The organism is Psychrobium sp. MM17-31 (genome assembly GCF_022347785.1).
Taxonomy (GTDB): domain Bacteria; phylum Pseudomonadota; class Gammaproteobacteria; order Enterobacterales; family Psychrobiaceae; genus Psychrobium.
Genome location: NZ_JAKRGA010000005.1, coordinates 230,687 through 288,357 on the forward strand (window position 1 = coordinate 230,687; position 57,671 = coordinate 288,357).

Sequence of the window (57,671 nt, forward strand, 5' to 3'; positions counted from 1 at the left end):
ATGCAAATAGGGCTCAGCGCGTTTTGAAATTGTCGCCATAAAACGCGGATGGCTAAGGTAATACTTTTTCCATTTCTCTACCGCAGGCTGATCAGGCACATCAATCGATAGCTGTGAACGGATGCGTTGCCACACATCTTCGTGCTCGTGTGGTGCTAACGGTTTCGGCGCAATAACTTCTTCTTTTACTTCAACAACAGTTTCAACTTTTACAGCCTCAGGCTGCTGATTGGTTTCCTTCTTGTCCACCATAACTTGCGGTGTTTGCTGACAGGCGGCCAACAACAAGGTCGCGCTAACTAACGTCAGTTTTTTCATTAATGTGTTCCTAATTTCTTATAATTTTAAATAAACACGCGGGTTTACTCGCTGCTCTTGATTGAGCATTTCAAAGTGTAAATGCGGGCCTGTAACACGGCCAGTAGTGCCCACAGTACCAATTTTCTGACCGGCGCTAACGTGTTCACCAACTTGAACATTCAAGCTATCTAAGTGAGCATAAAGTGTTTTCACACCATCTTGATGCTCTAATAAAATCACCTTGCCGTAATTGCGATGTAAGGTACTATCGTCAGCAACCTTCACCACACCAGCGAAACTAGCGACTATTTCTGTGCCAGTTGGTGCCGCGAAATCAATGCCTTTATGGGGCTTTTTACTACGAAACGCGTTAATTTCATCATAGTCGGAAGAAATGCGGCCAACAGAGACAGGCACTATCCCTTGCTGTGGTTTCACTTCATCAGACGGCATTACCAAAGGCTGAGCCATCACTATTGAGGTGAACATAATAGTCACCAGCGCCATTAACGCAAGCTGATAATATTTATTGATTTTTCTAGTTTCTGTCGAATTCATTGCTGCACGTATCCTTTGTTCAAAATCACTTTTTTCAAATTTAGCGCCAGAGAAATAAGCACTTAACCCACTCTCTTGTTTGTTGTTTGTCAGCTTTAAACAAGCGATCAACGCCTTGGCATAGTTGAGTTGTTGCGTTGGATTGTTACTCAATACTCGGTGGTCACATTCAAGCTCCATCGCTTGCAGAAAACGCTTTTCCATCAAGCGCAACAGCGGATTAAACCACGCTAAATGCGTTATTAAACGCAGGGCTATTACCATCTGCGGGTCGCGATTTTTTAGATGAGTAACTTCATGTTCAATGAGTAAATTAAGCTGTGTTTTTGACATGGCTAACACCGAGTCTGGCACTACGATGCACGGCTTAATAAAACCGAATACAAACGGCGATACCTGCTGTTGTGTTACCCGTATCTGAGTGTTCTTGCCCAGTTTAAAGTCTTCAAAATTCACATGCTGCGCAGTCACGTTTTCAAGACAACGTGACTCACGGACAATGCGATGGGTTTTCAACAGAGAGATAGCAAAACGAGCGAGTGCCAACATGGTACCTAGAACAAGTACACCAGCGACTAATTCACTGAGATAATTAAGAAAGATAAGCTCACTAACATCTGCAGTAACGGCTTGTTGTGCGATAGGGACGACTCGCTGAGTTGGCTCAAAGGCATCGATTAACACCTGCGGTATTAATCCACTTTCCTGCCACGTGGATATAGGGATCAGTGGCACTAACGCTAACAAAATCCACGCTTGCCAAAATCGTGACCATTGGATCAGCTGCGGCCAAAATCGTTCAAGCATTAAGGCAACGCCGTAGAGTATCGCGCTCCAAAACACAAACAGCATTAATTGAGATTCATAACCGCCGAATAAAGAGAGAATATCCATTGCCTTACGCCTCTTTGTCGTCGCTCAAACCTTTAAGCAGCTTTTCCAAATCAGCAATTTCACCATCATCGATGAGCTTACTGTCGGCGAACATAGCGACTGGTAACGGGCCATCTAATTCGAAAATTCGTCTGGCAAAATCTTGGGCATAACTCGCTAAAGTTTTCACCTTATCCACTTGAGCCGTATAAAGTTTCTTATTCCCTTGGCTGCTGATACTCACCAACCCTTTCTCGCCCATTCGCTCTAGCGTTTTACGCGTTGACGAATAACTCCAATGAAATTGCACTTCAATTTCATCGTGTAGATCACGAGCACTACGCGGCTGGTTTTGCCACAATAATTTGAGTATTTCCAATTCCGGAGCCGTTGGTTGCATAACATCATCTCGTCAATTTGATTCAACGAGCGCCATAATGCGACAACTGTCGCACACAAGTCAACAACAAAATGCGACAAGCATCGCACATAGTGTTTCAAGATGTTTTTTTCTAGATTAGATTCAATCAGTTAATGCTATTTATCGCTTTTAAGATTGTTTGAGGGGATAGCTTGGGTGATGCACCACCTAACTCATTTTCTTTCACCAAGCCCGTAACGGCTGAGTTTACGGGAGCATTTAAACCCTGCTGCTGTGCCAGTTTAACGATAGCGCCGTTGAGATAGTCAATCTCGGTTTTACGTCCCAATACAAAATCTTCATACATCGATGAGCGTGCCGTTGGATCTATCTTAAGCATCGATGAGGCAACGATTTTATAAAGCCAAGTTGGTAGCGATAAGACATGAGGAATAATTTGCGGAATCACCTTGCCCGATTTAACAGGCGTGATACCTGCGGCGCGATAAACAGCGAGTGCCTCAGAAATCGCCTGCGCCAAAATCAAGCGATAAGCACGGTTGGATAATTGTTCCAAGAGCGGAATACCAGATAATGCATTGATTGCATTATTTAAATTGAGTAACAACTTAGTCCACTGCACATTGGTTAGATCGTCATAAGTATCAACGGACAACTGCGCCGTAGCCAATGCATCAATCAATAGCTGTGACAAATTGTCAGGATCCGCCAACGCCAAACTTCCTTCGGTGCCACAATGAAAATGGCCATCACCTTTGCTAAGCACATTAAAAGGCACCATTGCCGCTAAGACATTAAATTTTGGAAGGTACTCTTTAAGTACATCGACATTACTAACACCGTTTTGCAGACTCACTACCAATGCCTGAGGTGATGCATGGACTTCAATTTCTTGCGCCACAGTTCGTGTATCGCCGCTTTTCACCGTCACTAAAATCACATCGGCATCTTGTAACGATGACATATCAAGCGAATAACTAACCTGTTCGGAGGAAAGATTGCTATCACGCCCTTGCCAATCAGTTACTCTCAAACCATGTTCAGCAATCTGCTGACGCATCCGCTCACGACCAACTAGCGTCACTTCAGCGCCGGCAGCAATCAGACAACCACCGAGATAACAGCCAATGCTACCAGCGCCAACTATGACAATATTTAGATCACTCATTTATCACAACTCTAGAGCTGCTAGTGCGCGCTTTAACATCAGTGCGATACATAGCTTCAGCAATCGCAGGTCCCGTTTGAAATTCTCCAACGTGACGCACACGACTGTAATAGGAGTAGCTGTCTTTGTCCTGTAAATCCAATAAATACCAAGTAACTCTGCCATCTTGAATATCGATGTGATTGTTACTCTTCCACTCACGGCTCGAACTATCTTTGTAAAACACATTCTGTAACCAAGGGCTAATCACCTCCAAACCACCAGCTACATCGTCGGTAATTGCAAGATGAGTGCGAGGAATCGCGGAGCCAATCGACAGTGTCGTCTTCACTAAATCACCCACTCGTAGATCGGTATTACTATTTATTAGTTGCCATTTTCCATCAACGCGCACAAAGCGTTGACGTTTAAGATCTAGTCCAGCGTTCTGGGCTGTGACTTCAGTTAAAGGTAACTGGTATTCCATGGTTAACCAATGTGCTTGTTGCTCTGGTAACTGATATTGCAGTTGATTGCCAGCTTGCGTGAACTTTAGAGATTTAGGCTGCGCATTTTCTTTAACACCCTGATCTTTTAATAGATAACTACAAACACCATTCGCAAAAGTCGACCCAAAGTGGCCAAGTTGCTGTTGCTTGGCTATAACCCGAGAAGTTAATTGCTCGCGCTCAACGCTGCCTTGTTCGTACACCAAGGCTGCAAAGCATTGCTGCGCAGTGTCGTTGTATGTATTGGTACTCTCATCAAGGTAAGTATTATCATTAGCCGCCGATAAATTATCTAGATATAGCGCTTTATCAGCCCCTAATGTTTTTAATGCTAGCGCCTGTAATACATTGGCGAACGGCCCGCTGAATCCGATATCTTGACGCTGCTTTAACGCATCATCAAGTGTGATATCACCTCGAGTGGCCAATGCAAGTAAGGCCATGCTGCGCTCTAATTTATTAGGGGTTTCATAACGAACGTCAAAACTATCTTTTAATCCCCCATAACTATCAACAGCAGGTAATTTAGTACTTAAGCCATCTTTCATCCATGCATTAACTAGGTAGGTATATGCCAATAAAAATTTATCTGACTTCATCCCTTCAAAATATGAAATATTGCCGCGCGATAACTTCCTACTCGCAATCTCATTGCGAAGAATTTCTTTCCCTTTCGGCCACGCTTCACTAGCGAGCGGATTACTCTGATAACTCAACGCGCGAGATATTGTCTGCTCCCAACATTGATAAGGATAACTTTGATTGTAACTAGCCAATGCTCGCCAATCGATGGCTTGATTAGCGAGTGATTGATAATTAAGTGAAATGCTACCTTCGATTGCAGCACTCGGTTTAATAATCTGCTGCGATTGCGACGGCTTAACTAACCACTGTTGGCGCTGCTGATAAATCGGCGGTGCAACAGAGACTTGGTGATAATTGACGTAATCACTGTCTAACTCACTGGTGACTCGTAATAGGTGATCGCCAGTCGCTAACGTCGGCATGTCAAACACAACACGTCGCTGCTCTTCGGCAGCTAACCGCAGCTTTTTCTCACCGATTAAGACATCACCATCCCAAAGAGATAATGTATCCTCAATCTGCTTTTCTTGCTGATTAATCGCGGTTACCGCTAATTGACTAAGGTCCATTTGATAGACATCTGTCGGCGCATCAACAAAATATTCCACAGGCCGTTTAGTCGTAATATCCAATGTCGCTAAAGATGAGGTCAGTTTGGTCGCGGTTAATGCCACCACTTTCCAACGCCCAACCAACTGCGGTAGCTGCACGCTAATAGTTTGCGGTTCACCAGCCTTGAGTTCGAGCCGTTGTAGCATTTTAGATTGAACGAATTGGTCTTTGTCTTTAGCTTTTAAACTTGCGAAACTGTTACTCAGTGGTGGCTTAGGTTTAAATCTTGTTTTACTTGATGTTTTGCCATCAGATAGCATCCCCGACATTCCCGCTAGCATAGGACTCTCTATATTAGAGTCTCTTATGCCTGCTATTAATGAGGTTATGGCTAGTTCATCGCTTAGATCACTCTTTGACATTGGGTATTCATAACGCAGCCCTTTAAACACTTTCGATTTAAAATCGTAATCATTCATGGCATATGGAAAATAACTTAGCAATGCGTCATTAAGCAGCCATAACTGACTCTCTGATGGTTGGTCAGCTTCCACCGTGATATTAATTCTTTGACCCGCTTCGACTGCTTGGCTATCAATAGTTAAACGAGTCTTGGGCGTTGTTATAGCTGATTTTACAGTGATAGTTACGTCATCAGTCAATAAGCGCTGCGCGCCTAGTTGACTCAGATGATAGCTTTCCAATTCATCTGTTTTAGCTAACCGCTCTAGCTGACCAATGATAACTTGACTCGCTGTTTTTCGAGGCACCGGAACAGAAGCGTACAATTTTGCTGAAGGTATCCAAGTGTCATCAGCGACTAAGTCAATTGTGTTAATTCCCTCACCAACAGATTGTTGCCAGACTTTTTTAACACTGCCAGTATGTAAAATTAAATTAACTATCCCACTGTATGGTGAATTTAAAATAACCTTAATTGGTTGGCCACTAACAATCGAACCTTCGTTTTTGACACTTAACTTGATAGCTGACTTCAACTCACTAGGGCGAGGCTTTCGAGGAGTATTAGAATAGACATTTCGCTTCCAGCGATATTGCTCATGACCACTTTCAATAACAACATCTAATGTTTCATGCTCTTGCTCAATGGGGCAGCTTGCGGGCAGTCCTGATAAGCGACAAGTTTTAACTAAAATAGGTGGCTCACCACGTTCTACGGGGTCGCGGTAAACACTAACAACAACTGGAATATCAGTTAATTTTTTACCTTGGTAATCGATGCCAATTAATTCTAGTTTTTGCTGCTTTTTATCGTAACGAGTACCAATGTAATGAGTTCGCGAGAAATAAGATATATCTCGTATATCTTTTAATGAGCTACCATCTTGTGCAATAACTTCTGTATTAATTCTCAACTTAGCGTATGGCACAGTTGACTCAAAACGTTCTAGTTTAATGGAAGTTCCGCCATCATCATCAAGTTCGATGTTATATTGCCCCCCCTTTTCTTTGCCATTTTTATTGTTTTTGAAAGCGCCATAACCAATATAATCATAATCGCTTGGCCAGCTATTTGGCTCTCTCCATTTTCGAGATAACTCAAAATGTACATTGGCTTTAGCCTGCTTTAACGCTGTACCATTCATACGGCGATGAGTGACATCAATTGATAACGGTTCACCTTTTAGAGCGACACCTGGCATATTCACTTTTAAATCAAATTCGGGAGGTGTAAATTCGGTGACAATAAAAGAACCTATATCCTGCTGTAAACCAGAAGCATCTTTAAGCACTATGTCATAAAAACCTTGGCTATAATCACCTTCTAGCTCCAAACTAGTAGCCGCAAATCCCATATTGCTTAATTCGCCAAAAGACAAAGGAATTTTCTTGCCGTTTGGTTTTGATAGTAGTAATTGATAATTGTCTAATGACGTTAATGGCACCAACCCTTTTTCACTTCGATACCGTGCGATAAAACCGATATCTACTTTATCTCCAAGTTTATATAGGGGCTGAGTAGACCATGCCTGAGCTTTAACTTTATGCTTTAATCGCAAACTTGGGGCGGCCAGTTTAATTGCTGAAGTTTGGCCACTATTATCACTCCATAACCAACACTCACTATTACGATTTAAGGACAACTGATAATGGCTTTGCCACTCAGTTTGATTTAACATTAACACACCATTTTGATTGGTGTGGCCAATAGTTCGTGGACTAGCTAGCCCCTCACACACTAAACTAATTTCTGCATTTCTGATGGGGTTAGCATCCCAATCGATAGTCTGAACAACGAGTTCTAAACCATTCCAAATCGCTATGTTATGTGACGCAGAATTAAAAACATTTGATTCTGTCCTATCTTCAAAATCGTGCCTAAGAAAATGCGCCAATGATCTGCCTGAGAATTCAATATGAACTAATCCCGAGTTTGACGATAAATATTTCTGAAATTCAATGCTCTGTGGCGCTTTGTCCCGCTTGACCTCATCAGTTTCTATCATATCTTCAACAATAGCTGTTAATTCACCATTCAAAAAGCGTTGTAGCTCATCTTTACTATTGATAGAAGTAATACGCTGTTTCAATGGGTTAACGTTGCGACGTAGTAATACAGGAGCCACATTCACATCGGCTTCAACAACAGAATTTTGCTGCTTAGCTAAATACCAATAGGGAGTTGCAGGGCGCGTTTTAAACTCAATGTTCGGCAGATGTGATTGTGGTTGACCATTTATTGTTAACTTAGATAAATTCAGCAGATAATCTGAATCTCCAGTTAAATGAAATCTATATATATTTTCTTCAAAGTGAGTTCGTCGATAATCACTAATAGCCTTAGGTCCTTTTATCCAATCTAAACTGCGATATTCTGAGCGCCCAGATAATTGATCAAACACGACAGGCGAAAAAGCCAATCCCATACGCTCTGGCGAACAGGGCAAAATACCATTTTCATCAATCTCTATTTCTCGATAATCATATGGATATCCCTCTTCTGGACAAACAAAACCATAAAACTCAGTTCTATCGCTATATCGGAAAGATTCTATAATGACATCTTTCGATAATGCATATTGATGTTCAGACGCCCTAAAACCTTCTTGCAATACAATTTTATACTTTCCGTGTTCTGGTAATTCGGGAAATTGCTCAATTGACGCAATCCACTCATAATATCTATCGTTTTTTCTACGCTCTATTTTTATCGAATAGCGTTTATTCGTTGGCGATACAACTTTTATTACCTCTTGTAATTCATGAGATTCAACTTGCAGTAACTTATGGCCTAATATCATAAAAGATATAGGAAAATCTTTTTCTCTGCGTTCAACTTGCAATTCCATTTCAGGCACAGGTGTCGACAAGGTTAAGCTCGCAGGCTCAGCTAAAGTTTTTCCTAGCGCACTAAAAGAATCATCAATCGACACTTGATAATGTGTCATGTATTTAAGGCTTGTTTTCAGATCACACGACAGGATATTGAGTTGAATAAATCGCCATTGGCACTGTTGATTGAGGCTATGAGATAACTTTACCGCTTGGACTTGTTGCGCAGTAGGAGCTGCGCCCAACAGAGCGATATCGCGATTGAAGTGAATATTGATTTGCCTGATGTCTTTATTTTCAGCGGCATCTGTTGTGATTTTTTCAACTAATAACTGCTCTTGGGGTTTATCGACTTGCTCACCGCTGGAAAACACGCAAGCGGTCAGACACAAACAACACAATAAAACAGATAAAGACTTCAACATGACTTTCCTTAGCAATAAACCAATAGCGCTATAAAAATATAACGAATCGTCGTTAAAGTCTTTAAATTATTAGCATTTATCTATCGTTGCTTTTATTTAGCGTTATAGTACTCGCCAACCCAATTCCAAACGAGTTTTTGGTGTTGGCGAATGGGTAGCTCGCCATGAAGTGCCGAAGGTCCCATCTCGAAATACGGGCTTTGCATGGCTCTTTGTAGCTGTTCACAAACGTAGATATCTTCTTGCATGAAATCGGCAGAGCCCAGAGCATGCTTTGCGTCGTGGCTGCCGCTTTTTGCTTTGACCTTATTGCTCCAATAACTAGCGCTAAGTGCGCTTTGTTTCATAAATTCAAAGCCAGATTTATTGGCGACTTTAGTGCGTACTACCACCCGAGTTTTATTAACGGCGATGGGGATGATTTGAAAGATCGACCAGCTCGATTCTGACTCCGCCAAACCAATGCCAGGAAACAACAGTGGAACCCAAGTACCTTTGTTTTCCTCGCTTGCCTCATAAACTAACGGCATCGGTGAATTTTTAGCGAGATCCTTTTGATAATCGTCACTCAGCGGCTCCCAAAACCTAAAGTGTGGTCCTTCAAAGCCAAACTCTGCCTTTTTGTGGTTGTACATGCTAAGCGTGCCAGCATGTAATTGGGCTAGGTGGTAATGATCGATGTAGTTTTCGGCGACAATTTTCCAATTGGCATTAATTTCTTCAACAACGATATCATCTTTCGACTCAATAAGACTTTCGACATCGTGCGGCCCAAGATGATCATTAATCGGCGCAAACCATTGTGACAGTGGTGTTGCATTGATATCTGGGTGCACCCAAATCATGCCGCGCCAAACGCCAACATTAGCGGTGGTTAGGTTGTAACAGGTCTTGTCCAAACCTGCGAATTCTTGCTTGTGTTTAGGTAAGGATTTCAGCTCACCTTGAGTGTTATAAGTCCAATCATGATAAGGGCAAGTGAGTTTGCCGCGGGTATTGCCCTTGCCTTCAACAAGCTGCGTACCACGGTGCTTACAACGATTGTGAAAGGCAACTAACTGCTCGCCATTTTTAATGACCACAAGATTATTAAGGCCAGCCTGAACTGTTAAATAGTCACCATCATTTTGCAGTTCTTCCACAAAACCGGCAAAGGCCCAAGTTTCAGAAAAGATATGACGCAGCTCAAGCTCAAAAAACTGTTGTTGGGTATATGCCGTCACGGGCAATAGATTATTTTCAGTCATATAGTCACTCTGCCATAAGCTCTTTTTCACGAAACACTTTTTCACAAGTACTTTGTCACAAGCACTCTGTTACAAACCGATAAATTTTCATATTGAAAAACTATAGGCTACACTTACACGGTAAATATTGTCAACATGACAAATAAAACGAGTTTGCTATAGTGTCTCAATTGATTTTAGAGGGGGTTATTTTATGGCTAGGCCGAGTATGGCAGGACAGCGTCGCGAAGAGATTTTAGACGCCTTGGAAAAGTGTATTTTGGATAAAGGAATTCAAGCGACTTCGTTAGAAAATATCGCCGAAACCGCCAACATGAAACGCACTATTCTCCGTCATTACATCGGTAATAGAGACGACATTATAGTCGCGCTAAGTGAACGTTGGTCAGCTAAATATAGCCAACAGTGGCTCGATTTACTATCGTGGTTACCGAAAAGTAATCGCGTCGAAGCCCTTGTCGATTCACTCTTCGCGTCACGTACTCAAGAGATGGTTAACAATACCGTGATTGGCGAAGCTATTTTCTCGGAAGCCAAACGTTTAGAGCCTATTAAGCAACATCAGCAAAAAACCATGCAAGAGTTCGTTGACCATTTCATCAATGAATGCCAACAGCAATATCCCGAAACCGATCACAAGCAAATTGAGTTAGTTGCTTATGGCATTTACTCTAACTACTTGATGAATGAATCTTTGTTACCACTTGGGCTTTACGATGAGATGTACAAGATCAAACAGGTCTCAATGTTACTTTGCTCACAATTGTCCAACAAATAGCCACATTAATTAATTTTCCTTTTGACAATTTAACATTGTAAAACTATATTGCGATTCATTGATTAACTAGTGAGTTGCAATATGTTTTTATTTAGATTTATCACAATAACATTATCTGTGTTGATGCTGGCTAACACTGCACACGCCACTAAGAAAATACCGCAAAAAGTCTCTTTATCAGGCGTTGAGAAACGCACTACCATGACACAAGTTCCAGAGTTGTGGATCGACTTCGAAAAAGCGAATTACCTACATTCAACACTAAAAGCTCAGCCGCAAAAGGTGTATGTTATTTATAACGCCTTTTCGAAAGACTACCAGCAAGCTGATGTATTGATTGGCTACGATATTCGCGATCTCAAACGCTACAAACACAGTAGAAAGATCGACATTGACCAATTTACTCAAGTGCTTGAATCAGGTCACTACACGACAAAGCAGTTAAGCGATGGCTGGCAAAAATTCGATTACCGCAAGCAGGTTAAAGCGGTATTAGAAATTCACACCCTAGCTAGCCTAGGAAGAAAAGAGCAAGTCGAATTACTTGTTCAATATCAGTAACAAAGTTAGGAGAAAATTATGCGTTCATTTTGGCCTTTCGTCGGCATTTTGCTACTTATTTGGGTCGCTTACGATCTATACGCTGGTTACACCTTGCTATGGGATGTGGTGTATCGCGATGTCGAGCCAACAAAATACTGGGTTGTTCTCGGCGGCTGGACAGTTTTAGCCCTGAGTTGCTTCTTTTCTTGGGGCGATGAGGAAGAGTAGATTAGTCTTCTCTAGAAGGATAGTTTTCTATTGCTTGTCGAAGATTAGTCGTTATTTGAATTAAATTTTCTTTACTTAAATCAAATAAATAGTCTTTCGGCTCAATTTGGCTACCAGCTAAAAAGCTTGGCTTAAACTCATGACTTAGGTGAATTGCGACCCTTACGGTATCAGCTTTGACAGCAAGAAATTCGAAGCTAATTACAGGCTCAGTGAAACACAAATGAGCGAATATTGGTAATCGCCTAAATTGTAAATCATCGAACCAATTTAAGAGCTCTTGCAGCTCTTCAGACTCAAGTGCTGGGTCTACTTTCAAAAATTCACCAGCGGGCGTATTAAGGTGCAACTTTATATTGCACCAATCGTCGTTACATTCGGGAAATTGATAGCCTTCAACACTCAAAGAAAGAAATATTCCCTCACTTTTGTTTTCGAACGGTATCAATTTACACTCCTAAGCATTTTGCTCTTTATAACTCTTATTCCACGAATACCAACCGATAATCGACAGCATCAAGAACACGCAATAAAGAATCGTCGTTGGATATAAGGCTTTTTGGAAATACACACCAATAGCGACGATGTCGATGATAATCCACAACACCCAATTAAAGATTTGACGTCTGGTCATTAACCACATAGCTAATAAACTCGTTGCCGAAGTAAAGGCATCGGCATAGGCAAAGCTGGCGTCGGTGTTGTTATCCATTAGATAACCGATACCCAAGGTCGCGACACCGCTGATGCCCAACCACAACGCCATTTGTTGGACAGGTGCACGTTCGACTATTGGTGTTGCCTGCGCATCGCTATGGTTTTTCCAGTTCCACCAGCCGTAAATTTGCAGACCCATGTAGATAACGTGCAATGCGGTGTCAGAATATAATTTGGCGTGATAAAAAACCCACACAAATAGGGTGACTTGCACAAAGCCAAAGGCGAAGTTCCAAATGTTGCGGCGAATCAATAGCACCACACAAATAAAACCGCTTAGCGAGGCGATCATTTCGATGGGGCTAGCCCCTAAAAATCCAGCGATAAATTGCTCTAACGTCATCTGTCCATACAACCTTTCAAAAATAGCTGTCGAAATATACGCCATTTAAAAAGCCCATAACAGCAAAAAGGCCGCTCAAATAGCGACCTTTATCACAGTTGTACGTTTTCTAATCTAACTAAGCAGCCTGATTATTTTCGCTGTCGACTTGCGGAGTGCGAATCAAATAATCAAATGCACCCAGTGCTGCTGTCGCACCGCTACCCATAGCAATAATAATTTGCTTGTATGGTGTATTAGTCACATCACCAGCGGCATAAACGCCAGCCATGCTAGTTTCACCATTGTTGTTAACGATGATTTCACCACGATTAGTCAGTTCAACGCCGCTATCTTCGAGGAATTGCGAGTTAGGCACTAAACCGATTTGCACGAATATACCAGCTAGTTCAAGGTGATGGCTTTCTCCTGACTCACGGTCAGTGTAGTTTAAGCCGTTGACTTTGCTACCATCGCCAGTCACTTCGGTAGTTTGCGCGTTCATAATGATATCGATATTACCCATCGAACGTGCTTTTTCTTGCAGTACAGCGTCGGCACGTAATGTAGTATCAAATTCCAATACTGTTACGTGAGATACGATGCCCGCTAAATCGATAGCCGCTTCGATACCTGAGTTACCGCCGCCGATAACCGCAACTGATTTACCTTTAAACAAAGGACCGTCACAATGTGGACAGTAAGCCACGCCTTTACCGCGATATTCTTGTTCGCCCGGTACGTTCATTTCACGCCATCTTGCACCAGTAGCTAAAACAGCAGAGCGGGTTTTTAAGGTTGCGCCATTTTCCAGTTCAACCGTGATGTAACCGCCCTTTACATCGGCTTCGATAATGTTTTTAACGCGCTGACCATTCATGATATCAACGTCGTAATCGCGAACGTGTGACTCTAAATTAGCGACTAATTTAGGGCCTGTGGTTTCATTAACTGAAATGAAGTTTTCAATCGCCATGGTGTTTTGTACCTGACCACCAAAACGATCGGCAACTACACCAGTGCGAATACCTTTACGAGCACTGTAGATAGCAGATGCCGCGCCAGCAGGGCCGCCACCTAGTACTAATAAATCGAATGCTTCTTTGTTGCTAATAGATTTTGCTTCACGAGCACCTGCGTTAACGTCAACTTTCTTTAAGATTTCCGCCACTGAAATACGACCTTGTGCGAATGCTTCTCCATTGAGGTAAACCGCTGGTACTGAAAGAATATTTTTGCTTTGTACTTCTTGGCCAAACTCAGAGCCGTCGATCATCACGTTAGTGATATTCGGGTTGATGGCCGCCATCATATTAAGTGCCTGAACAACATCAGGGCAGTTTTGACAGCTGAGTGATACGTAAGTCTCGAATACGAACTCACCTTCGAGCTGACGAACTTGTTCGATGATTGCTTCATCGAGCTTTATTGGGTGTCCACCGCTGTGTAATAACGCCAAAATAAGTGAGGTAAACTCATGGCCCATCGGCACACCAGCGAAACGAATTTGGGTGTTTTTCTCCACCGATTTAACCAGCATTGACGGTGCGCGCTCATTGGCGCCATCTAACTCGACAATAGAGATTAATGGTGACATAGCAGCAATTTCTTGCACTAATTCATTGAGTTCTTTTGATTTTACGCCTTGGTCTAAGAAAACCGCCAATTCAACAGGTGTTTTTAAATTGGCTAAATAAGTGGCTAATTGTGTTTTTAATTGCGTATCTAACATGTTGAATATTCCTGAGAGCGATTATCTGTATAAAACTTGAGAGAGCCATCTTGCCGCTGTGCGTTGTTTAAGGCACAACGACAAGATGAAGAGATAAATCTAGTATTTAGCTAACGCTAAGATTTAGATTTTGCCTACTAGGTCTAAAGAAGGAGCTAGTGTTTCACCACCTGGCTGCCAAGACGCTGGACATACTTCGCCGTCGTGCTCTGCAACGTATTGAGCTGCTTGGATTTTACGAACTAGTTCTTTTGCGCTACGGCCGATACCTAGGTCGTGTACTTCAGCAACTTTGATTTCGCCTTCTGGGTTAACAACGAATGTGCCGCGAAGTGCTAAACCGTCTTCTTCAATCATTACACCGAAGTTGCGAGTGATAGCGCCAGTTGGGTCGCCGATCATTGGGTAATTGATTTTACCGATAGTGTCTGAACTGTCGTGCCATGCTTTGTGAGTGAAGTGAGTGTCAGTAGATACTGAGTAAACTTCAACGCCCATTTCTTGTAGCTGTGCGTAGTGATCAGCCATGTCACCTAATTCTGTTGGACATACGAACGTGAAATCAGCTGGGTAGAAGAAAAATACTGACCATTTACCTGCTACATCTGCTTCAGAAACTTCAACGAAGTCACCGTTGTGGTATGCAGTTGCATTGAATGGCTGAATTTTTGTGTTGATAATTGATTGAGTCATGTCTGTCTCCAATGGTTTAAATTGATGTTTCCGTTTAAGTTGGAACCATTGTAGGGAATGACATTGAATTGGTTAAATCGATTTAAATTATCATACTGATAGCCAAAACCTATTATCAATAAAAAAAGCGGCCAATGAAAATTGGCCGCCAAATTACTTCAGTAATTCAAGTATCGATATTTCGAGAGAGTAAAATATCGATTTGTTGCATTAGAACTTGTAAGTCAGTCCAACTGACATGTAACGCGGAGTTTGGAAACTCGTTGGGTTACGGTAGTTAGGAGAATCTTTACCTTCTTCAAGCTCCGCAACATCGTTGTACGTTAACGCAGTGTCGCTATCGAACACGTTGTAAACTTTTGCGTAAGCACTTAGCGAGCCGTAAGACACATCAATGTTATAAGACAAGCTCAAGTCTAGATTGTAGATCCAATCGCTGTGACCATGAGAACCACGTGGTGAAGGTTGGCTATTGTAGTAGAAATCTGTACCACGAATATCGCTACAGTCTGTTACTTTAGGTTCGATTGCACACGAGCCAACACCTTGAGGGTGGTAACCTAGCTTGTTAATCGGACGACCTGATTGTGCACTAGCATTGAAGCCTAGCACGAGGTCATCGGTAAATCTGTAAGTACCAAATAACTTAAACTTATGTGGAATGTCGTTTGACGTGCGACCATAAGAGTTATCCGTCAATTCTGGCGCATCAAATGAACCTGACCAACCTGGATCTGCTTGACTGTGAACACCACTCACTAGACCCTCGGTGTTACCTTCTGAACGTGACCATGTGTACGATGCCGTAATACTAAGTTCTTCTGTTACTTGACCTGTAGTCGTCAATTCAATTGCTTTGTACTTACGTTTTGCTTTTGGCAAGCCTAAGTAATCAGCACTCCATTCTACGTACTCATCGCTAGCTACATTACCATCTTCATTTATATCGTAAGCTAACTTAACGGCGTTACCAGGGTTAACAACAAGTGCTAACCAGTTAACATTGGTATTTAAGCCAAGACGTTGCAGTTTTTCTAACTCTTCAGGATTTTCTTTACCCCATTTTTGAGTCAGTGCGTAAACAAGGTTGGTATCTTCAATCGAAGATTTTAAGTTTTGGTAAGTAAACTTAGCGCCAACAATCCAGTCTTCGTTAATTTCATGTGAGAAACCAAAAGCGATTTCATCGCTGTACATAGGATCGAGATCTTTATCCACATAAGTTGATACCGGTTGTGCTAATTCACCATCACTAGCAGTATCAACATAGAACGGACTTAGAGGAGTGCTTGGCTGATTTAAAGAATCTAACTTCACTGCATCCGTGTATAACGAATATTCATACTTATTCGTTTCTGGTAATACCATACGCGCACTAGTATTTGGTGAGATCGGCATAAAATAGCGACCATAGTTAGCAAATAATTTTGTGCCGCCATCTGCGAATAGGTCGTAAGTAACGCCTAAACGCGGTGCAATCTGATTAGACATTTCTACGTACTTTTCACCCGTCCCTGTATAAGAGTCAAACGAACTATTACGTAAACCTAAGTTTAGTGTTAGTTGATCTGTGACAGCCCAACTATCTTCAATATAAAATGAAACGTAGTTACTTTCTGTCGAGCCTTTCTTAGTATATGTGCGCGCGCGGACATATTCAGTGCCCTGCGGCAGACTAATTGGCGTATGTACGGTACCTCGGCGCGCAGCTTGAGCAGCTAGCTCTCGATTAAACCACCCTTCAGCAGTTGCACTTGCTGTAAATAATGCATAGTAAACGCCATCACCAGAATAAGATGTATCATCGTAAGTAGTAACTTTTTCAGAGCTGTAACCAAATCTAATAGTGTGATCATCTAATTCATAATCAAAATCGACACGGAACTGTTTTCGCTCATTCTCAGTTACCGCACTCGCAAAGTAACTGTTCCAGTCGCCAACTCGAATCCACGTTCCTGTGCGGTTGTCCCAAGCAGGGCTTACATCAGACTTAGGGTTAATTGTTTTAGAGTCGTCTTTAGTCACACCATAAACTGCTGAAACAGTTAGCTCATCAGTCAATACGCCACTGTAGTTAACTGACCACAACGAACCTCCACTTTCGGATTGTGCAGGATCACCGTAATCACCCGTGCGTCGACCTGAGCCGTCAGCAAATTCATAACTCGCATTTCGAGTATCATTTTCCCATTCGTTGTTTAACGCAGTAATACCTAGGTTATGATTATCATTGATAACCCAATCTAACTTAGCGAACCAGTAGTCCGCATCTGAGTCACGTTGGCTAATTGTATTCGCACCGGCCCAACGACTTTTCGACGTTTGTGGATTTAACAACGCGTAAAAGAACAAGGTGTCTTCAATTAAAGCACCGCTTGCCCATACATTAATTTTACGGTTGCTGTAATAATCTTCAGTATTATTAGTATTTAATACTGTTGGATAGGTACCATCATCATTAGGATGAGAAGTATCAAAACGATAAGTGGTTGGCGCTTGGCTGTTTAATACATTACCAAGATCTGAATTTACACTAACGCCAAATTTAAACTCGTTACTGCCAGACTTAGACACGTAGTCTGTAACACCACCAATAAAGTTGCCATATTCTGCGCCAACACCACCGGAAATAACAGATGTTTGACCAATGGCTTCCCACGGAATACTAATGTTGCCAAGGCCTTTACGAATATCAGTAATGTTCAAACCATTTAAGAATACGCCGTTCTCAGCAACTGACGAGCCGTTAAATGAAACACCACGACCGTAATCACCGCTGCCATCAGCGGCGAGTGAGGTTGCTGGTGAAAGTAGTGCGATTGACGTTGTATCTTGCGCAACTGGCAATAACGATAACTCTTCTGCATCAAAAGAAATTGAAGCAGTTGAGCTCGCCATATCGATACGTTGGATCATCTGCCCCGTCACCGAAATAGTTTCAACACCTGCCAGTGACATATTGATGTCGTAGTTAGCTTTGTTACCCGCAAGAACCGTTAGCTGCGATTGCTTAATGGTTTGATAACCATCTTTAACAAACTCGATGGTGTATTGCCCAGCAGGCAGTGCCTTGAGGTTGAACTTACCATCATCGTCTGTGGTTGTCGTTCGTGAAAAACCTTTACCGTTATGCTTAATAACTACAGTTACATTTTCTAAATTTTGGCCGCCAGAAACAGCAACTTGTCCCGCAACACTACCGTTATTTTTATCTGCAGCTAGCGCACTGCTCATTGTCATAGCACTTGCCAACGCCGAAGCAATGAGCGTGGCTTTAAACGTTCGATTTTTCACAATATTTTTCCTTATTTTTATTAACACTGTTTAATAATCGAGCAAATCCTATAACCTCAAAGCAACATTGTAAACATATTGTATACAATATAATTTATATTTAATACAAAAGTACCAATTAAAGGTATTTAAAAATCAAGTAACTGAATTAAAAGATAATAAAAACAATCAAAAAATATGATAAAGAGAAGCAAGGCGTGACACTGATCACTGGTTTAGCTAACAACTAGCCATTTAGTCTTAGCTTTTTGAGTTCAGGGTTGGTGAAAATGTAAGTAACAATAACTGAGGTAATATCCGCTCAATTGTTCAGCTGTTTTTTTCACAGGTAATGCTAGGGCCTGTTGATCTTTGGTGAAGGTTTTTGCAGCGAAGTATTCGGGCTTTATACGAGGCAGAGCCTGCGACGCTTAGTGGGCTAAGCTAATATTTTTCTAGGGATGATCACATTAGAGCAGTACAGAAGCACACTGCCGAGGCGATAACGCAGTAGAAATTACGAACAAACGATGTCCTTCGGAAGCAGTGAAAAGACATTTTCACGGCGCTTAAAGCGAAATTACGAGTAATAGTACCTGTTGCTCACCGATCACTAAATAATTGATTTTACTGGCAGTGCATAGGCACTAGTGCCATCCTTCGTGAATAAAGTGAATGGCTGAATGTTTGTGTTGATAATTGAGTCATGTCTATTTCCAATTGTTAAAATCAATGTTTCCCTTTAAGTTGAAATGATTACAGGAAAACATATTCAATCGATTTAAATTACCAAATTGGTAGCCAAAAACTATTTTTAATTAATAAGTCTATGAATTGACATTGAATTACTTCGGCTAATTAGGCACATTTAAGCTTATCTTAAAATTAAAGAGTTACTATGAAAAATTCAGGATCTTTAACCGTTGTCGGCACAGGAATTAAAGTAGGGGCAGATATAACGACTAGAGCGTATAAAGTTATTCAGCAAGCGGATATTGTTTACTTCATTGTCCCAAATAAATTATCACGCCAGTGGCTATCAACGATTAATAGCAACATCGTTGATTTATCTTTACTATATCAAGATGGCAAATCTCGAATTATCACATACAACGAAATGATAAATTGTATTGTGAATGCGGTTAAGTCAGGACAACAAGTTTGTACAGCACTATATGGCCATCCTGGTGTTTTTGCGTATGTTGGACATAAAGCAATTAAAATGTTGAGACAGGACAACTATTCAGCTCGGATGGAGCCGGGTATTTCAGCTGAGGACTGTCTATTTGCTGATTTAGGAATAGACCCAGCCAAGTCAGGGTGTGTGAGTATAGAAGCAACCCAATTTTTATTTTATAACCGCAATATAGATCCTTGCTCTTTATATATTTTATGGCAAATAGGCTTATTGGGCGATCACACATTAGCACTTGGTCAAACCAATAGCTATCACGCCGCATTAGAGGTTTTAACTAAACGCTTACTCGATCATTATCCCCCAAATCACAAAGTTATTATCTACGAAGCTTCAAGTATTGAAATATTCCCTCCTCGTATAGAAGAAATTGAATTAATAGCATTGGGTAATGCGAAACTAACAGCATTATCAACTCTTGTCATTCTTCCTGCTCAAGAAGCAATTCTCGACAATGAAACATTGGGGCTACTCGGCATAACCGAAAGTGACATAAAAGCAGTGTTATCAAACAAAATATAGTGATAAGGTATTATCGCCCTTGCTTAATGGCATAAATTACTACTTTATAAAGGAATTAAAAGATGACTGATAAACTCGTCGAATACATCATCGAGCTTAATGAAAACCCGGAAGCTCTAGCAAAACACAACGCAGATCCCGAAAGTGCAGCTTCAGAATTTGGCTTAGATGATGCAGATATTGAGATTATTAAAAATCAGGATGTTGAAGAAATTAACAAACGCTGTGACGCTTCTCCATTAGATACGAGTGGTGTTATGGTTGGCTTCTTTAAACAATAACCACTATAAGTAGCACGAAAATATTTATGATCTTCAAAGCAATTAAATTTTTACTTATTTTTGTGCTGCTCTTTAACTTTGAAAAACTATATGCGGACGAGTTGGTAACTCGATTGGCACAATTGGAATCTAACCTCAGTAAAGATCTTTACACTACATTACAAGAAATAGAGTCAATATCACTTGAGACCGATCCAAATTCTCCTCACTACTCTCGCCTACATAACTTAGCAGGTTACGGTTATATCTTGGCGGGTGACTACACCAAGTCTTTTGGGCATCTTACAACAGCACAAAAAAATGCTTTGAGAAATAACAATCAATACGAGCTGGCCGAATCTCTACGTTTTCAAGCGACTATATACACTTCTACTAACTTACAAAATGAAAGCCTTCCACTGTTCTTAGAAGCGCTAGAAATACACAAAAAAATTGGTTCAAAAAAAGTAACCAATACTTTACAAGGTATTAGCTTGTATTACAGAAGTTTAGAAAACTACGCTAAGTACTTAGAATACGGCCGATTACTTCTCAAACATCCCAATATACATCAACAACCACAACTAAAAGGAATAGCCCAATACACCATAGGCGAAGGGCTTTTAAAATTAGATAATTTAGACGAAGCTGCAATCTATCTAAACACATCCATAGCAACACTAAGTTCAATCTCTTCGATCCTAGTTAGTGAAGCTTTTATTTCTCTCGCTGAATTAGAAGTAAAAAAAGGAAATTTTCAAAGTGCGTTAAAAATTTTGCGAGAAAGTCAAAATAACGCAAAAGAGAACAATTATGGTATTGCCATATCTCAAGGAAAATTACTTGAAGCCTCTACTTACTTAAACATGGAACGCTTCAATCTGGCCAAACAAACATATTTAGAATTGATTGAAGGCGCTGAAACAGAGTTATCAACGTTGCAAGTGAGCAATAAAAAACTTGCCGAGATATATGAACAAGAAGGTAACTATCAAAGAGCAAATATCCACTTAAAAAAGTATGCTGACATCAATGAGCAACTCACAGAGAGCTCCGATAAAGCTAAATCTGCTTTCTACAATGCAAGGCTTAATTTAGAACATAAAGAATTGCAAATCACGCAATTAGAAGCAGACAAAGCATTACAAGACTTAGCCATTAAACAAAAAGAAAAAACCGAGCAACTACGCGATGCGATTCTCGCATTATTAGTACTCATCTTAGTGTCGTTAGCTTATTACGTCATATATACCAAACGCACCAAAAACCAAATGAAAGCACTGGCTGAAGAAGCCAACCTAGCTAACAAAGCCAAGAGTAATTTCTTAGCCAAAATGAGTCACGAAATTCGCACGCCAATGAATGCGATTATTGGCCTGAGTCAATTAGCGCTCAATGCAAAACTAAACCCTAAGCAGCGTGAAAATATCTCCATGGTTCACGCATCATCACAATCGTTATTAACCTTATTGAACGATATTCTCGACTTCTCAAAAATCGAAGCGAAAAAGCTCGAACTCGAACATGCCGATTTCTTGCTGAATAACTCAATTCAACGCTTGCTAAATGTATGTAGTTTTAGTGCCGAAGAAAAACAATTAAAACTCAATGTCCATATCGACAATGATGTACCCACATCGCTTACTGGCGATGCGCTGCGCCTCGAACAGATCCTAATTAATTTAGTAAATAATGCGATTAAATTTACCGAGCAAGGCGATATCAATATCAACGTCTCGCTTGTAAAACACACCGAAAATATTAATAGCCTCAAGTTCTCAGTAACCGACTACGGCATAGGTATCGGTGAAGAGCAATTACAGCGCTTGTTTAAAGCTTTTTCTCAAGCTGACGTATCTGTGACCAGACGATACGGTGGTACTGGATTAGGCCTAACTATATGTAAAGAACTCGTCGAGTTAATGAATGGTAATATCAACGTCGAAAGTGAGCTGGGCAAAGGCTCATGCTTTAGCTTTACTGTCGACATTGCCACCAGCAAGACCTTAAGCGATACATTATCGAATGAGGATTTAAGTAATCTCAACAACCTAAAAATTCTCATCGTCGATGATAGTAAGAGTTCTCGCACCTTACTTTCTGAAACCCTCATTGATTTAGGACTAGAATGCGCGCAAGCTCGTAGCGGTGTCGAAGCATTAGAGCAAATTAAAGATGCGATAGATACCAAGCTTCCTTACGACATAGTGTTAATGGATTGGCGTATGCCTGGGCTGGATGGTTTAGAGACCATTCGCATAATCAATCAAGTTGTTAATGAACAATTACCTAAATTCATCCTAGTATCATCATTCGATAAAAGCGATGCTATTAAACTCAGTCGCCATCTGCCAGTTGAGGATGTATTAGAAAAACCAATTAAGCCATCACAGCTAACTAGCAGTCTGCTCACTATCGTTAATGGCAATAGCAATAAATCAACCACTATGTCGCCTTCTCCTACGGCGATCATTAAGCGCAATTTTTCGGAGATTAAATTACTCATTGCCGAAGATAATCGCATCAACCAAAAAGTCATCGAAGGATTCCTATCCGATACACATGCGGTAATCGATATAGTTTCCAATGGCGTTGAAGCGGTTGAAAAAGCTAAAAATAACAGCTATCACCTCATTTTAATGGACGTTCAAATGCCAGAGATGGATGGTCTTACTGCAGCCAAACTCATTCGTGAATTTGATGCGCATACGCCTATTCTGGCCATGACCGCTCATAGCTTGCCTGAGGACATCGAGCAAAGCATGGCTGCAGGTATGAATGAACACCTCACTAAACCTATCAATGCCAATCTGCTCATTGAAACGATTGCTAATCAAATCAAAAACTAAGCAGCAAACACCCCTGCTTTAACCAGGGGTGTAAAAAGTTATTATTTTTGCCTACACACTAAGCGGTTTTACTGATAAGGTTATTTAATAACCTATCATTTGTGTGATGCTAATTAGGCATTTGGCATAAATATCCAAATGGACATTGGCAAGTAGTTTCATGGAGAAAGAAATGACAACCCCCTTAAACATCCTTGTAGTAGACGATTCCCTAAGCATGCGCATTATTGCCACTCAAATAATCGAAGGCATTGGCCATAATGTAGTGGCGCAAGCTGAAAACGGTAAGGAAGCACTTAAAGCTTATATGGAACATCGTCCAGACATCGTGTTACTCGATTTGGTTATGCCTGTTTTTGACGGTAAAAAAACCCTCAAAAAGCTCATGCAAGTTGATCCACAAGCCAAGGTTGTTATTTGTAGCTCTTTAGGTTCTGAAGGCGATATCGAATACTGCCTCAACGAAGGCGCCGCCTTCTATTTGCAAAAACCCTATGAAGAACAGGCTTTTGAGACCGCTTTTGATAGCATCGCTGATAAATCGCAAATCGCGTAAGGGATTACCATGTCGAATAAATTTTTAGGCCAATTCCTATTGGAAAAAGGAATTATCACACCGCAGCAATTGCTAACGGCATTAGAGCTGCAAAAAGAGTTTAACCCTAGTCTTGGTCAATTAGCCGTCAAGCAAGGCTATATTGACAACGACGCAGCCAACAAAATCAATTTAGAACAACAACGTACCGATCAGCGCTTCGGTGATTTAGCCATTAGCCTAGGCTACATGGACAATACGCAAGTTGACGAACTCTTTTACGTTCAGCAATCAACACGTAAGTTTTTCGGTGAAATTCTAGTTGAACAAGGATTTATCGATCATGCAACGCTAGAAGCAGAGCTATCCGAACACAAAGCGTTAAAACAACAAGCTGAGTTAGAGTTGGATAACGCCATCAATAATCACCAACATCGAAAACTTATTACTAATACGCTGCAAACATTTGTCAAATCCTTTACTCGAATACCAAAGATCCCAACACAAGTCTCAGGCGTTTTGGCGGGCACACCAAAAGTAAGCGATGATCATTATGTCGTTTCACAACGAGCCAATATGGTGCAAACCTTTAAAATTGGTATGGTTGCCCCCTCGGAGTTAATGAAAGTGTTAGGCACTAATTTCTTAGGTTTTGATACTTCTGAGAACGAAGCGTTATATACCGATGCAGTGAGTGAATTACTCAACATCATTCTAGGTAACGTGTTGGTCATCAACGGCGAACAACAAACCGAACTGAGCCCACCACAAGTCGAACGCAATGGTGATGATATTACCGAGGGGTTCAACCAATGCTTTGCCGTCGAAATGTCGGCAGGTGGTCACGATTTTAATATTTTCTTTATGTATAACGATTAACATCAAAACGATTTCGCAGCCAAAGTCTTTTTGGCTGCAAATTCCCACCTTATATCTATAATCAATAAAATCATAAACTTACTATAACCTGACAGCTTAGTGTCATATGACATTTTGTGGTACAGTCGCCTTTGTGACGTTTGTTAGAGTGCTTAAAATTGATTTACTGGCCTCACCAAACAACTGAGGAATTAAATCATGCACACAACAAAAACACATACTCCAGTCATCTCATCACCTTTTACTGGTACACGCTTTTTCTTTATAGATGATGACAGAGAGATTGTATTCTGGGGCTCAAAATTTACTGGAAAGGAAATAGCCTACGTTGACGGGCAAACCATTAGTGAAAAACGCACCTATGGATTTAAATCGATTCACTCTTTTGACGTAGATAACGACAATTACGAAATAGAACTAGAAGTAACAAACCCATTAACTGAAAGTATGTCATGTACATTAATCAAAAATGGGGCACATTTAAAAACCACCAATTACAGCCTTTGGAAAGACAAAAAATCAGCGTTAAAGGTGTTTTTGACATCATTTATCGTGGGTGCTGTTACAGGTTTCACCGTTGTTAGTTTGATGTCATAAGGAAATTGTCATGGAAGTGAATGCACAATTAATCAAACAACATCGCACAGACAAAGCCTTAACGCAACAGCATCTTGCAGATGCGTGTGATGTAAGCCTGCGTACTATTCAACGCGTGGAGCGTTACGGTGTCGCATCGTCAGAAACCCTAATGAGCCTAGCCGCAGTATTTGAGGTAGAAACTAAAACGCTGCAAGCAACCAATAACCAAGTTGAAACGGTAGAACCCAAAGGGATTCAGCTGCAACATATTATTGTCGCTGGCACTGGGCTTTTTAGCAGCTTGGCTGGTTCACTAGTGACTTACTTCATTATGAAGTAAGTCTTTAATCTTTAATGGAATAAGCCCTTAACCGTCTGCATCACCAGCAGACTTTTTCGGTTTATTAAAAGGGTAAGCCCGCTGCTTAATCCAGCCATCAGGCATGCCGCCGCCGACAATACCGTATTTTTCTGGCCATTTAGCTTCACCGCGTACTGCCGTTCCTAGCAAGTAGTCAAGAAACGAAAAGTGCGCCGCATAATTGCGATCAATCGCCGCCTTGTCAGACGCATGATGCCAGTGGTGAAATTGCGGTGTCACTATGATGTATTTAAGCCATCCGACATGGATATTGGCGTTGGCGTGATTAAACACCGCTTGGAAACCAACAATAATGATGTAGGCGTCGATAACCGACTTGTCGAAACCAAACACAAAAATCGGTAATAGCACGAAACAACGTGTCGCAATAAGTTCAAGGAAATGCTGACGCGAGCCCGCCAACCAATCCATGCTTTCCACGCTGTGGTGTACACTGTGAAAACGCCACAAGAAAGGCACTTCATGATAAGCACGGTGCAATGAATATTGCATAATATCTGCAAACAACAACACGGCAAATAACTGCACCCCCCAAGGCAGTGCTTGTACCCAAGTCTGCAGAGCATCACTCACCGCCCAACCAAATAGCTGATTAACAAACTGATTGGTGGCCAACAATGCAAAACCAATCATCAAATGATTGATTAGAAAATGCTGCATATCTGTTTGCCATTCAGGCCGTAATACTGGCTGTTTTCTATGTGGGATAAGCTTTTCGATAAAGACAAAGATGAGTGTCGAACCCAAGAGATCGAGAATAAACCAATCGAGTCCTAGATAAGGCGTATTATCAGGAAAGTCACCAACTTCAACGCGATGGCCACCTAGTGCAATAGTAACAATCACCAATGCCCAAGCAGTGAAGGCTGCGCGTTTATTAACATTGCGAATAACATTCCACAGCCCCAAGGCACCCGATATCACCAAGGCAACAAACATCACAATACGAATGACTTCCACATCATAGGACTGGCGCAGCTCAGGTGTGGTTAAATATTCAGGAAAGTGAAACGCCATAACACCAAGAAAACTCAACAAGGCTAAAGTTACCGCGATATAACCGCTTAACCGACCATCACCAATTGCAAATTGACCACCACGAGGTTGTTGAATCATAACCATCCCTGTTGATAAAAGACACTGTGCTAAAAATGCACAGTGTAGTGGCTTAAGTTAAGAAAGCAACCGTGATTATTCCGCATCGAAATAAAACAAAGACTCGACAGTAGTATCGAAATGCTGTGCAATAGACAATGCAATAACAACTGACGGCGTAAAACGCCCAGTTTCTACTGTGCTAATGGTCTTGCGGGATACGCCGATAGCATCCGCGAGATCTTGCTGTGATAGCTTGTGTTTAGCACGAAACTTCGCAATGTTATTTTCTAATTCTCTACTCATTATCTTCACGCAGTAAATACAATCGTGAAACGCCAGTCATCAAGAAATACAAGGCTACAACTAGACGAGGAAAGTGTTCCTGCATCATTGCTGTAAAATCCGTATTAACAACTAAGGTCACAAAGGCTATTACAACTATGGAAATTAACGTTATTTCACGACTACGAGATAAAGCATGTCTCACAAACTCATCTTCAACGCTGCTGGTATCTTTAGAGTTTTCAAGGCGCACCTCATCAATCCATAGCTTTAACGCACTAAAAAAACAGAATAATAAAGCAATCACGACCAAATAAGTAATCGAAGTTGGTAAAAAGTTGCCATTCTCAATACCAAAATAGTCGCAAACAGCGTTAAAAAATACTCTGATAAACAGCAGCCCCAAAATAATATTGAAAAACGCGTTACGCTTTAAATATCTATACTCAAGTTCAGCTGTCGATAATTTCACGCTACTCTTAACCACATCCATAAACATTATTTTCTCCTTAATCACGACAACTCATTATCTTCACGCAGTAAATACAGACTAGTCACACCGTAGGCTGTAAAAGCCACCCCCCAAATAATCTTGGTGAAATAAGTACCCAGTAAGATTAACAGGTCCCCTGAGGCATAATAATTAACTAATGCAACGACCATCAGAGCACTGAGCGCCGCCGACTGCGAACAATAAGCTACGTATTTACTGTATTCATCTTCATAACCTGAACTTTTTCGCATCCCCTGAATTCTCCAGCCGTCTATCATTCGCGTAATAGCGCTATACCCAACGTAAATTACGCCGGGCGCGATAATCCACGGTAAGACTTTATTTGCGAGTTCAGCCCAAGGTGTATAAAGCTCAAGTAGCGCGTAAAAAGGATCAATTAAAAACATTAATCCCAAGATCAAACTAAACAACGCATTGCGCTTTAACAAACGAAACTCTCGCTCAGCGACAGACAGCTCTTTCTTGGTTTCAACGGTGTTACTCGTCATTGTTGTCACCTCGTAACCAAAATAGTAGCGGCACGCCATAAGCCAAGCTTACCAAAGACACGATAATCGAAGCTGTTTCAGCGCCTGTTAGCACTAGATTTTCCGCTGACATGATAAGTAAAACCCCAACCGCAATCGCAGTATTGGCGCTATATTTTGTCGCCTTATGAGACAGATGGTTTAAGTACTCATCTCGACAATTACCATTCCAAAAAAAGTGTTGTGGTGTTGGTAATGAAATAACTAATCGAACAAGTGCAATTAGCATGATTAAAAATACCGCCGCGATAAATATTGCCGCTACGCCACTAGCATTAATTGCCTTTAAATATTGATAGGCAACTCCGCCGCCGAATAACAAACCAATGGCACAAGATAGGACGGCATTGCGCTGAACAAACTTTTGTTCGATGTCGGGTGAAAAACTATGAGTTAATTGATTCATTTTTTGATTTCCTTATATTCAGCCTCTGGGCGTTTTAAATCTTCAATATTTATATCCACTTACTCGGATTCCCTTAACAACCATAAAATAGACACACCGTTAACAACGCATGCAAAAATACTGATAATTATTACAACGGTGTAACTTGATAGTTCAAGCTCGCGATCTTCAAAGAAGCCAACTGTTGCTCCTAGCGCAAACAAAATAACCACCAACGTTTTCTTGCAAGCTCTGGCGTATAAATGGTTGTAGTACTCATCCTTAAATTCGATTTCACCGAAAACATAATCCCAGCCAGGGGTAACCCACGCATAGCGAATGAGCAATAGCACCATAATCGACAGGCAAACAATGCCTACTGTGCCACCGACAAGATATCCGGTTAATCCCAGACCAAGGCCTAATGCACTATGGCCACCAGCCTTGAGAAACGCATACTCCATTTGTGGCGTCACTTCCGTGCTGTTTTCCATGACTATCTCCCTAACAAAATCGACTTAAATAACACTACAATTTGAAACCCTAAGGTATCAATAGATACCCAAAGGTTACAAGTGATACCCTAAGGTGTCAAATAAAAGATCAAAAAATATTCGGTTACAGTTTTCAGTCTCAGTCATAAAACGAATGCGTCAAATCACTGGAAAATCCCACAGGGCCTGCGCATAATAACTGCCGTTAACATTGGAGAATTCTTATGAAATTTAAAAAAATTGCTATTGCTGTTGCCACAGCACTCGCACTAAGTGCCTGTAACAGCACTATGATGGACACCAAACAACAACACATGCCATCTAATGCAACAGCGCAAAACAAAGTATTCACACAAGACTACGTACTAGAAGAGCTAGATAACGGTCTGAAAGTGATGATCGTAAAAACCGATTACCCAGATCTCGTTTCTATTCAAATCCCAGTTTCTACAGGTTCACGTAACGAAGTTGAAGACGGCAAAACAGGTTTCGCCCACTTTTTCGAGCACATGATGTTTAAAGGCTCTGAGAAATTCCCTCAAAAAGTGTACGCCGACATCTTCAAAAACGCCGGTGTTGATAACGGTGCTTACACCACCAATGACTACACTAACTACCACCTAGACTTCTCGAAAGAGCACCTAGAAAAAGTATTAGAGATCCAAGCGGATCACTTCCAAAACCTTAAATACACCGACGCACAATTTAAAACTGAAGCGCTAACGGTTAAAGGTGAATATCTGAAAAACAACGCTAGCCCTATTCGCAAATTGCTAGCGGCAGTGCGCAACGAAGCATTCGACGAGCACACCTACAAACACACCACTATGGGTTTCTTTAAAGACATCGAAGAAATGCCAAATCAAATCGAATACGGTAAAACCTTCTTCGAGCGTTTCTACAAGCCAGAATATGTATCACTAGTAATTGTTGGTGATGTTGACCCAGCAAAAACCATGGCAATGGTGAAAAAATATTGGGGCAACTGGCAACGTGGTGACTTTAAAACTGTCGTACCACAAGAGCCAAAGCAACTGGCGCCTCGCTACAAACACGAAGTGTATCCAAACCTTCCGGGTCACTGGTTACTAGTGTCTTACAAAGGCAGCGATTGGCAACCAAAAGCTAAAGATCGCGCGTCACTAGACCTGCTATCTCAGCTTTATTTCTCAAGCAACTCTGCGCTTTATCAAGAGCTTGTTGTAGACAAACAATTGGCGAGCCAAATGTTCACCTACAACCCAGAAACCAAAGATGCTGGCCTACGCCACGTGTTTGTAAAAGTTGATGATGAGAAAAACCTAACTAAAGTTCGCGATGCCATCAACCGTACTTACGCCAAGGCTCGCACCGAGTTAGTCGACAAAACCAAGCTAGACAACCTAAAAGCAAACATCAAATACAGCTTTGCCAACGGTTTAGATTCTTCTGAAGCTATCGCCGGTACGCTAGCAAGCTACATGCACTTTGATCGCAACCCAGAGACTATTAACGAGCTATACGCTAGTATCGATAGCATCACAGCGGAAGACATTCGCGCGATGGCTAACAAGTACTTCACCGACAACAACCGCACCACGGTAACTATGTCGGCGCAAAAAGAAATCGCTGGTTTCGACAAAGAAGTTAACCTCAACAGCGAAGTTGCGAAGATGGCCAACAAGCCATCGTCTATCGATTTTGCTGTATTAGACAAAACCAACAAATCGCCACTCGTTGACATCAATATCCTGTTCTACACGGGTGCAGCTGCTGATCCAGCCATGAAAAAAGGTACTGCCGCGTTAATGGCCAGCATGCTAACTCAAGGTGGCAGCGCAACTAAGTCGTACCAAGAAATCAAAAAAGCCCTTTACCCATTAGCGGGTAGCTTTGGCGCACAACTCGACAAAGAAATGATGTCGTTTAGCGGTCGTGTTCACAAAGACAATGCTGCAGCGTGGTATGCATTAGTAAGCGAACAACTACTAAATCCAGGCTGGCGTGAAGATGACTTCAAACGCCTGAAGAAAGAACTAGTAGACAGCATTAAAGCCGGCTTGAAAGCCTCAAACGATGAAGAGCTGGGCAAAGAAGTACTTTATAGCGAGCTATACAAAGGCCACAGCTACGAAAGCTACAACTACGGCGATTTATCAGATATCGAAAGCATCACGCTTGACGATCTAAAAGCCTTCTACAAATCGCAGCTAACGCAAGCCAAACTACACCTTGGCATGACGGGTGCGGTTCCTAGTGAAGTGAAACAAGCACTAATGGACGATTTAGCCACGTTGCCTAAAGGTAGCGAGAAGCGTCTAAACATTAAAGATGCACCAGTGCTGAAAGGCCACCACGCGACTATCGTACAGAAGAATGCGCAATCAACGGCTGTGTCTTTTGGTTTCCCAATCGATACGATTCGCTCAGACAAAGACTGGGCTGCGCTATGGTTAGTACGTTCATACTTTGGTGAGCACCGCAGCTCGAACAGTTATCTGTACCAAAAAATCCGCCAAGATCGCGGCATGAACTACGGCGACTACGCTTACATCGAATATTTCCCACGTGGCATGTTCCAAACTAAGCCAGACGCTAACCTAGGTCGTTCAAGCCAAATCTTCCAGGTATGGTTACGTCCACTACGTTCAAACAACGACGCACACTTCGCAACACGTGCGGCATTATTTGAGCTAGATAAATTAATTGCTAACGGCATGAGCGAAAAAGATTTCGAAGCGACACGTAACTTCTTAATCAACTACGTACCGCAATTAGTATCAAGCCAAGACAAGCAGCTAGGCTATGCGTTAGACAGCGAATTCTACAACACCGAAGACTTCGTAAATCTTGTGCGTAAACAGCTTAAATCGCTAAGTGTTGAAGATGTTAACCGCGTCATCAAAGAGAACCTACAAACGGATGATATCCAATACGTATTCATCTCTGGCGATGCTAAAGACATGAAGAAACGTCTTGCTAACGAAACGCGCTCAGTACTTAAGTACAACAGTGAAAAACCTGCTGACTTATTAGCGGATGATAAAATCATTCAAGACTACAAGTTAACTATTCCATCGAAAGACATCGAAATTATCGATGTAAAAGATGTATTTAAATAAGTAGTTAGCTTATGTAACAAAGGCGCAATCAATTGATTGCGCCTTTTTATTTTAGGAGAGAACAGATAAACGACATTAAAACTGGTAGATCGAAAAATCGCTGCTACACTGAACAATATTTGCACGGCAGCCTAATTTTCAACAATGACGTTTTCAGCTTTATTTTCCCCACGACACAGTATTCCCTTATTGGCATTGCTTTGGCTTTTCACAGCAAACCACGCAATAGCCAGCGCTCCGAAAGCCTATCACCTTTCACCAGAAGTCAACGGCCAGTTGTTTCGACTCGACAAGCCACTATCCGGCATTGAAGTCGTGCGCAAACTCAATTACCCCAACGGTGAGGAAATCACAGAAACTACCACCACAGATCGCGCCGGTAAATTTACCTTTGCCGAAAAGTCCGTTAGTGAGCTAACGCAAGGGAGCAAGCACCACGAGTCACAAGCGATTCAACTAATAGTTGCCAAATGGCGCAACAACTACCACATCCTATGGCAGCTGCGCCCATCAAGTGGACAGCAAGACACCACCATTACCCAAAAGCTCAGTGATCTGCACTGCGACCTCACCGATACCGAAGCAACCTATATTCTAAAAAGCGACAAGTACGACAACAGCAAACACCTGTTATATAGCGTATGCGACATCGACGGTACACGCGCCACACTGCGATATTCTTGGACCATGTGAGTTAAAACTGATAACTCACCATGATGGTACCTGCACCACGTTTTTCGTCACTTTTTGATGCTTTACCGTACCCCGCTTGTAATCTCACACGCCATCCCGACTGGTTGATGCCACTGAAATAATAGCTATAAGATAAGCCCGCACCATTTAAAGTTTCATCATCAAACGCTTCAGCTAACGCACAACCAAGCGTTTGACCAAATAACGCGCCGATATTATCTTCGTCCTTATCAACGACGCAATCATCGCCGTCATAGATTCCCACAGCACCAACAAAGCCGCCAAAGGCATGATTCAATCCTTCGCCATAGCCATGCTCAAAGCCCAATGCAAAACCATCGTCCAAACCCATGTTGTAATTTAAATACCAACGGTCTTGCTCATTGTTAGCCGCCATCGAGCCTTCAAGCGTCACAAAGTAGGGATAACCAACACCCGTAGTAAAGGATAAGTCGTTTGCTTGTACGTCAGTGGGCGAAAATAGTGCGCTCAGACCTAGCGCTAGTAAACCGATAATTTTTCTCATGTTTCTTCCTTGTGTAAATAAACTACATGCACACTAAACCAATTTGAATAACACAACAATACCAATAAATGTTTTGAAACAAATATGATCTAAATCAGCACAATAACATTAGAAAATACTAATATTAAAAATAAGCGGAAAAGGGGAAAGCAATGAACGATAAAAAGCGCATACGATTATTACAGATCATCATGCTTATCGGCATTTGTTTGATTTTATTGGGGCACTATTTTATTAGTTACGCCAACTTACCTGAGACTATGGGTGTTAAGGGCATTATCATTAGCGCGATGTGCATTGCGCTGGGCATTATTTTTTCCTTACCAACAAAAATCTATCTCACTATTTTGTTAATGCGACGAGAAAAGCCTGTTAAAGACGAAAAATAGCCATAAAAAAAGCGCCGTAAAGGCGCTTTTTTCAATCATTAACCCAAAGGCTTACTTTTTGCGTACCATCTCTAGTACACGTAGTTGAGCTACCGCTTGTGCTAATTGCTTAGCCGCTTCTGCGTAGTCCATTTCACCTGAGTGATTGTTAATGTTTTCTTCAGCAAGACGCTTAGCTTCAACAGCCGCTTCTTCGTCAAGATCATCACCACGGATAGCTACATCAGCAAGGATGTTAACTAGTGATGGTTGAACTTCAAGAATACCGCCAGAAAGGAAGATTACCTCTTCCTCGCCGTTCTGTTTTACTAGGCGAACCATGCCGGGCTTGATGCTTGTTAGTAATGGCGCGTGACCAGGCATAATACCTAAATCACCTGCATCACCAGAAACCTGTAAAGATTCTACGCGACCAGAGAATAATTGCCCTTCCGCGCTAACAACATCAAGATGTACAGTCATAGCAGCCATAGTTGTCTCCTAAGCGATTAAAGCTTGTTTGCTTTCTCAATTGCTTCGTCGATGCTACCAACCATGTAGAACGCTTGCTCTGGCATGTCGTCGTATTCGCCAGCTAAGATGCCTTTGAATCCTGCGATAGTATCTTTAAGTGCTACGTATTTACCTGGCGCGCCAGTGAATACTTCAGCAACGAAGAACGGTTGAGATAGGAAACGCTCAATCTTACGAGCACGAGTTACAGTTTGCTTATCTTCTTCAGATAGCTCATCCATACCTAGGATCGCGATGATGTCTTTTAGCTCTTTGTAACGTTGCAACGTGTTTTGTACGTTTTGTGCAATGTCGTAGTGCTCTTGACCAACAACTAATGGGTCAAGCTGACGAGACGTTGAATCTAGTGGATCGATTGCTGGGTAGATACCACGAGCAGCGATGTCACGAGAAAGTACAACAGTCGCATCTAAGTGAGCGAAGGTAGTTGCTGGAGATGGGTCAGTCAAGTCATCCGCAGGTACGTATACCGCTTGGATAGAAGTGATAGAACCTTTCTTAGTTGAAGTAATACGCTCCTGTAGTACACCCATTTCTTCAGCAAGAGTCGGTTGGTAACCTACCGCTGATGGCATACGACCTAGAAGTGCAGATACCTCAGTACCAGCTAGTGTGTAACGGTAGATGTTATCTACGAAAAGTAGTACGTCACGACCTTCGTCACGGAACTTCTCAGCCATAGTTAGGCCCGTTAATGCTACGCGTAAACGGTTTCCTGGTGGCTCATTCATTTGACCGTAAACTAGCGATACTTTATCAAGTACGTTAGATTCGTTCATCTCATGGTAGAAATCGTTACCCTCACGAGTACGCTCACCAACACCAGCGAATACAGAGTAACCACTGTGCTCGATCGCGATGTTACGGATAAGTTCCATCATGTTTACGGTTTTACCTACACCAGCACCACCGAATAGACCAACTTTACCACCCTTAGCGAATGGACATACAAGGTCGATTACTTTGATACCAGTTTCTAACAGATCGTTAGAGTTTGATTGTTCTTCGTAGCTTGGCGCTTCGCGGTGGATTTCCCAACGCTCTTCTTCACCAATAGGACCCGCTTCATCAATTGGGTTACCTAAAACGTCCATGATACGACCAAGTGTTTGAGTACCAACTGGTACTGTAATTGGACGTTCTGTGTTTTCTACTGTTAGGCCACGACGTAAACCGTCAGATGAACCCATGGCGATAGTACGAACTACGCCGCCGCCCAGCTGTTGCTGAACTTCTAGCACTAGGTTGTAACCTTCGTTAGTTACTTTTAGTGCGTCAAATACTTTTGGTACCGACTCTTGTGGGAATTCTACATCCACAACCGCGCCGATTACCTGTACTACGTTACCTAAACTCATGATCTATCCTCAAAGTTTATTAAGCCAATGCCTAAACAGCCGCCGCGCCGGCTACGATTTCACTCAGCTCTTGAGTGATGCTCGCCTGACGTGCTTTGTTGTAAACAAGTTGTAAATCGTCAATCAAGTCTGATGCGTTGTCTGTGGCGTTTTTCATAGCCATCATACGCGCAGCCATTTCACAAGCTACGTTTTCTACAACACCTTGATATACCTGAGACTCTACGTAACGCGTTAATAGAACATCTAATAGCTCTTTCGCGTCTGGCTCGTAGAGGTAATCCCAATGATGAGATTGCTCAGTGTTACCTTCTTGTTTCGGCAAAGGTAGTAGTTGATCGATCGATGGTTCTTGAACCATAGTGTTCACAAACTTGTTGTGTACCACGTATAGACGGTCCAACTCACCTTCGTCATATGCTTTTAACATGACCTGCACGTTACCAATCAGCTCGTTTAATGAAGGCGTATCACCCAAACCAGAAGTTTGTGCAACTACGTCGCCATTACCGAAGCTGTTGAAGAAGCTAATAGCTTTCGAACCAATTAGTGCGAATTTAACTTCAGCACCTTTAGTCGTCCACTCACCAGCATCTTTGGTAACTTTCTTAAACAAGTTAATGTTTAAGCCGCCACAAAGGCCACGATCACTTGAAATCACGATGTAACCAACGCGTTTCACATCACGCTCTTCTAAATAAGAGTGACGGTATTCCAAGTTACCTTCAGCGATATGACTAATCACTTGGCGCATGTTAGTGGCATATGGACGCGAAGCATTCATGCGATCTTGTAGACGACGCATTTTACTTGCAGCAACCATTTCCATTGCGCTAGTGATCTTCTGAGTGTTTTTAACACTCGCGATCTTAGTTTTTATCTCTTTTCCGCCAGCCATCTCTTCTTTCTCCAGTTAGTTAGGTGTTGTTGCCAACACCTATCACCGACTTAGTAAGTCTGAGTCGCTACGAAGTTATCTAGCAGTGCTTTAAGACCAGCTTCGATGTCAGCGTCGTATGCGCCTTTTTCGTTGATCTTAGCTAGCAGCTCGCTACCTTCGCTGTTTGCGTAAGAAAGTAGAGACGCTTCAAAATCGACAACTTTGTTGATTTCAACATCTTTCAAGTAACCTTTTTCTGCTGCGAAAACAACAACGCCTTGCTCGGCTACGCTTTGTGGAGCGTATTGTTTTTGCTTCATTAATTCAGTTACACGTTGACCATGCTCTAACTGAGCACGAGTTGCGTCATCTAGATCAGAAGAGAACTGAGCAAACGCCGCTAGTTCGCGGTATTGTGCTAGTGCAGTACGGATACCACCAGACAGTTTCTTGATGATCTTAGTTTGTGCAGCACCACCAACACGAGATACCGAGATACCTGGGTTAACAGCAGGACGTAAGCCTGAGTTAAATAGGTCAGTTTCTAAGAAGATTTGACCATCGGTAATCGAGATTACGTTAGTAGGTACGAATGCAGAAACGTCACCCGCTTGAGTTTCGATGATAGGTAGCGCAGTTAAAGAACCGGTTTGACCTTTTACTTCACCGTTAGTGAATTTTTCTACGTAATCAACGTTTACGCGAGCAGCACGCTCTAGTAGACGCGAGTGTAAGTAGAATACGTCACCTGGGTATGCTTCACGGCCTGGTGGACGACGTAAAAGTAGAGAGATTTGACGGTAAGCAACAGCTTGCTTAGACAGATCATCATATACGATTAGTGCATCTTCACCGCGGTCACGGAAGTACTCACCCATAGCACAACCTGAGTAAGGTGCTAGGTATTGAAGTGCAGCAGCTTCAGCAGCAGATGCAACAACAACAATAGTGTTTTCTAATGCGCCGTGCTCTTCTAGCTTACGTACAACGTTTGCAATAGTAGAAGCTTTTTGACCGATAGCTACGTATACACACTTAATGCCAGAGTTCTTCTGAGCAATGATAGCGTCGATAGCGATCGCAGTTTTACCTGTTTGACGGTCACCGATGATAAGCTCACGCTGACCACGACCAACTGGGATCATAGTATCGATTGCTTTAATACCAGTTTGTACTGGCTCATCAACTGATTGACGGTCGATTACACCAGGAGCGATAACTTCTACTGGAGAGTAACCATCGTTATCGATAGCGCCTTTACCATCGATTGGCTCACCTAGAGTGTTTACAACACGACCTAGTAGACCACGGCCTACTGGTACTTCAAGGATACGGCCTGTAGATTTTACTTTTACGCCTTCAGCTAGGTCAGCGTAAGGACCCATAACAACCGCACCTACTGAATCACGCTCTAAGTTAAGCGCGATCGCGTAGCGACTGCCTGGTAATTCAATCATCTCGCCTTGCATCACGTCCGCTAGGCCGTTGATGCGTAAGATACCGTCACTTACAGAAACGATAGTACCTTCGTTACGAGCTTCACTAACAACTTCGAATTGTTCGATACGTTGTTTGATCAGATCACTGATCTCAGTGGAATTTAGTTGCATGCTCTAATCCCCAATTACGATTGCAGCTGATTGCCAAGACGTTCTAATTTACCGCGGATAGATCCATCAATTAGGAGATCTTCAACACGGACAATTACGCCAGCAACCAGAGATTTATCAATACTTACGTTTAGCTTAACTTTACGTCCTAAACGCTTTTCAAGTGACGCGGCTAATTCAGCTTGTTGTGCGTCATTTAGTTCAGTAGCAGAAATAACATCTGCATCTACTTGCTGTTTGTACGCGTCAACGAACTCAGCAAATAGTACTGACACTTCAGGAAGTACTAATAAACGTTCATTTTGAGCCATAACTTTCATTAAGTTCTGACCATTTTCGTTGAGTTGCTCGCCACCGATCTTAATCATTAAGTCAGCTGCTTCGTTAGCAGCAGTGGTAGCTTTAAGCATAGAAACAACGGCATCATCAGATGCTACTTGACCCATAAAAGTGATCATTTCTAACCACGAGTCAACATTGTTGCTCTCAACAGCAAAATCGAATGCTGCTTTAGCATAAGGACGAGCGATGGTAGTGAATTCAGCCATTACTCTTATCCTCTATTACAGCTCGCCGACAAGTTTTTCAACAATGTCGTTCGCCGCAGCTTCATCGATTGAGCGCTCAAGAATTTTCTCAGCACCAGCAATTGCTAAAGTAGCAACTTGTTGGCGTAGGTCTTCTTTTGCACGGTTGCGTTCTGCTTCTACTTCTGCATAACCAGATGCGATGATTTTATCGCGCTCAGTCATAGCAGCAGTTTTTGCTTCGTCAACGATTTGTGCTTTGCGCTTGTTAGCTGCTTCAACGATTGCAGCAGCTTCCGCTTTTGCATCTTTCAGTTGATCTTTAGCAGAAGCTTGCGCTAGCTCTAAATCTTTAGTTGCACGTTCAGCAGAGGCCAAACCGTCAGCAATTTTTGCTTGACGCGCTTCAATTGCACTCATTAACGGTGGCCAGATATATTTCATACAAAATATAACGAACACTGCAAAAGCAATTGATTGACCTAATAGGGTTGCGTTCATATTCATAACGTCACTCCTCTAGTTAATTTAAAAGAGGTCGTTTATTAAGCCAAGAATGCAGCTAGTGGGTTAGTGAACAGCATGTACATAGCGATACCAACACCGATCATCGCGATCGCATCGATAAGACCAGCAACGATGAACATTTTAACTTGTAGCATTGGAGCCATTTCTGGTTGACGCGCAGCGCCTTCCAAGAATTTGCCACCTAAAATACCAAAGCCGATTGCTGTACCTAGTGCACCAAGACCGATTAGTAGTGCTACTGCGATTGCTGTAAAACCTAAGATAGTTTCCATTAGTTTCTCCAGATAGAGTTTTTAAAGTTAAAAATAAAAAATTAAATTTGTTTCATTTGTTAATTACTGATTGGCCGTGTTTCATGTAGTAACAGGGCGAAGAAATCGATAATTAACTATTAGTGATCTTCACAAGACATGCTTAAGTACACGATGGTTAACATCATGAAAATAAACGCTTGTAATAAAACTACCATGATATGGAACACTGCCCATACGAAATGTAACGGTAGTTGGAACACGCCAAGTAGCGCGATCAAGAAGAAGATCATTTCACCAGCGTACATGTTTCCGAATAAACGTAGACCCAATGAAATTGGCTTAGCGATTAACGCCACCACTTCCATCACTAAGTTTACTGGGATGAATGCCCAATGATTAAATGGCTGCATAGTTAGTTCTTTTGCAAACCCACCAAGACCTTTCATCTTGATGCTGTAGAAAATCATTAGAGCAAATACACTGAGAGACATACCTAGCGTAATGTTAGGATCAGTCGTAGGTACCACACGCATGTACTCAACACCCATTGCTTGAGAAGCCATTGGCAACCAGTCAACAGGGATTAAATCCATTGTATTCATGAGAACAATCCACACGAATATAGTCAATGAAAGAGGAGCAATAAGCGCACTTTTACCATGGAATGTATCTTTGACAGTAGCGTCAACGAACTCAATAGTCATTTCGATAAAACATTGGAATTTACCAGGAACGCCCGTCGTTGCTTTTTTAGCAGCAGAGCGGAAGATCCATAGGAAAAGTAAACCAAGGCCAACCGAAAAAATGAGCGAATCCAGATTAACATGCCAGAAACTACTAGTATCACCAACCTGCAAATTATGAAGGTGATGAAGAATGTAATCGCCAGATGTTTGAGGTCCACCAGTATCAGATGCAGACATCTTCTATCCCACTTTTTTGGATTTAAAAATTAATGGTGAAAGCCAATGAAGAACAATTGCCAACGCGTATGTAACGAATAGTGGCAAATAAATCACGTCCAAAGTCTTAAACACCACCCAAAATAGCACTATCACTAAAACAAGCTTGAGTGCTTCGCCTTTAAAGAAATCACTCAGGATTTCTCGTGAGGCGCTCGCTCCGGCATTGCGAAAAGCTAAAGTTGCAAAAACAAAGTTTGGGAAAATAGAAATCAATCCACCACAAAGTGCTGATACTGCTGCCATTTTGCCATTTGTTAGGAAGAAAATAAGTGAAGCCAATAACACGGCAACCGTTTGAAGACCAATCAACTTATAGGCTGTTGATCGACCTTTAGAAGCCAGCTTTTTGACCAATTTATTTACTCCGCAACTTGCTTATCTTAGTGATGAGCCATCTTATGAAAAATAACTCAATATACTGCGCCGAAAAAAGCATGCGGAAGTATACGTTTTCTGGCTAATATTGCAACTGAATCAAGGGGTGTTTTGACATAATAATACAGAATTTGAGACTAAAGGAGGATGCCCCACTACATATTGTGTTACACATTCGTGAAAATCACCAAACAAAGGCCAGATCGGATCTCTAAGGGATGATTAACAAAAATTTCACAGAGTTAGGAAATTTTTATTCATGAATTATGACTAAAAAGTGACCTCACCGAAGACATCAATTAAGCCTATCGGCGATATCACCAATTAAAATGACTAATCTTGCAGTTTTAGGTGAGCTAACACACCTTCAAGTTCGTCATTTGAAGTATAAGAAATAACCAGTTTACCTTTACCTTTGCCATTGTCGTTAATGGCGACTTTGGCACCTAAATGATCGGTTAGGCGTTGTTGTAGGCTAGCGATATTAGGATCAACGGCTTTTTCTTTTTTCTCAGGTTCGCCTTTAAGCGCTTTTTGCACTAAACGCTCAGTTTCGCGTACCGTCAGGCTTTTATCCGCTACAACACGGGCATTTTCACTTTGTAATTCACCCGATAAACCAAGCAATGCACGGGCATGCCCCATATCGATATCACCGCGCTCTAATAGCAACTTAACATCGTCATTTAATGTATTAAGTCGTAAAAGATTACTTACTGTAGTACGAGATTTACCCACTTCATCGGCCACTTGCTGATGAGTCAGTTCAAATTCGTTAATCAAGCGATCTAAAGCAACGGCTTCTTCCATCGCATTGAGATCTTCGCGCTGAATGTTCTCGATAAGTGCCATAGCCATGGTTGATTGATCGTCAACTTCTTTCACTAAACACGGCACTTCACTTAATTGTGCAAGCTGTGCAGCACGCCAACGGCGCTCACCAGCAATAATCTCGTATTTATCGCTATCGTCGAGCTGACGCACGATAATCGGCTGAATAATGCCCTGAGTTTTAATAGAGCTCGCCAGATCATCTAATGCATCTTCAGACATGTCTTTACGTGGCTGATATTCACCGCGTTGTAAAAATTCTACTGGCAATTGGCGCAGTTCGCCTTCTTGCTCTTCGACAACAGGTTGCGCTTGCTTATCGGCTTCTACTTGTTTGGTACGTGCGGTATTACTAGTACTTAATAGGGCGTCTAAACTCTTACCTAAACCACGCTTTTTAACTGACATCTTTATTTAAACTCTATTTTTATTTTTGATGGTTGGCTGGCTAGCCCGCCAAAGGTTTTTCTGGTTCTTGTTCGGCGCGTCGTAACATTTCACCGGCAAGTGCTAAGTAGGCTTTAGAGCCTGTAGACGATTTGTCGTAATACATCGCTGGTGCACCAAAACTAGGCGCTTCAGCTAAACGCACGTTACGCGGAATAACGGTGCGATAAACTTTTTCGCCAAAGTGCTGTTTTAGCTGATCAGAAACATCGTTGGCTAAGCGATTACGCGGATCATACATGGTGCGTAAAATACCCTCGATAGCCAAATCAGGATTCACAACAGCCGCTAGCTTACTAATGGTATCAACCAAGGCTGTTAAGCCTTCTAGCGCGAAATATTCACACTGCATAGGTACTAATACGCTATCGGCAGCCGACATCGCATTAATGGTTAATAGGTTCAACGCAGGTGGACAATCGATAAAGATGAAATCATAGTCATCCTTAATCGGTGCTAAACCGTTTTTAAGGCGCATTTCACGGGCAAAGAATTCAATTAGTTTGATTTCTGCAGCTGTTACATCAGCATTGGCAGCAATGAGGTCGTAATGCCCAGAAGTGTCTTTAACAATCACTTCTTCAACTGGCATTTCATCCACTAATAAATCATAAGCTGTGGTCGGCACTTCGTATTTATCGACACCACTGCCCATGGTGGCATTGCCTTGCGGATCGAGATCGATAAGTAATACTTTACGACGTGTGGCAGCTAAAGACGCAGCCAAGTTTACTGCGGTCGTGGTTTTGCCAACGCCGCCCTTTTGGTTTGCTACTGCAATAATTCTTGCCACAAGCTTGTCCTTTATTGTTGAGAAGTTATTGTCTTATGCCTGCTTGATCACAACTAAGTGACGCTCGCCTTCTAGCTCTGGCACCGTCAGTGGGTGAATCACATCGAGTGCTAATTCAGCCTTTAAGTGGTCTAATTCTTCCTGCGGAACTAGGCCTTTCAAGGCGTAAAATTTGCCTTGAGAGTGCGGTAAATGATGACACCAATCGAGCATATCGTCCAGTGATGCAAATGCACGACTAATTACGCCATCAAACCCTTGATTATCTTCAAATTCTTCAACACGCGACTGCACTGGTGTTACATTCTTTAAACCCAATTCGTGAATCACCTGCTTAATAAAGCGAATGCGTTTACCCAAACTGTCGAGTAAGAAGAATTCTTTGTCCGGGTTTAAAATGGCTAATGGCAACCCCGGTAAACCAGGACCTGTGCCAACATCAATAAAACGCTGACCATCCAAATGCGGGGACACCACAATGCTATCCATAATGTGTTTAACTAACATTTCACGAGGATCACGTACTGAGGTTAGGTTGTACGCTTTGTTCCACTTGTTGAGCAACTGAACTAAAGAAACCAGTTGCGCCTGATGCGCCTGTGGAATATCTAAATCAGTTTGATCGATAAGGTGTTGTAGTTGCTCTGCTAGCACAATAAGCACTCGTAAATTTGATAATGCGGCGAATTTTATAATGAATTGCCAATATTACCAAGCGCCACTGTCGTTATCTTAAGCTGGCGTTGAAGTTATTAATGAGTTTTTGATATTCGCCGCTTTTTTTCAGCTTAGCGAGGCCTTGCTCAAACTTTTTTTGCAAGCGCTGATTCGCTGCATTCTTTTTTGAAAACATTACAGATAATGGCTCTACCAGCAATGGTTTTGAAGAGAAGGCCAAGGCTTTACTCTGACGTTTCGAAAACTTTCTCTTTAACATATCGCGTCCGACATCTTCAGCAATTGGAAATGCATCAATACGGGTGCCAATGAGTTTTTTGAAATTTATCTTGTCTGAGTTCGCTACCTGAACCTTAATACGCCCTTGCTGCTGTGCGTCGGCGAATTCATCACCGTAATAATAGGTTTTAGTCGCACCAAAGACAGGAATCTTATTGGTGGGTAATTTCTCCCAATGAATAGGGTGGCTTTTTCGATAAAAAAGCACCACTTTAGGCGAATAAATTGGGGAAGAAAAGGTCGCAAAAGCTTTGCGCTCTTCTGTTGGAGTCCAACCAACTGACGCATCGACTTTACCTGCTTCAATTAACTTAAAGGTTTTGCTGGATGACATTGCTTTAAACTTAACCCGTACATTCTCAAGCTCAAAAGCACGTTTTACAACGTGATTTAAAACGCCTTTATTAGGCAGAGACTGTGAAATAAAAGGTTTGTATTCGCTGTAGGCAATAGTGATAGTAAAAGCGTGGGCAGAAAAAGCAAATAGCCACGAAAAAGTCAGCAACGCTAGCAATCTAAGCATCTGATTTTTCATGGCTATCCTTAATATGAATTCTTTCTAACTAATCCATAGTACTAATTTTGATCGAAATTTCAACTATTATAGTTAACCACATCAACTAACTACAATTTAAAGGCTAAGCTATTGGTTTCGCTTTTTTATAAACCTGATCGCGCCATAGTTTTTCAAGCGGCCCTTGGCCTTTGTATTTTTGCCATAAGTTGGCCAAGATAATTTGAATCACCGTCATCACTCCTGCAACCGCCATTAAGTGATGGAGTAACCAATCGCCGTGATTATCAGCTAAGAACACTCGGAAGGTTAGCGCCATAGTCAACGATTGGAATATATACAGTGTAAAGGCCATTTTTCCGCAATTTTGCAAGAACATTAACCACTGTGGTTTAGCCGTAACAATTTTAACTAGACGTGAAGCAACGGCCAGAATCATCATTAAACCACCGACCCAATTTAACGGCCCGTTAGTCCATAATGCATTTTTAAAGTCCGTTTCAAAAATCATGTATAGCTGGAAGACACTCAAGGCGCCACCAAGCGTAAACAAAATTAATTCGTTGGCTAAACTCGTGCCATGGCTGAAGAACCCTCGCTTCATTAATGACATACCAATCAGCATACCACCTGCAGTCATCCAGAAAATAACAGGAAATAGGAATACCATGTTCATTCCCATCATCAAGTTGTAATTAAAGAAGTTCTCAAATGACCCTACAGGATTCATCATGGCTGCAAATTCAGGATCTGGTTGCATCATGTCTTGCGGGAACAAGGATATTAACCACGCAATTCCCATCAATAACAGCATGCCGACAAAAATAAAGATAACACCACGACGCATTAATTGAGCTGGCTCTTTTTCGCTCCATTTGTAAATAATGATGCCTGTTAAGCCATAGGTTAAAAGAATGTCACCGAAAAATAGTACGGTAATGTGAATGAAACCAAACAAGATAAGTAAGCCCAAACGGGTAGACATCAACGGGTAAGGCTCAAAGTTTTTAGCGCGGGCGCGTTCTAAAAACATCACGATGCCGGCACCAAACAGCACGCAAAACAGCGAAATAAAACGTTCTTTAGCGAGTAACGTTTGAAAGATAAACGCCGTTTTTTCAGTATCTGTCGCCTGGCCATCAAAATTGACGTTAGTATACGCCTCAAATGACATCGCAAACGCCACAATATTCATAAATAGAATGCCTAAGATTGCGATACCGCGTAATAAATCTAAGCTGACAATCCGGTCCATTGTTGTATTCATAATTCTCCCCAATAAAAAAGGCTTGGAATGACCCAAGCCTTTTAAAAGTAACATATTAAGTAACGTTAAGCCGTTAGATTTATGCAACTATTTGTTTACATTTTGTAAGCGCGACAACTTAATCTGTCTTTTCGCCTTCTTGTTGCTGCTCATTGCGAAGGAAACCAGCAGCTTGCTCTTCTTGCGTATGGCCCAATTGTGATGGGTTATGGCGTGACGCTTCATTAACTTTTAAGATATTTTCAGCGTGTTGTAAGTCAACAGTATTGGTGAAACCAGCAATGTTTTCACGATCGCGTAAGAAACCTTTAATCTCATCAACAATGCTCGATAACTCGCTATCGTTTTTGTGCATCGACATCACGTAACGCGGCATTTCAATGTTCTGGCTACCGGCAGTTGCGAATGTGCTACTGGTAATACGTGAGCTAACAACCCATGGTGTAATCGACGACTTAACCACTACGTTTTCACTGCGGGTTGAATCGTGAATCGACATACCTGTAGAAATCTTAGATTCCGTAAAAGTACCATCGGTCTTCATGTACATCAGTAGCGAGTCAAATTGTAATTCAGCCCAGAAAACATTTGAGAAGTTTTCTAACATGCGGCCAATGGTTAATACGATTTGCCACATAAACAAGGTACTTAAGAAAGTAAAGGCGATTGCAGAACCATTTTCGATAATAGGCTGTAGCGATGCAATAACGGCATTTTCACTGCCACGAGTGCGCGGTGGATTAGCCATTAAATCTTTCACAAATTCAATCGCAGTACCGATTTGATCGGCTAAGCCAAAGAATAATAGAGAGGCAACAACCAGTAAGACTTGGCCAACAACAGTACTGGCGTATCGAGCGCTCTTAAAAGCACCATCAACTTGGGCAGGTTTAAACTCAGGTTGAGTTTCAACTAATAGCTCACCAGAAAAAGACCCCTTGCCTTGGCTCTCTTCTTTTAGCGTTGGATCGAATGCGCGATAAGTACGATTTGGGATCTCTTTGTATCGACGATTTGCTAAAACGATGTTTTCGATGTTAATGAAAATTTCGTTCGGATGAACAGACTCTTGCAGGTTTTCACGAAACTCACTCACGTCAGTCACTGGCTTAGCGCTTTTAGTACGTACAGTAATCATGTAAAGCACTAGCACACTAGTTAGCGCGCCCAAACCCAATAACAATAACAAACTAGGCCATGCCGAGAACATTTCAACGTTTTCAAACAAGCGAGCTGCTGTCGCCTGACCATTAGTTTTGCCATTAATAAATTGGTACAGAAAACCAATGATTACAGGGAATAAAATAGAGAACGCAATCACTTTTGCCAGACTGGCCGCACCTGCTGTTTGCAGTGTTTTAACGCGATCAATTCGTACCGCATTCGCAGAGCTGCGCCATGCACCCACTAGGTAAATTAGCAACAATAATGAGAAGGCAGGAATAATAATATGACCCGCTTCACCCGCTAAGCCACTAGATGACACGAAGTAAGTTAAACCAAAGGCCACAAAAGCAACGATAGTGGTCACTAGTACTGAGACAATTTCCTGCAAGATATTGCGAAATTGATACGGCAAGAAAATAAGCTTTGGAAAAATTGAGTGAACCAAACGCCCCATCCAGCCTTTAGGCTCGGTGAAGGTTACGTTTTTACGACCCATTAGCATCGACTCTAAATCAGCGCCTTTGTAAGCCAACGAACGCGACTTAGCTTCTAACTTAGCGTTATCAGCTTCACTTTGAGTAAAGTTGTAAGCAAGAGATGATGGTACCGAGCGACCCACGAAGAATTTGAATAAGAAAAATAGCCCCTTGCCTGCACGGCGCAAACCTGCGACTAATAACAGCAAACCAACGATGGCGTAAATCCATGCCTGTGTCAGATCTTGTTCGATAATTGAAGTCGTTTTAAAGATGCTGTAAAGGCCAATTGCAGCGGTAATAAAACCACCGATGGCGCGAATTACACCTTCTTGTTTAAACGGGTTCTTAATCCCTAAACCAGAGGAGCCAAAATCAAATGCCATTGAGTTATTCCTTAGCTAAAAAGTGATAAAAATGAAGTTATTATAATTGCCGATAAAATACAGCAATCGGGTGATTTAAACAATTGTACACAAGCATAAATACTGACTTTTTATTGAACGAGATTCAGTTTCAATTCACTTTGATTCTGATCAATAAGCCCCCTTTAAATTTGCGGTACTGTTAGGCTATCTTTTTCACTCTGGAATTTGGCCATGGGCAAAGCGTCACCAACAACTCCTATCAAAACTGCACTAGTCGGTTTTGGTACTTCAGGCAAACACTTACACCTGCCGTTGTTGCAAGCCGATGCCAACTTTCAATTAGTTGCGGTATCGACTCATCGCTCTAATGTATCTAATGGCCTCCCGCGAGGCTGCAGTCAGCGCTCGTTTACTCAGGTCATTGACGATCCAACGATTGAACTCGTAGTCATCGCCACACCTAATGACAGCCATTTTGACTTAGCTAAAAAGGCGCTTGAGCACGGTAAGCATGTGGTGGTTGAAAAACCTATTGCCTTAAAGAGTGAAAACGCGCAGATCCTAATTGAATTAGCCAAGAAACATGACCGTACCATTACCAGTTTTCACAATCGCTTGTGGGACTGTGATTTCTTAGCGATAAAATCAATTATCAACGATGAAAAGTTAGGGAAATTACACTCGTATTCTGCCCGTGTTGACCGCTATCAACCTAATGTCATTAGTAACTGGCGCGATAATCCACAGTTTGGCGGCGCGGTATGGGAGCTAGCACCTAACTTGATCGTGCAAATTCTTACCTTGTTTGGCAAACCACAAAGTGTCTTTGCAGACGTATCTACTTTACGTGCCAAAGCAAAAGCACCAGACAACTTCTATTTGCGTTTAGCTTATCCAAAACTCAACGTTGAGATACGCACCAGCTCATTAGTTAAACATTCTGGCCCGCGCTTTGTGATCCACGGCGATTTGGGAAGTTTTATAAAACAAGGGATAGATCCGCAACACCAGCAGCTCAAAAAAGGTATCACTCCGTGTGACAATCAATTTGGCAAAGAACAAATTGATGATTGGGGCTCTTTATATACCAACAATAGCGATGAAGAAATCTTAGTACCTTCACCTGCTGGCGACTATTGCGCTTTCTATCGCCACCTCTTTGATACCATTAGACACCAAGCACCGTTACCTTGTGACAATCAACTTGCCGTTGATATGGTGCAAATTATTGAAGCATCACAACAATCTAACGAATCGAAGCAAGTCGTTACGCTATAGTTTTTTGGCGAAAAAAATCGCCATAAAATTTGCGTTAGCTCTCATGTAATTAGTAGAGTGAGGCAGAGTGCTATGTTATAGTATCACGCTGTTTTGTTAACGTTCTTTATTAATGATTTTACTACTGAGCATACTGGCGCTGTTAATCGGCCCTTTGCTATTCAACTACACAAGTAAACATGCCAAGATGCTCGACCTGTTCGACGGATTCATCTTTGTGGTTATCGGTGGTTTAGTCATTTTCCACATCTTGCCTGAGGCTATTGAAACCGTTGGCTTGTGGAGCATTCTATTTGTTGGGCTTGGATTACTTGGCCCCAGCTTAGCAGAGCACTTTTTTCACAAAGCTGCCGCGTTAACTCACAAATCAACCTTAATCCTTGGCGTATTCGGGCTAGTTGCCCACAGCCTCACCGATGGCACAGCGTTAGTTGAAGACCCCACGTTTGATCAACTCACTTTAATCATTGCCGTTATCGCTCATCGTCTGCCCGTCGGCCTAACCGTTTGGTGGTTGTTGCGCCCTCACTTTGGCAAAGGTATCGCTTTAATAGTGTTAGCACTAATGGCCATTGGTACAGCCGTTGGCTCAGTAATGAGTGAACAACTGCTGCCACAAGTTAACGCACAAACGGTAGCATTGTTAGAGAGCTTTATCGCGGGTTCTGTTCTACACGTGGTATTCCACCGTCCTTATGCCGAACATCACCACGGCGAAACCAACGCCGCAACTCAATTCGATGGTTTAGGCTCGCTGTTAGGGGTGATTTGTTTAGTGATAATTTTGATGACCGGGCACGAACACGACAATGCTGAGGCGCATCAACAATTAGATTTATTGGTTGAATTAGCGTTAATGCTATCGCCGTTTTTACTTGCCGCGTATTTCCTATCAAGCGTTACCAAGCTGCTATTTTCAGACAGTTATTCCATTAACGTTGCCACTGAAAAGCCAAGTAAATCACAAACATTACGCGGTGCATTACTCGGCTTGCCACTACCATTTTGTATTCCAGACGCCACTAAGGCCTATAAGCTGCTGCAAAAACAAGGGACTAATGCCACCATGGCGTTAGCATTTTTAGTATCTGCGCCAATTTTAGGCTTTGAATCGCTACTCGTTTCTCTGCCACTACTTGGAATCGAGACCACCGCCGTTCGATTAGCCTGTGCCCTCATTATTATCATTTGTATTGCGCTAATGCTGGCGCGCTTCATTCCATCACAACCACCGGTGAAGGCTGAAAAACAGGATGAAATTGCCAACAAACTTAAGCATGCACTGCGTCATGGCTACGAGCATCTACTCGATCACACAGCGCCTTGGCTAATGGTTGGTTTAGTACTGGCAACTTTACTTACTTTTGGACAGCATCAAGCCCAGTGGTATGACATTTTGCTAGTTGCCGCTATCGCACTGCCATTTAGACTTTGCGCCACGGGCATAACGCCTTTAGCGGCCGCCATGTTAATTAGTGGCTGGAGTCCAGGTAGCGCATTAACGCTACTATTGATTGGTCCAGCCATTAATATCGAACTCTTGAAGTTTATTGCTCATCGCCACGGCTACAAATTAGCTTGGGCATTTAGCATTTTACTGCCGAGTATTGTGATTGGCTTAGGATATACGGTAGATGCGACACTTAGCTTATCAGTGCCGCAATTATTGGATATTGACCACGCTTCAGAAACCAATTTATTTGAAGTGATTTGCTTAGCAATTATCTTAACCTTGATTTCTTGGTCATTGCTGAGACGCGGTGCACGTGCTTTTGTAGCAGAACTATTGCCTAAGTTCGAGCTATTTAGCCACAAGCACCATCATCACTAGGCCCTAACACTTAAGCGTTAAAACCTAGCTTATTTGCAAGTATTGATTGAATGCGAGACTGACGCGTCACTAATTCTGTTTCCGAGAAAGGTACGGCATCACCTACCCCCCAAATTGGTCCCGGCCAAGTGCCATCATCACTAAAACGTACCACGTGATGCACGTGCAGTTGTGACACCACATTACCAAGTGCCGCGACATTCATACTCTCGCCATGAAACTCCGTCATTAACGCCTGAGCTAAGGTCGAAGATTCCTCACACAACTGTTGCTGCAGCTCAGCACTCAACTGATAACTCTCAGTAATGTTGGCAACCTTAGGCACCAAAATACACCACGGATAACGACTATCTCTACTCATTAACACTACCGACAACGGAAAATGACCAACTACCACAGTATCCTTGGCCAAGCGCGCATCTAGTTCAAACATCTAACACCCTAAATTTATTACACATTATTTTTAAGTAACCCAGCCGTCACACAACTGACATCTATTTGTCATATAGATCGCACCATAATAGTGCTCACGTATGTAAAACAACGGATTTATCATATGAAAATAGCCACTCTGTCCAAACTATCAACCAGCCTGCTGTTTGTGATCGCAATTGCGCTGGCGGCGACTCTTTGGTGGAGTGCTAACACCTTACACGAACACGATGTTCGCCAACAATCTTTTCTGAAAATCCGTCAGCAATTTAGCATCGATATTCAACGCATTATCGCCAATTACCTCAATAGTGGCGACGCCACTAAACTCACGATAGCCGAAGAAAAACTCGCGAGCATTGAAGAATCTCTGAATCAATTTTCAAACGACAGCGATACCTTACTGCCGTTAGTTAGCCAGCTCAATACCGATATCAAACACAAATACCGCGCCGCAGGTAAACTTAGTGGTAACGAACAGCAAATATTGATGCATGCCGAACAAGAGGTGTTCTCAATCGGCGTAAGTGTTGAAAATTACCTGCTCGACCACACCAAAGAGCACACCAAGGAAGTGATGGATTACACCCATGCTTTGTCTGAATTAATCTCATTGAGCTTTTTACAATCTTCGCAGCGACAAAAATATTTCGAGAGTCGTTCAGAAAAAATCCTTAACTACATCAAACAAATCAATGAACAGCAAAAAGCACTACTGAAAAAACTCAATGGTATTGAAGCTTATGGGGCCACGGATACAACTAGCATCATTGACGAAGACGACGATCCATTATCAGCACTCGAAGACGATGAAGAAGAAAACGTGCTCGAAGAGCAGATGAGTGAACTTAGTGATTTACTCAACCGTTACCCTCGAGAACTCGCAAAAACAGAACAAAACATGCGATCACAAATCGCCATTATCGATGAGCTAAATAGCGTGTTAGCAACCATAGACGGTGAGCTTGAACAGCTTGGCTTAGCCATTACAAACGAGCAAGAAGCCGTCAAGCAACAAGTTAATATCGTGCAAGCCGTAATCACCGCAATACTTATCATCTTTGGCTTATTAGCGTGGATTTTCCAACGCAAGCACATCTTATTGCCACTTAAAAAGCTCAACATCGGCTTTAGCCAACTGGTCGACAGCCAATTAAGCCAGCCGCTCGATTTAGCAGATAACGGTTCTGAAGTTGGCGATATCGCAAGTAAATTTAATCTATTACTCGAACGAACCGAACAAGAACAACATCAAAAAGAGCAGCAACTTAACACAGTGCAACAAGAACTCTCTGGATTACTAAGCGAATTTGAAGGGGTAAGTGCGCACATTAGTGATGGTGTTAACGATGTAGAACACGCTCAAATATTAATGTCACAAGTCAAAGAGTTAGCCGATGATGTCGATGCAAGTTCGGTGCAAATTCAAGAGTCAGCTTCATCGACAGTAACTGCAATGGACGAAAGTCAGCAACGGGTACAGCAGGTAATAGCCTCAACTCAATCTGCTAGTAAAGCGATAGAAAACAGCAAAAACTCGATTGAAGCACTGCTATCATCAGTTAATAGCGCCACGACTATCATCGATGTCATTAGTAATATCTCAGAGCAAACCAATTTACTTGCCCTCAATGCCGCCATTGAAGCGGCTCGCGCTGGAGAGCATGGTCGCGGGTTTGCGGTAGTGGCCGATGAAGTCCGTCAGTTATCGATTAAGACTCAGCAGTCACTCGAAGATATTCTATTAATAATGAAGCAACTTAAAACGTCATCTAATGAACTCGCAACAGATGTCACCAAGATGAGCGAAACTACAAAGCAACAATATCAAGATTCCCATTCATTGCTTAATATGACACAGCAAGTAAGTGAACAAACTAAGTCTTCACTTTCTGCAGCGCAAGGTGGCGTGGCCAATGCCAGTAATCAACGCCGTAACATCCTAGAATTCAATCAACTGATGGATAAACTCAAACAAAGTAGCGAGCGATCTTCTAATACCAGCCAATCGATGGTGCAACAGTTATCAACGCAGATCACCCGTATCGTCGCCACCTTTAATAATTAAACTGAACTCAGGTTAATTAGGCTTTCAAGAAACAGGTTTTACAGACTGGCTATAACTTAGACGATTTACGACTAACGAATGGTTGAATTTTCTGCTGCCAAACCTATTATGGCAGTATAGACGTCTAAAAAATAAAGGAAGTTGCCATGAAACCAGAAACGCTCGCCATCCACGCCGGATATTCACCAGAAGACACTACTAAAGCTGTTGCGGTGCCGATTTACCAAACCTCTAGTTACGCATTCGATAACACTCAGCACGGTGCCGATCTCTTTGACTTAAAAGTAGAAGGTAATATCTACACCCGTATTGGCAACCCAACTCAAGCGGTTTTAGAACAACGCGTTGCCGCGCTAGAAGGTGGAATTGCCGCGTTAGCAATGGCTTCAGGTATGGCGGCGATTACCGCAACTATTCAAACACTAGCCAGTGTTGGTGACAATATTATTAGTATTAGCAAATTATACGGCGGCACCTACAATCTGTTTGCCCATACGCTACCAAAACAAGGTATTGAAGTACGCTTCGTCGCCCATGATGACTTTGACGCGTTAGAGCAACTTATTGACGATAACACCAAAGCAGTATTCTGTGAGTCTATTGGTAATCCATCAGGTAATATCGCCGATATTGAAAAACTAGCCACTATTGCCCATCGCCACGGTGTTCCACTAGTGGTTGATCACACAGTAGGCACACCAGCATTATGCCGACCATTTGAACATGGTGCAGATATCGTCGTGCACTCGCTAACCAAATACATTGGCGGTCACGGTACTTCAATCGGCGGTATTATCGTTGATTCAGGTAACTTCCCTTGGGGCGATCACCCGCAGCGCTTTGAACAGCTCAATACACCAGATCCTTCTTATCACGGTGTTAATTACGTCGAAACCTTCGCTGCCGCAGCCTTTATCGCCCGCGCTCGCGTCGTGCCGCTTCGCAACATGGGGGCTGCTATCACGCCATTTAATGCGTTCCAAATTATGCAGGGCCTAGAAACGCTAAGTCTACGCATGGAGCGCCATACCGAAAACGCCCAAAAAGTGGCTGAGTTTTTAGAGAATCACGAAGCGGTATCTTGGGTAAATTATGCGGGGTTATCTAGCTCACCAGATCACGAACTGGCGCAGAAATACTATAACGGTAAACCGAGCGCCATTCTTAGTTTTGGCATCAAAGGTGGCGAAGCATCCGGCGCGAAATTTATCGATGCACTGGAGCTTGTCACTCGCTTAGTTAACATTGGCGACGCCAAATCTCTAGCCTGTCATCCGGCATCGACAACGCATCGCCAGTTAAACGCCGAAGAATTGGAAAAGTCGGGTGTAAAACAAGAAATGGTGCGCCTGTCGATTGGTATTGAACACATCGACGATATCCTTGCCGATATCGAGCAAGCTTTGGTAGCAAGCCAAGATTAAAACCTAATCTCAAAAAAACCTCTATTCACTATAGAGGTTTTTTTGTGCCCAATCCGCCATAGAATCCAATACCGGATAGAGCGACTTTCCGGTTGCCGTCAAACTGTACTCGACACGCGGTGGCACCTCAGGGTACACCTCGCGATGCACGAATCCATCAGCTTCTAATTCTTTCAGTTGCGCCGTTAACACCTTTTGTGAAATGCCCGGCAACAATCGACTTAGCGCGCTAAAACGAACAACATTTTGCTCTTTTAAATTAGCAATTATCAGTAATTTCCACTTACCGCCAATCGACTCTAACATTTTTTGTAATGGGCATTTTTCTTGAGAATCACTAATCATAAAATTCTTACCTTTAGGTTAGTACCGCACTTTTTGGTACCTACTTACATTTTGTAACTAAGGTGATTATAGTGCTCAGCAATTAAACAAGTAAACCATTATTAGGAGACAATTATGTCAATGAAAAAAGTTACCTTAGTGATAATGACAATTGCAGCACTGTTCAGCGCTACTAGCTATGCACAAACGCCGCAAAAGCTGATGCACGAGTTTTATCAGATTGCCGATGCCAAGCCTTTTGACGCCAAAAAGCTACGTATCTTCTTCGATGATAACTTCGTTGATCACGATAGCCACGATCCGAGCAAACCAAGCAGTGCAGACGATGTAGTAGCACTATTTGGAATGCTAGCGGCTGCTGCACCTGACTCACGACATGACATCACCTTTATCAAGAGTGTTGATGGCAATAAGGCACTAGTACGCTGGAAATTTGTTGGCACCCAAACTGCGCCATTATTTGGTGCGCCAGCGTCTAATAAGCGATTCGACATCGCCGGCATGGAGCTTTGGGAATTTAAAAACGGAAAGATTTCTGGCTTATGGCATGTCGAAGAGTTAATGAAATTATTCGAGCAAATCTCAGTTAATTAAGCGGCTAAACAGCAAGTACTTAGACAGTGCTTGCTGTTTGCGTTGAAGACACACTCGCCTTTTTGAATAATAAAAATAATCCAATCAAAATAATAAGCTGAGCCAACGTAGAAAGAATAGAGCCCTCAAAACCAAAAGCTCCACCATTTAGCAAATTTTGCTCTGCATATTGAGTTTCAATAATAGAATAAGAATCGAGACCACTAACATTAAAACCGAGGTGGCTTTGTACGAAGTTCCAGCTAAAATGCAAGCCAATTACCAGCCACAGGTTTTTGGTATATAAGAAAATAGCGCCAAGCATTATTCCAGCAACAAACAGATCAAGCACACCCATAAGCGATATATTGTCGTTGGCCAAATGCATAATGGTAAAGATAATCGAAGATACAATTAAGGCAGTGATCGCACTGTATTTAAGCTGTAATTTACGCATTAGATAACCACGAAAAACCAACTCTTCGCCATAGGCAACAGCTAAAAATCCAACCGTTGAGCAAGCGAGATCAACTACATCGAATGATATATTTTTAATCTGAATCTCACCCAACGCAAGGAGGCCACCAAAACCAAATACCATCACAATCGTACCTAAGGCTGTCCCCAGCGCAAAGTCGCGTAACTTATGCGGTGCAGTTAACCCAACTCGCAACCGCTTCGAAGCGTCGTTTGGTTTGACAAAAAAATACACCACCACAGACGCAATAGTCGCCGACAGAACAGTGGTAATCAAAAACTCCGATTCGGTTAGCGTTAAATCCCCTTCAATAGGGATATCGGCAATAATGATGTAAATGCCTTGAATAATAATTTCAACGCACAAATAGGTAAGAAAGAAAAAGAGAATATTGACCCAAATCCGTGTGGTTTGATTCATCATACAATCCTTGTATATACAGATAGAAATAGATTGTAGAACACCATTAATAAAATTGCATTGAAAATTATCCCTCGCTTGATGAGATAAATTGGCGAACTCTAACACTATACCTATAGAACTTGCTAATCATCTAGAAATGAGGAAAGGACCATGAATAGCTTAACAGTGAAATACGTACCAACGATAGTCGCCGCTATACTGTTATCAGGTTGTATTACGACAACCCCTGATGATTCATCAGATGCAATTGACGACGAAAAATATGAAGGATATAGAACAATAGATCCTATTCAAGATACGTTAGTTTCAATTTATGATTCTACTATAGGGGCGGAGAAGGATATTCACTGGGAGTCTATAAGCAACGTTAAAGCAAAAAGAGAGTTACTTCCGATTCAATCGTCACAAATATCTGTTTCTCAAACGAATAACAAGGGTAATGTTAGCTATTTAACAGCTACGCTATCTAGAGAAAAAGGAAGCTATTTAATCGTAATGGACTACATGAAATACCGAGTAGAAGCTATCTTTGACGAATCTAATAAGTTCATTGGTAACGGACGCGTTGGCGTCGGCATTAGAATTAAAGCTGAGGTCGAGACCACTAAAAAAGGAGTAAACTTAGGCAGTATCATTGCGATAGGGGCAGAAGCCGAGAAAGGAAATTTGTCAGGTGGAATATCAGTTGACGTTATTGGTATAGACTCAAAGGATATAACCAATTTGATTCCCATGACATCAGAGATCAATCAAACAGCAATTCAATCTGCATTACAGGCACTAGCGTCAGTTAAAGCGAAATTATGGGAAGACGAGATATCCATCACCCCACATTTAATTGCCATGACTAATACGAAAAAGACTAATGAAGCCAAAATCAGATCAACAGTGCTAAAGGAACATCATGTGTCCAAACAGCAACAGCAACAGCAACAGCAACAGCAACAGCAACAGCAACAGCAACAGCAACAGCAACAGCAACAGCAACAGCAAAAATAATTGGAAACACCTGCTACGAAAACAGCTAATTCAATCTATATTAGCTTTGAATTACACCATAGCCGATTGCACATAAACATCGAAGCGATTTGCCTTAGAGTCCAGCTGCATGCTGGGCTTTTTATCGTTGAGATAGTCGGCATAACTTGGGCGTTTTACTACCACTCGCTTAGTTGCAGCATTAATAGCTAAGGCTAATAAACCATCGGCATCTGGATCCGCCCCCACTAAACTTTGGAATACGCGCATTTCCTTTTTAACCTGCGCCGATTTCTTGCGATGCGGGAACATAGGATCGAGATATACCACGTCATGACTGTCGGTCAGTTTGGCTAAACCGTCTAACGAATTGTTGTGCTCTAAGGTTAAGCGCTGCGATAACCATTCGCCAATTTCTGCGTCTTGATAACCCCTTTGCAGACCATCATCCAGCAATGCTGCCACTACGGGTGAACGTTCGAACATAGTGACGTGACAACCTAAACTCGCCAACACGAAAGCATCACGTCCTAAACCTGCTGTAGCATCGAGTACCGTCGGATTAGCGCCAGATTTTAAGCCACAGGCTTTGGCAATTAGCTGGCCACGACCGCCACCAAATTTTCGGCGATGAGCGACAGCA

Annotated in this window: 56 protein-coding genes (2 of these 56 running past the window's edge); 19 read left to right on the top strand and 37 right to left on the bottom strand. The window is 42.1% G+C overall.

Annotated elements, in window-relative coordinates:
- The 6 genes from MHM98_RS15755 to MHM98_RS15780 form a co-directional block, all read right to left on the bottom strand.
- Positions 1-318: the beginning of a LysM peptidoglycan-binding domain-containing protein gene (locus MHM98_RS15755; protein WP_239440320.1), read on the bottom strand. 1,014 nt of this gene lie to the left of the window's left edge; 318 of the gene's 1,332 nt are visible here — the first part of the coding sequence; it begins with the start codon at positions 316-318; its stop codon lies beyond the left edge, outside the window.
- Positions 319-336: 18 nt separating this feature from the next.
- The gene (locus MHM98_RS15760) at positions 337-1,752 is read right to left on the bottom strand and encodes a M23/M56 family metallopeptidase (protein ID WP_239440321.1); all 1,416 of its coding nucleotides are present in this window, start codon (positions 1,750-1,752) and stop codon (positions 337-339) included.
- 4 nt (positions 1,753-1,756) lie between these two features.
- Complete coding sequence (locus MHM98_RS15765; protein WP_239440322.1) at positions 1,757-2,131, bottom strand: BlaI/MecI/CopY family transcriptional regulator; 375 nt, start codon at positions 2,129-2,131, stop codon at positions 1,757-1,759.
- 127 nt (positions 2,132-2,258) lie between these two features.
- The gene (locus MHM98_RS15770; RefSeq protein WP_239440323.1) at positions 2,259-3,281 is read right to left on the bottom strand and encodes a 2-dehydropantoate 2-reductase; all 1,023 of its coding nucleotides are present in this window, start codon (positions 3,279-3,281) and stop codon (positions 2,259-2,261) included.
- Positions 3,274-8,625 (bottom strand): hypothetical protein, encoded by a 5,352-nt coding sequence (locus MHM98_RS15775; RefSeq protein ID WP_239440324.1) that lies wholly within the window; start codon positions 8,623-8,625, stop codon positions 3,274-3,276. Before MHM98_RS15775 ends, MHM98_RS15770 begins: the two co-directional genes overlap by 8 nt.
- Positions 8,626-8,717: 92 nt before the next feature.
- The gene (locus MHM98_RS15780; RefSeq protein ID WP_239440325.1) at positions 8,718-9,872 is read right to left on the bottom strand and encodes an aromatic ring-hydroxylating dioxygenase subunit alpha; all 1,155 of its coding nucleotides are present in this window, start codon (positions 9,870-9,872) and stop codon (positions 8,718-8,720) included.
- 193 nt (positions 9,873-10,065) lie between these two features.
- On the opposite strand from MHM98_RS15780, the gene MHM98_RS15785 reads away from it, so the two are divergent.
- The 3 genes from MHM98_RS15785 to MHM98_RS15795 all read left to right on the top strand — a co-directional run bounded on the left by MHM98_RS15785 (position 10,066) and on the right by MHM98_RS15795 (position 11,421).
- Positions 10,066-10,650: a TetR/AcrR family transcriptional regulator gene (locus MHM98_RS15785; protein WP_239440326.1), complete on the top strand. Its 585-nt coding sequence runs from the start codon at positions 10,066-10,068 to the stop codon at positions 10,648-10,650.
- Between the two features lie 81 nt (positions 10,651-10,731).
- A complete protein-coding gene (locus tag MHM98_RS15790; protein WP_239440327.1) occupies positions 10,732-11,211 on the top strand; it encodes a hypothetical protein in 480 nt (159 codons plus the stop codon).
- Between the two features lie 18 nt (positions 11,212-11,229).
- Complete coding sequence (locus MHM98_RS15795; RefSeq protein ID WP_239440328.1) at positions 11,230-11,421, top strand: hypothetical protein; 192 nt, start codon at positions 11,230-11,232, stop codon at positions 11,419-11,421.
- 1 nt (position 11,422) lies between these two features.
- Here MHM98_RS15795 and MHM98_RS15800 read toward each other — a convergent pair whose 3' ends face one another.
- The 5 genes from MHM98_RS15800 to MHM98_RS15820 all read right to left on the bottom strand — a co-directional run bounded on the left by MHM98_RS15800 (position 11,423) and on the right by MHM98_RS15820 (position 18,179).
- The gene (locus MHM98_RS15800) at positions 11,423-11,869 is read right to left on the bottom strand and encodes a hypothetical protein (RefSeq protein ID WP_239440329.1); all 447 of its coding nucleotides are present in this window, start codon (positions 11,867-11,869) and stop codon (positions 11,423-11,425) included.
- Positions 11,870-11,878: 9 nt separating this feature from the next.
- Positions 11,879-12,526 (bottom strand): nicotinamide riboside transporter PnuC, encoded by a 648-nt coding sequence (pnuC, locus tag MHM98_RS15805; protein ID WP_239440330.1) that lies wholly within the window; start codon positions 12,524-12,526, stop codon positions 11,879-11,881.
- A gap of 73 nt (positions 12,527-12,599) precedes the next feature.
- Positions 12,600-14,192 (bottom strand): alkyl hydroperoxide reductase subunit F, encoded by a 1,593-nt coding sequence (ahpF, locus tag MHM98_RS15810; RefSeq protein ID WP_239440331.1) that lies wholly within the window; start codon positions 14,190-14,192, stop codon positions 12,600-12,602.
- A gap of 123 nt (positions 14,193-14,315) precedes the next feature.
- Positions 14,316-14,885 carry an alkyl hydroperoxide reductase subunit C gene (gene ahpC / locus MHM98_RS15815; RefSeq protein WP_239440332.1) on the bottom strand — a complete coding sequence of 190 codons (570 nt, stop codon included), beginning with the start codon at positions 14,883-14,885 and terminating at the stop codon, positions 14,316-14,318.
- Between the two features lie 210 nt (positions 14,886-15,095).
- Positions 15,096-18,179: a TonB-dependent receptor gene (locus MHM98_RS15820; RefSeq protein WP_239440333.1), complete on the bottom strand. Its 3,084-nt coding sequence runs from the start codon at positions 18,177-18,179 to the stop codon at positions 15,096-15,098.
- Positions 18,180-19,056: 877 nt separating this feature from the next.
- Here MHM98_RS15820 and MHM98_RS15825 point away from each other — a divergent pair.
- The 7 genes from MHM98_RS15825 to MHM98_RS15855 all read left to right on the top strand — a co-directional run bounded on the left by MHM98_RS15825 (position 19,057) and on the right by MHM98_RS15855 (position 25,317).
- Positions 19,057-19,875: an SAM-dependent methyltransferase gene (locus MHM98_RS15825; RefSeq protein WP_239440334.1), complete on the top strand. Its 819-nt coding sequence runs from the start codon at positions 19,057-19,059 to the stop codon at positions 19,873-19,875.
- A 62-nt stretch (positions 19,876-19,937) separates the two neighbouring features.
- Entirely contained in the window at positions 19,938-20,156 is a 219-nt protein-coding gene (locus MHM98_RS15830; protein WP_239440335.1) for a hypothetical protein, read from the top strand.
- 26 nt (positions 20,157-20,182) lie between these two features.
- A complete protein-coding gene (locus MHM98_RS15835; RefSeq protein ID WP_239440336.1) occupies positions 20,183-22,984 on the top strand; it encodes a response regulator in 2,802 nt (933 codons plus the stop codon).
- A gap of 172 nt (positions 22,985-23,156) precedes the next feature.
- The gene (locus MHM98_RS15840; RefSeq protein ID WP_239440337.1) at positions 23,157-23,540 is read left to right on the top strand and encodes a response regulator; all 384 of its coding nucleotides are present in this window, start codon (positions 23,157-23,159) and stop codon (positions 23,538-23,540) included.
- Positions 23,541-23,549: 9 nt separating this feature from the next.
- Positions 23,550-24,398, top strand: a complete 849-nt coding sequence (locus MHM98_RS15845) for a hypothetical protein (RefSeq protein ID WP_239440338.1) — start codon at positions 23,550-23,552, stop codon at positions 24,396-24,398.
- A 198-nt stretch (positions 24,399-24,596) separates the two neighbouring features.
- Positions 24,597-24,995 carry a hypothetical protein gene (locus MHM98_RS15850; RefSeq protein ID WP_239440339.1) on the top strand — a complete coding sequence of 133 codons (399 nt, stop codon included), beginning with the start codon at positions 24,597-24,599 and terminating at the stop codon, positions 24,993-24,995.
- 10 nt (positions 24,996-25,005) lie between these two features.
- Complete coding sequence (locus tag MHM98_RS15855; protein WP_239440340.1) at positions 25,006-25,317, top strand: helix-turn-helix transcriptional regulator; 312 nt, start codon at positions 25,006-25,008, stop codon at positions 25,315-25,317.
- Between the two features lie 27 nt (positions 25,318-25,344).
- On the opposite strand, the gene MHM98_RS15860 is transcribed toward MHM98_RS15855, so the two are convergent.
- The 6 genes from MHM98_RS15860 to MHM98_RS15885 all read right to left on the bottom strand — a co-directional run bounded on the left by MHM98_RS15860 (position 25,345) and on the right by MHM98_RS15885 (position 28,659).
- Complete coding sequence (locus tag MHM98_RS15860) at positions 25,345-26,475, bottom strand: sterol desaturase family protein (protein ID WP_239440341.1); 1,131 nt, start codon at positions 26,473-26,475, stop codon at positions 25,345-25,347.
- A gap of 75 nt (positions 26,476-26,550) precedes the next feature.
- A complete protein-coding gene (locus MHM98_RS15865) occupies positions 26,551-26,760 on the bottom strand; it encodes a helix-turn-helix transcriptional regulator (RefSeq protein WP_239440342.1) in 210 nt (69 codons plus the stop codon).
- The gene (locus tag MHM98_RS15870; RefSeq protein ID WP_239440343.1) at positions 26,753-27,238 is read right to left on the bottom strand and encodes a hypothetical protein; all 486 of its coding nucleotides are present in this window, start codon (positions 27,236-27,238) and stop codon (positions 26,753-26,755) included. Before MHM98_RS15870 ends, MHM98_RS15865 begins: the two co-directional genes overlap by 8 nt.
- Before the next feature lie 14 nt (positions 27,239-27,252).
- Entirely contained in the window at positions 27,253-27,741 is a 489-nt protein-coding gene (locus MHM98_RS15875; RefSeq protein WP_239440344.1) for a hypothetical protein, read from the bottom strand.
- Complete coding sequence (locus MHM98_RS15880; RefSeq protein WP_239440345.1) at positions 27,731-28,186, bottom strand: hypothetical protein; 456 nt, start codon at positions 28,184-28,186, stop codon at positions 27,731-27,733. Before MHM98_RS15880 ends, MHM98_RS15875 begins: the two co-directional genes overlap by 11 nt.
- A gap of 59 nt (positions 28,187-28,245) precedes the next feature.
- Positions 28,246-28,659: a hypothetical protein gene (locus MHM98_RS15885; RefSeq protein WP_239440346.1), complete on the bottom strand. Its 414-nt coding sequence runs from the start codon at positions 28,657-28,659 to the stop codon at positions 28,246-28,248.
- A 224-nt stretch (positions 28,660-28,883) separates the two neighbouring features.
- Here MHM98_RS15885 and MHM98_RS15890 point away from each other — a divergent pair, with 224 nt between their 5' ends.
- Both MHM98_RS15890 and MHM98_RS15895 read left to right on the top strand, forming a co-directional pair.
- Complete coding sequence (locus tag MHM98_RS15890) at positions 28,884-31,760, top strand: pitrilysin family protein (RefSeq protein WP_239440347.1); 2,877 nt, start codon at positions 28,884-28,886, stop codon at positions 31,758-31,760.
- Between the two features lie 144 nt (positions 31,761-31,904).
- Positions 31,905-32,453, top strand: coding sequence for a DUF6795 domain-containing protein (locus tag MHM98_RS15895; RefSeq protein ID WP_239440348.1), 549 nt, complete (start codon positions 31,905-31,907; stop codon positions 32,451-32,453).
- 1 nt (position 32,454) lies between these two features.
- Here MHM98_RS15895 and MHM98_RS15900 read toward each other — a convergent pair whose 3' ends face one another.
- Positions 32,455-32,979, bottom strand: coding sequence for a hypothetical protein (locus MHM98_RS15900; protein WP_239440349.1), 525 nt, complete (start codon positions 32,977-32,979; stop codon positions 32,455-32,457).
- 152 nt (positions 32,980-33,131) lie between these two features.
- Here MHM98_RS15900 and MHM98_RS15905 point away from each other — a divergent pair, with 152 nt between their 5' ends.
- Positions 33,132-33,368, top strand: coding sequence for a hypothetical protein (locus tag MHM98_RS15905; protein ID WP_239440350.1), 237 nt, complete (start codon positions 33,132-33,134; stop codon positions 33,366-33,368).
- A 51-nt stretch (positions 33,369-33,419) separates the two neighbouring features.
- On the opposite strand, the gene MHM98_RS15910 is transcribed toward MHM98_RS15905, so the two are convergent.
- The 15 genes from MHM98_RS15910 to MHM98_RS15980 all read right to left on the bottom strand — a co-directional run bounded on the left by MHM98_RS15910 (position 33,420) and on the right by MHM98_RS15980 (position 47,216).
- Positions 33,420-33,839, bottom strand: a complete 420-nt coding sequence (locus MHM98_RS15910; RefSeq protein WP_239440351.1) for a F0F1 ATP synthase subunit epsilon — start codon at positions 33,837-33,839, stop codon at positions 33,420-33,422.
- Between the two features lie 17 nt (positions 33,840-33,856).
- Positions 33,857-35,239: a F0F1 ATP synthase subunit beta gene (gene atpD / locus MHM98_RS15915; protein ID WP_239440352.1), complete on the bottom strand. Its 1,383-nt coding sequence runs from the start codon at positions 35,237-35,239 to the stop codon at positions 33,857-33,859.
- A 31-nt stretch (positions 35,240-35,270) separates the two neighbouring features.
- Positions 35,271-36,137, bottom strand: a complete 867-nt coding sequence (gene atpG, locus MHM98_RS15920; protein WP_239440353.1) for a F0F1 ATP synthase subunit gamma — start codon at positions 36,135-36,137, stop codon at positions 35,271-35,273.
- Positions 36,138-36,187: 50 nt separating this feature from the next.
- On the bottom strand, positions 36,188-37,729 hold the full coding sequence (gene atpA, locus MHM98_RS15925) for a F0F1 ATP synthase subunit alpha (protein WP_239440354.1): 1,542 nt from the start codon (positions 37,727-37,729) through the stop codon (positions 36,188-36,190).
- Between the two features lie 14 nt (positions 37,730-37,743).
- A complete protein-coding gene (gene atpH, locus MHM98_RS15930) occupies positions 37,744-38,277 on the bottom strand; it encodes a F0F1 ATP synthase subunit delta (RefSeq protein WP_239440355.1) in 534 nt (177 codons plus the stop codon).
- Positions 38,278-38,292: 15 nt separating this feature from the next.
- Entirely contained in the window at positions 38,293-38,763 is a 471-nt protein-coding gene (atpF, locus tag MHM98_RS15935; protein ID WP_239440356.1) for a F0F1 ATP synthase subunit B, read from the bottom strand.
- A gap of 38 nt (positions 38,764-38,801) precedes the next feature.
- Complete coding sequence (atpE, locus tag MHM98_RS15940; protein WP_239440357.1) at positions 38,802-39,056, bottom strand: F0F1 ATP synthase subunit C; 255 nt, start codon at positions 39,054-39,056, stop codon at positions 38,802-38,804.
- A gap of 119 nt (positions 39,057-39,175) precedes the next feature.
- The gene (atpB, locus tag MHM98_RS15945) at positions 39,176-39,961 is read right to left on the bottom strand and encodes a F0F1 ATP synthase subunit A (protein ID WP_239440358.1); all 786 of its coding nucleotides are present in this window, start codon (positions 39,959-39,961) and stop codon (positions 39,176-39,178) included.
- 3 nt (positions 39,962-39,964) lie between these two features.
- Entirely contained in the window at positions 39,965-40,357 is a 393-nt protein-coding gene (locus MHM98_RS15950) for an ATP synthase subunit I (protein WP_239440359.1), read from the bottom strand.
- A 354-nt stretch (positions 40,358-40,711) separates the two neighbouring features.
- Positions 40,712-41,617 carry a ParB/RepB/Spo0J family partition protein gene (locus tag MHM98_RS15955; protein ID WP_239440360.1) on the bottom strand — a complete coding sequence of 302 codons (906 nt, stop codon included), beginning with the start codon at positions 41,615-41,617 and terminating at the stop codon, positions 40,712-40,714.
- Between the two features lie 40 nt (positions 41,618-41,657).
- Entirely contained in the window at positions 41,658-42,449 is a 792-nt protein-coding gene (locus MHM98_RS15960) for a ParA family protein (protein WP_239440361.1), read from the bottom strand.
- Between the two features lie 33 nt (positions 42,450-42,482).
- Positions 42,483-43,103 carry a 16S rRNA (guanine(527)-N(7))-methyltransferase RsmG gene (gene rsmG, locus MHM98_RS15965; RefSeq protein WP_239440362.1) on the bottom strand — a complete coding sequence of 207 codons (621 nt, stop codon included), beginning with the start codon at positions 43,101-43,103 and terminating at the stop codon, positions 42,483-42,485.
- A 73-nt stretch (positions 43,104-43,176) separates the two neighbouring features.
- Entirely contained in the window at positions 43,177-43,941 is a 765-nt protein-coding gene (locus MHM98_RS15970; RefSeq protein WP_239440363.1) for a transporter substrate-binding domain-containing protein, read from the bottom strand.
- A gap of 103 nt (positions 43,942-44,044) precedes the next feature.
- Positions 44,045-45,187 (bottom strand): DUF418 domain-containing protein, encoded by a 1,143-nt coding sequence (locus tag MHM98_RS15975; RefSeq protein WP_239440364.1) that lies wholly within the window; start codon positions 45,185-45,187, stop codon positions 44,045-44,047.
- Positions 45,188-45,305: 118 nt separating this feature from the next.
- Positions 45,306-47,216, bottom strand: coding sequence for a hypothetical protein (locus tag MHM98_RS15980; RefSeq protein ID WP_239440365.1), 1,911 nt, complete (start codon positions 47,214-47,216; stop codon positions 45,306-45,308).
- Between the two features lie 213 nt (positions 47,217-47,429).
- On the opposite strand from MHM98_RS15980, the gene MHM98_RS15985 reads away from it, so the two are divergent.
- Positions 47,430-48,476, top strand: coding sequence for a Gfo/Idh/MocA family oxidoreductase (locus MHM98_RS15985; protein WP_239440366.1), 1,047 nt, complete (start codon positions 47,430-47,432; stop codon positions 48,474-48,476).
- Positions 48,477-48,588: 112 nt separating this feature from the next.
- Positions 48,589-50,307 (top strand): permease, encoded by a 1,719-nt coding sequence (locus MHM98_RS15990; protein ID WP_239440367.1) that lies wholly within the window; start codon positions 48,589-48,591, stop codon positions 50,305-50,307.
- 10 nt (positions 50,308-50,317) lie between these two features.
- Here the strand turns inward: MHM98_RS15990 and MHM98_RS15995 are convergent, their stop codons facing one another.
- Positions 50,318-50,740 (bottom strand): HIT domain-containing protein, encoded by a 423-nt coding sequence (locus tag MHM98_RS15995; RefSeq protein ID WP_239440368.1) that lies wholly within the window; start codon positions 50,738-50,740, stop codon positions 50,318-50,320.
- 123 nt (positions 50,741-50,863) lie between these two features.
- On the opposite strand from MHM98_RS15995, the gene MHM98_RS16000 reads away from it, so the two are divergent.
- Both MHM98_RS16000 and MHM98_RS16005 read left to right on the top strand, forming a co-directional pair.
- Entirely contained in the window at positions 50,864-52,807 is a 1,944-nt protein-coding gene (locus tag MHM98_RS16000) for a methyl-accepting chemotaxis protein (protein ID WP_239440369.1), read from the top strand.
- Between the two features lie 146 nt (positions 52,808-52,953).
- On the top strand, positions 52,954-54,231 hold the full coding sequence (locus tag MHM98_RS16005; RefSeq protein WP_239440370.1) for a bifunctional O-acetylhomoserine aminocarboxypropyltransferase/cysteine synthase: 1,278 nt from the start codon (positions 52,954-52,956) through the stop codon (positions 54,229-54,231).
- 21 nt (positions 54,232-54,252) lie between these two features.
- Here MHM98_RS16005 and MHM98_RS16010 read toward each other — a convergent pair whose 3' ends face one another.
- On the bottom strand, positions 54,253-54,576 hold the full coding sequence (locus MHM98_RS16010) for a helix-turn-helix domain-containing protein (RefSeq protein WP_239440371.1): 324 nt from the start codon (positions 54,574-54,576) through the stop codon (positions 54,253-54,255).
- 114 nt (positions 54,577-54,690) lie between these two features.
- Here MHM98_RS16010 and MHM98_RS16015 point away from each other — a divergent pair, with 114 nt between their 5' ends.
- Positions 54,691-55,170 (top strand): ester cyclase, encoded by a 480-nt coding sequence (locus MHM98_RS16015; protein WP_239440372.1) that lies wholly within the window; start codon positions 54,691-54,693, stop codon positions 55,168-55,170.
- Positions 55,171-55,189: 19 nt separating this feature from the next.
- Here MHM98_RS16015 and MHM98_RS18975 read toward each other — a convergent pair whose 3' ends face one another.
- Positions 55,190-56,155, bottom strand: a complete 966-nt coding sequence (locus tag MHM98_RS18975) for a CPBP family intramembrane glutamic endopeptidase (RefSeq protein ID WP_239440373.1) — start codon at positions 56,153-56,155, stop codon at positions 55,190-55,192.
- A gap of 45 nt (positions 56,156-56,200) precedes the next feature.
- On the opposite strand from MHM98_RS18975, the gene MHM98_RS16025 reads away from it, so the two are divergent.
- Positions 56,201-57,049 carry a hypothetical protein gene (locus MHM98_RS16025; RefSeq protein ID WP_239440374.1) on the top strand — a complete coding sequence of 283 codons (849 nt, stop codon included), beginning with the start codon at positions 56,201-56,203 and terminating at the stop codon, positions 57,047-57,049.
- A gap of 51 nt (positions 57,050-57,100) precedes the next feature.
- On the opposite strand, the gene MHM98_RS16030 is transcribed toward MHM98_RS16025, so the two are convergent.
- A protein-coding gene (locus MHM98_RS16030) for a class I SAM-dependent methyltransferase (protein WP_275441639.1) crosses the window boundary here: on the bottom strand, positions 57,101-57,671 show its 3' portion. Its footprint extends 200 nt past the window's final position; only the last 571 of its 771 coding nucleotides appear in the window; its start codon lies off the right edge, out of view — the gene reads right to left on this strand; its stop codon occupies positions 57,101-57,103.

Excerpts from the sequence above, each read along its gene's own strand:
- MHM98_RS15760 (WP_239440321.1), bottom strand. The coding sequence starts at position 1,752 with ATGGATATTCTCTCTTTATTCGGCGGTTATGAATCTCAATTAATGCTG.
- MHM98_RS15765 (WP_239440322.1), bottom strand. The coding sequence starts at position 2,131 with ATGCAACCAACGGCTCCGGAATTGGAAATACTCAAATTATTGTGGCAA.
- MHM98_RS15770 (WP_239440323.1), bottom strand. The coding sequence starts at position 3,281 with ATGAGTGATCTAAATATTGTCATAGTTGGCGCTGGTAGCATTGGCTGT.
- MHM98_RS15775 (WP_239440324.1), bottom strand. The coding sequence starts at position 8,625 with ATGTTGAAGTCTTTATCTGTTTTATTGTGTTGTTTGTGTCTGACCGCT.
- MHM98_RS15780 (WP_239440325.1), bottom strand. The coding sequence starts at position 9,872 with ATGACTGAAAATAATCTATTGCCCGTGACGGCATATACCCAACAACAG.
- MHM98_RS15785 (WP_239440326.1), top strand. The coding sequence starts at position 10,066 with ATGGCTAGGCCGAGTATGGCAGGACAGCGTCGCGAAGAGATTTTAGAC.
- MHM98_RS15790 (WP_239440327.1), top strand. The coding sequence starts at position 10,732 with ATGTTTTTATTTAGATTTATCACAATAACATTATCTGTGTTGATGCTG.
- MHM98_RS15795 (WP_239440328.1), top strand. The coding sequence starts at position 11,230 with ATGCGTTCATTTTGGCCTTTCGTCGGCATTTTGCTACTTATTTGGGTC.
- pnuC (WP_239440330.1), bottom strand. The coding sequence starts at position 12,526 with ATGGCGTATATTTCGACAGCTATTTTTGAAAGGTTGTATGGACAGATG.
- ahpF (WP_239440331.1), bottom strand. The coding sequence starts at position 14,192 with ATGTTAGATACGCAATTAAAAACACAATTAGCCACTTATTTAGCCAAT.
- ahpC (WP_239440332.1), bottom strand. The coding sequence starts at position 14,885 with ATGACTCAATCAATTATCAACACAAAAATTCAGCCATTCAATGCAACT.
- MHM98_RS15825 (WP_239440334.1), top strand. The coding sequence starts at position 19,057 with ATGAAAAATTCAGGATCTTTAACCGTTGTCGGCACAGGAATTAAAGTA.
- MHM98_RS15830 (WP_239440335.1), top strand. The coding sequence starts at position 19,938 with ATGACTGATAAACTCGTCGAATACATCATCGAGCTTAATGAAAACCCG.
- MHM98_RS15835 (WP_239440336.1), top strand. The coding sequence starts at position 20,183 with ATGATCTTCAAAGCAATTAAATTTTTACTTATTTTTGTGCTGCTCTTT.
- MHM98_RS15840 (WP_239440337.1), top strand. The coding sequence starts at position 23,157 with ATGACAACCCCCTTAAACATCCTTGTAGTAGACGATTCCCTAAGCATG.
- MHM98_RS15845 (WP_239440338.1), top strand. The coding sequence starts at position 23,550 with ATGTCGAATAAATTTTTAGGCCAATTCCTATTGGAAAAAGGAATTATC.
- MHM98_RS15850 (WP_239440339.1), top strand. The coding sequence starts at position 24,597 with ATGCACACAACAAAAACACATACTCCAGTCATCTCATCACCTTTTACT.
- MHM98_RS15855 (WP_239440340.1), top strand. The coding sequence starts at position 25,006 with ATGGAAGTGAATGCACAATTAATCAAACAACATCGCACAGACAAAGCC.
- MHM98_RS15860 (WP_239440341.1), bottom strand. The coding sequence starts at position 26,475 with ATGATTCAACAACCTCGTGGTGGTCAATTTGCAATTGGTGATGGTCGG.
- MHM98_RS15865 (WP_239440342.1), bottom strand. The coding sequence starts at position 26,760 with ATGAGTAGAGAATTAGAAAATAACATTGCGAAGTTTCGTGCTAAACAC.
- MHM98_RS15870 (WP_239440343.1), bottom strand. The coding sequence starts at position 27,238 with ATGTTTATGGATGTGGTTAAGAGTAGCGTGAAATTATCGACAGCTGAA.
- MHM98_RS15875 (WP_239440344.1), bottom strand. The coding sequence starts at position 27,741 with ATGACGAGTAACACCGTTGAAACCAAGAAAGAGCTGTCTGTCGCTGAG.
- MHM98_RS15880 (WP_239440345.1), bottom strand. The coding sequence starts at position 28,186 with ATGAATCAATTAACTCATAGTTTTTCACCCGACATCGAACAAAAGTTT.
- MHM98_RS15885 (WP_239440346.1), bottom strand. The coding sequence starts at position 28,659 with ATGGAAAACAGCACGGAAGTGACGCCACAAATGGAGTATGCGTTTCTC.
- MHM98_RS15890 (WP_239440347.1), top strand. The coding sequence starts at position 28,884 with ATGAAATTTAAAAAAATTGCTATTGCTGTTGCCACAGCACTCGCACTA.
- MHM98_RS15895 (WP_239440348.1), top strand. The coding sequence starts at position 31,905 with ATGACGTTTTCAGCTTTATTTTCCCCACGACACAGTATTCCCTTATTG.
- MHM98_RS15900 (WP_239440349.1), bottom strand. The coding sequence starts at position 32,979 with ATGAGAAAAATTATCGGTTTACTAGCGCTAGGTCTGAGCGCACTATTT.
- MHM98_RS15905 (WP_239440350.1), top strand. The coding sequence starts at position 33,132 with ATGAACGATAAAAAGCGCATACGATTATTACAGATCATCATGCTTATC.
- MHM98_RS15910 (WP_239440351.1), bottom strand. The coding sequence starts at position 33,839 with ATGGCTGCTATGACTGTACATCTTGATGTTGTTAGCGCGGAAGGGCAA.
- atpD (WP_239440352.1), bottom strand. The coding sequence starts at position 35,239 with ATGAGTTTAGGTAACGTAGTACAGGTAATCGGCGCGGTTGTGGATGTA.
- atpG (WP_239440353.1), bottom strand. The coding sequence starts at position 36,137 with ATGGCTGGCGGAAAAGAGATAAAAACTAAGATCGCGAGTGTTAAAAAC.
- atpA (WP_239440354.1), bottom strand. The coding sequence starts at position 37,729 with ATGCAACTAAATTCCACTGAGATCAGTGATCTGATCAAACAACGTATC.
- atpH (WP_239440355.1), bottom strand. The coding sequence starts at position 38,277 with ATGGCTGAATTCACTACCATCGCTCGTCCTTATGCTAAAGCAGCATTC.
- atpF (WP_239440356.1), bottom strand. The coding sequence starts at position 38,763 with ATGAATATGAACGCAACCCTATTAGGTCAATCAATTGCTTTTGCAGTG.
- atpE (WP_239440357.1), bottom strand. The coding sequence starts at position 39,056 with ATGGAAACTATCTTAGGTTTTACAGCAATCGCAGTAGCACTACTAATC.
- atpB (WP_239440358.1), bottom strand. The coding sequence starts at position 39,961 with ATGTCTGCATCTGATACTGGTGGACCTCAAACATCTGGCGATTACATT.
- MHM98_RS15955 (WP_239440360.1), bottom strand. The coding sequence starts at position 41,617 with ATGTCAGTTAAAAAGCGTGGTTTAGGTAAGAGTTTAGACGCCCTATTA.
- MHM98_RS15970 (WP_239440363.1), bottom strand. The coding sequence starts at position 43,941 with ATGAAAAATCAGATGCTTAGATTGCTAGCGTTGCTGACTTTTTCGTGG.
- MHM98_RS15975 (WP_239440364.1), bottom strand. The coding sequence starts at position 45,187 with ATGAATACAACAATGGACCGGATTGTCAGCTTAGATTTATTACGCGGT.
- MHM98_RS15980 (WP_239440365.1), bottom strand. The coding sequence starts at position 47,216 with ATGGCATTTGATTTTGGCTCCTCTGGTTTAGGGATTAAGAACCCGTTT.
- MHM98_RS15985 (WP_239440366.1), top strand. The coding sequence starts at position 47,430 with ATGGGCAAAGCGTCACCAACAACTCCTATCAAAACTGCACTAGTCGGT.
- MHM98_RS15990 (WP_239440367.1), top strand. The coding sequence starts at position 48,589 with ATGATTTTACTACTGAGCATACTGGCGCTGTTAATCGGCCCTTTGCTA.
- MHM98_RS15995 (WP_239440368.1), bottom strand. The coding sequence starts at position 50,740 with ATGTTTGAACTAGATGCGCGCTTGGCCAAGGATACTGTGGTAGTTGGT.
- MHM98_RS16000 (WP_239440369.1), top strand. The coding sequence starts at position 50,864 with ATGAAAATAGCCACTCTGTCCAAACTATCAACCAGCCTGCTGTTTGTG.
- MHM98_RS16005 (WP_239440370.1), top strand. The coding sequence starts at position 52,954 with ATGAAACCAGAAACGCTCGCCATCCACGCCGGATATTCACCAGAAGAC.
- MHM98_RS16010 (WP_239440371.1), bottom strand. The coding sequence starts at position 54,576 with ATGATTAGTGATTCTCAAGAAAAATGCCCATTACAAAAAATGTTAGAG.
- MHM98_RS16015 (WP_239440372.1), top strand. The coding sequence starts at position 54,691 with ATGTCAATGAAAAAAGTTACCTTAGTGATAATGACAATTGCAGCACTG.
- MHM98_RS16025 (WP_239440374.1), top strand. The coding sequence starts at position 56,201 with ATGAATAGCTTAACAGTGAAATACGTACCAACGATAGTCGCCGCTATA.